We start from the raw sequence: 55,227 nt of genomic DNA on the forward strand, positions 1-55,227 counted from the left end.
CCTCGGTGGGCGTGTGAAGTGTGGTAACTCCACCTTACCGATGAGCCCGGTGGCCACCGAGATCGAATTCGCATGGGTGGGGCATGCCCCACCCATGCGATCGCCTCAATCTACACCGGAAATTACACCACGAGCGCGGACGCTAACATGAGGAGCGATTAAATCTCTTGCCGAAATTGTGTCGATCCGATGGTGGCGTCATCATCGAGACAATCGCCTGAAACTATCATATAAAGATATCTTTATATCGTCCTTGACAATGATGCTTCTATGGTGTTGAAAGACCCTGTCGAGGTTCCCCACCTCAGGCGTGACGGTGGGGCTAAGACGGGAAGCCGGTGGTGCCCTTCGGGGCAGAGTCCGGCGCTGCCCCCGCAACTGTAAGCGGCGAGCGGCGGTTCCATTTCGTGTCACTGGGCTTTGCACAAGGCTCGGGAAGGCCGGAACCACCGCGATGACCCGTAAGCCAGGAGACCTGCCTTCGGCGCCAAAACGTTCCTCGGACGGGGGTTCCTCCGGTGGATCGCGCCTGAAGCGTGTCCCTTGGCGTAACCGCCGTCCGGGCCACTCATGCCGTGCGCGTTCTTCCATTGACCCTTCCGCCCGATCAAAGCAGGTGACCGGTCGATGTTTGCAATCCTGTTACGCCCCTTCGCATATCGACGAATGCGCCCGCGCGCCGTGCGATCGGGGTGAACCCCCTCTGACGCGGCGCGCCGCAAATCCAGACCCATATCCGAACCTCAACGACGGACGGCGCATGCGCCGGACCGAAGGAAATTTCGCATGCCCGCAACTCGCGCCACCTCCTCCCTTCCACACATGGTTTCCGCCGCGCCGTCAGGACGACCGGCCATGTCGGACGACGATCTCAGCTTCTCCATCAGGAGCTTGCGCTTCGACGAGAACTATCAGCCCTCCGAAAAAACGCGCATCACGACGAACTTCGCCAATCTGGCCAGAGGCGAGCACTGCCAGGACAATCTTCGCGGCGCCCTCAGGATGATCGACAACCGCTTCAACGACCTTGCGGATTGGGACAATCCCGACGGCGATCGCTACAGCATCGAACTCGATATCATTTCAGTCGAGATGCATATTGCCGCCGCTGGTGGCACCAATGCCTTCCCGATGATCGAGATACTGAAGACGAGTATCGTCGATCGGAAAAGCGATACGCGCATCAACGGCATCGTCGGGAACAACTTCTCGTCCTACGTGCGCGATTACGACTTCAGCGTGCTGCTGGCAGAGCACAACAAGGGACGAGCAGGGTTCGAGGCACCGGACGGCTTTGGCGATCTGCATGGTAACTTGTTCCGGCATTTCCTGAACTCGCGTGCATACACGGACAATTTCAAGAAGCCGCCGGTCATCTGTCTGAGCGTATCGAGCAGCAAGATCTATCATCGTACAGGCAACCGCCATCCTGTTCTGGGTGTCGAATATCGGCAGAGCGCGTTTTCCTCCACCGACGCATATTTTGCCAAGATGGGCCTGAATGCGCGCTATTTCATGCCGAGAGGGAGCGTAGCCCCGATGGCCTTCTATTTCACCGGCGATCTGGCGAGCGATTACACCAGCCTCGAACTCATCGGCACGATCAGCACGATGGAATCCTTCCAGAGAATTTATCGGCCGGAAATCTACAACGCCAATTCCGCTGCCGGACTGTGCTTCCGGCCCAGCCTGGATCATGAGGACTTCTCGTCCACCCGGATTGTCTATGATCGCGAGGAGCGCAGTCGCCTCGCCATCGAACAGGGCAAGTTCGTACAGGAGCAACTCATCAGGCCCTACCAAGCCGATCTGGACCGATGGTCCGCCAGCTACGCCCCCAGCCACGCCCTTTGACCAGACAGAATATAAGGCCACCCATCATGAAAAAATTGTTGCCCACGTCGACCGCCGGCAGCCTCCCCAAGCCTGGCTGGCTTGCCGAACCAGAGAAACTCTGGTCGCCCTGGAAGCTGGAGGGCGAAGACCTCGTCGCCGGCAAGCAGGATGCCCTGCGCCTCGCCGTGGAGGATCAGCGGCAAGCGGGCATCGACATCATCGGCGACGGCGAACAGACCCGCCAGCATTTCGTCACGACCTTTATCGAGCATCTGAGCGGAGTCGATTTCGAAAAGCGCGAAACAGTTAGAATCCGCAATCGTTACGATGCGAGCGTGCCGACGGTGGTCGGCGCAGTGGCGCGCCCCAAGCCGGTCTTTGTCGATGATGCGCGTTATCTGCGCGCGCAGACCGATCAGCCGATCAAATGGACACTGCCGGGCCCGATGACGATGATCGATACGCTCTACGATGCCCATTATCGCAGCCGCGAGAAGCTCGCCTGGGAATTCGCCACGATCCTCAACCAGGAAGCCAGGGAACTGGAGGCGGCGGGCGTCGACATCATTCAGTTCGACGAACCTGCGTTCAACGTCTTCTTCGAAGAGGCGAACGACTGGGGGATCGCCACACTGGAAAAGGCTGCCGAAGGGCTGAAATGCGAAACGGCCGTCCACATCTGTTACGGATACGGCATCAAGGCGAATACCGACTGGAAGAAGAGCCTGGGATCGGAATGGAGGCAGTATGAGCAGACCTTCCCCAATCTGCAGAAGTCCATCATCGATATCATCTCGCTGGAATGCCATCACTCCCGCGTACCCATGGACCTGATCGAACTTATTCGGGGCAAGAAAGTAATGGTCGGCGCCATCGACGTCGCGAGCGACACCATCGAAACGCCGGAAGAGGTTGCCGATACCCTGCGCAGAGCCCTGCAGTTCGTGGATGCCGACAAGCTATACCCTTCCACCAACTGCGGCATGGCGCCGCTATCCCGCAGCGTGGCTAGGGGGAAGTTGAACGCGCTAGGTGCTGGCGCTCAGATCGTGCGGGATGAACTGGCGGCCTGACAACCTGCAGGAGGCGCGTCCCGCGCATGGCGAAAGGGCCTGTCCGGGGATTGCGGACAGGTCCTTTGGCGTTTTGGTCTGTGCTGCATCGGCAACATTCGCGAACCGGTAACGCACTGGGACCGACGGGTGGCGTCCGAAATTTTGGCAGAGGAAACGACGTCATTCGCGCATCGTTCGCGCACCGGGCCATCTGTTGGGTCGTTCCAGATCGTCCGCGATATGCAGCTGTGATGGATCGGTGCCATCTGGGCCGAACGTTTCTTTTACTCCCAACTATGCGTGACCAAATTTGGAATTATCTCATCTCATTTTTGCCAAGGCCCGTTGTGCTGGTCTATAATGAGGATCGATCGCAATGGCGCGGCGGATGAATTGTTCGGCTTGCACCCGGTCCGTTTGGACGCCGGAGCCACGCAAATATGCCTTGCCCAGATTGACGCAGCTTTCGGCATGGGCAACGCTACAGCCCCGACGGAACAATCCCACCGCCTGCACATGGTCCCGTACGCCGACCTTACCCTTGTCATGCAAGAGGCCCAAATTGCCACAGCCTGCGCCTTCATCCTGATCGCAGGCTTGTTGGTAATAGCGCGCTGCTTGCGCGATCTCTCGCGTCACGCCCCAACCTTTTTCGTGCAGGACACCCAGATTGAAGCAGGCATTGGCGTCCCCGTTTCCGCAGGCCGGTTCATAGAGCGACGCAGCCCTGTTCCGATCCTTTCGCACGCCGATGCCTTTCACATAGGCCGTGGCGAGATTGGAGCATCCGCCATTGTCGCCCGCGTCGCATGCGCGCCTAAAATAGCTAGCCGCACGACGTTCATCCTTCATCACGCCCTTGCCCATTGCGTAGGACAGGCCGATATTCGAGCATCCGGTCGGACTATCCAGGTCGCAGGCTTTTTGAAAATAGAAGGACGCAGAAGCCGCATTTTTTTCGACACCTTGCCCTTTGTCATGTGCAAGACCCAGCCGGATGCAACTTGGCGCATTTTGGGCCGAGCATCCCACGCCGTAAAGGCTGGTTGCGCGCGCCCAATCCTGCGGCACCTTTTCCCCTTGAGCATAGGCTAAGCCGGCTTCTTCGCAGCTATCGCCATCTGTTACGGTGCAGGTTGAGGCCAGTTCATTGACGGTCGCTTCGCCTGTACTGGCGGATCCCATCATAAGTAGCAACGCTTCCAGGATCATTGGTCGGCGATCGGAAACGGGTCGGAATCCGCCTTCTTGCGTTCAATGGAATAGCGCAATTTTTCAGGTGTCACCTCCAATATCGTGATGGAAAGATCGCCGATCTGCTCGGTTTTCGCGTTGCGTGGCGTTCGTATCATCTGTCCGCTGCCCGGACGGGCGAGGTCGCTGATCGCATAGCCGCGCAATTCGAAGAGGATTTCGCCATCCTCAATGCCTTGATAGGCAATGTCGTAGATTCTGCCCGTCTCGTCGGCATCATAATCGAGTGACGCTGGCAGATCGACGCCTATGGCATAATCGCGTGGCGGTACGATGGGTTGGCCCTTACGCTGCTCCTGCTCCGTGCCGAAACTATCGGGCGAGGGGGCCGCAGACCGGATCACCGGTGTCATCGGATCGGCTTTCATCCGGGCATGGATGGCCGCCGGAGTTTGCGACGGATCATTGTCGGCGATCAGTGCGTGGGCGAATGCGACATCGTCGATTTCGAGCGGAAAGCCGCCGGTCGCGGCACGGTCGGCCGCGCAGACAAAGTTCAGTTCCGCTTCCCCCAGGCTACCTGCTTCGACACGCTGCACCTCATCATAGCCAAGCGCGCTTTGATCCAACGGTTGATCATTGGCATCATAGCGCATGACCATGATCCATTGCTGCGTCTTTTTTACGCAATCTGTCTTCATGAAGGCGCGCCGGGTCAGCATTTCGCTGCTTGGCGCGAAGATCTGGCTGGAGGAATGGCGGACGATGTCGCCCTCTCGTTCGATGGATTTCTCATCCACGAACAGAACGCGATCGGCGCCCGCCGCGACAAACCACCATTGCGACTGGCGAGCCTGCGCCACAGTGGGCACCAGTCCCACCAAAAGGATCGCCATGGAAGCGCTCGTCGCGAGACGGGAAGGAAGGTGCGGCCACCCTCTGACGATCGTGTCCCAGACTGTTTCGCTCACATAACCTCCCTATGATCCGCGAAACGGGATCAACATCTCATTTTAAAAAATGTTCCGAATTCGAAATGACTTGCCGCGGGATATTCGCGGCCGTCGGGATCGGTCAGTCCTGCCGCCTCAGGACGACAAGCGGTCGGACCAGGTCATGGTCGCCGGGGCACGGACAGGAAGAAATCCATCATCGCCCGCGATGCATCTGGGCCTGCCGGGTCAGTATAGGAACCCCCTTGGCCGCCCGACCAGCCATGGCCGCTTCCATGGACAGTCCAATCTTCCAACAGCAGGTCGCCGGACTTCGATTTGTAAATCCTTCGTGTGAAATCCCGCCCGTTATCGGAGCGGCCGGTAACGGATCGCGCAACGAGCGGACCGGGGTGCGCCTGCTCCAGTTGGTGGAGGAATGCGCCTGCATTGGACGGATGCACGACCCGATCCTGATCCCCATGGAAGACAATTGTAGGCAGAGGACGCCTTGGCTTCCCGGCCAGACGAGGCCGCGCATCGCCACGCATCGCAGACATTGCCGCGCTTATCGACCGGATATCGCCATGGGAAACGCCGGAATGGACCCCCACTGCGGCAAAGATGCCGGAATAGGCCGCACCGATGATGGCGGCGGCCGCTCCTCCCGCAGATAGTCCGGCGATATAGACCCGCGCCGGATTGGCGCGGCCTAGGATGATCGCGTGGCGGGTAAGGGCGGCGATGACGGCAGGCTCTCCGCTGCGCCCCTGATGCGCGGGATTGTGCCAATTCCAGCAGCGGGCAAGGTTCGCATTCTTTGATTGCTGCGGATATAAAACGAGAAAGCCTAGTTCGTCGGCGAGCCGGTTCATACCGGTGCCGGCGGCGAAATCCGCCGCCGTTTGCGAACAGCCGTGCAGCATTACGACGAGCGGCATGCGCCGCCGGGCCGAACCGTGCGGGGTGTAGAATTTGTAGGTCAGGCTTCCTTGCGCGCAGCGAAACTCATCCGAGAGGAAGCTTCCCGGCTCCGGGCGTGGCGGTCGAGACGACGAGGTCTTGCGTTTTGCTCCGATGGAGGCCGGCTTGCGCCCTGCATGGCCCGGGGGAGCGATCGCATCGCCGATTGCGAAGGCCGCGGACATAGGTCGCCCTTTGCGCGCCAGACGAGCGGCCTTGAACAAGGTCTTTACAAGATTGGCCATAATGTCCCCGCGCTTGGCTCTCCATCGAAGAACGACCGGCGGACCGCATTGATCCTGCCAGAAATAACTGTCCTGTCATAAAGGTTGAACGATCAGCCGTTCAGATCGCAGCATCCGACGGGAGGCATGACGTTCGACGATGGACCGACTTTGGCTGATTTCGAACGCGCAGTCTGGCTCGACCAGTGATTCCGGATGTGCGGCGATCGAGGCGATCTGCCATGAACGTGGCCTGGACCTCGTCCGGCACAGCGGTTTCCCGGATGAGGATATACCCGATGAAGCGGATCTTGCGGCCGAGAGGATCGACACGGTGGTCCTGTTCGCGGGCGATGGGACGATCAACGCTTGCCTTTGCGCTCTCGCCAACTGGCAGGGAGCGATATTGATCCTGCCGGGCGGCACGATGAACCTGCTCGCAAAGGCCTTGCACGGGGATCGGGAACCGGCGGAGATCGTCCATGCCGCCCATGCTGCTCCCGTTCGCGTGGCACGCCCCTATATCGAGGCCGGGTCATCGCGTGCCTTCGTCGCGGTGATATTAGGCCCCGCCGCGCATTGGGCCGAGGTGCGTGAGGCAGCGCGCAAAGGCGTATATAATCGGTTGTTCCGTTTCGCTGTCCGGGCTTGGCGACGAACCTTCGGGCAGGCGGTTCGTGTCACTGGCGTCGCCGGGATGCAGCGGGGCTATCAGGCCATCTTCGTATCGCCCGAGGAGACGGGCATGACGGTCACAGCAGTCGATGCGCGCGACTGGCGCACGATCCTCGACCTTGGCTGGGAATGGTTGCGCGGCGACTGGGTGGCGGCGCGCGCAGTGAAGGAGAGGCCCGCCAAAAGCTTCAGGACGAGCGGCAAGCGCCCCGTTCTCGCGCTGTTCGATGGTGAGAGCATTACGATAGAGCCGGGGACTCGCTTCACCTGCGGACGCTCCGCGAAGGTTTTCCTTGCCACAAGGCCAGAGGCGGCATGATCCGGCTCTTCCATGTCAGCGATCTCCATTTCGGGGCCGAAGACCCGCAGGCGCTGCATTGGTTCGCAGATATTGTCGCCATGGAACAGCCCGACCTCATCGTGGTGACGGGCGACCTGACGCAACAGGCGCGCCCGAGCGAGTTTGAAGCGGCGGCGCAGTGGCTCCGGGCGTTGGGGCAGCCCATCACTGTCGAGGTCGGCAACCACGACCTTCCGCTATTCCCGCTGGCGCGTTTCCTGAGGCCCTATGGCCGCTACGAAGCCTTGGAGCGCTTGGTCGAGCGGCCGTTTGATTTGCCCGGCGTCAGGATCGTGCCGCTTAGGACGACGGCGCGGTTCCAATGGCGCTTGAACTGGTCGAAGGGTGTTGTCAGCGATGCCAGTATAAACCGGACGCTGGGCATGATCCGGGCGGGCTCGGGAAGGGGCTTGACGCTGGTGGCGTGCCATCATCCCTTGGTGGAAGGCGACACGCGCATGTCCTCCCGGACGCGCGGGGGCACGGCGGCGCTTGCGGCATTGGCCAAGGCGGGCGTCGATGCGGTGCTGAGCGGTCATGTCCATGATCCGTTCGACATGTCGCTGAACCTTGCTGGTCGCACGATCAGGCTGATTGGAGCAGGCACCCTGTCCGAGCGTGTGCGGGCGTCCCCGCCATCCTTCAATTGCCTCCATATCGATGACGGCAGGATGGAAGTCGTTGTGCGGTCGATGCCGTAGACGCCGTGACGGCAAAGCTGCCCTAGGCGGAGACGATCTCGATGGATGGATGGTCCGCGAAAACTTCCATCACGATATCAAAATAGGTCTTGCCGGTGCCCGCGCGCAGTGCCTCCAACTGACGCACAATGGTTTGGCCATTGAAGTTCTGCCGGATTGCCAGGCGCTCTTCCAGAAACTGTAACGTCGTTTCGACGCCCAGCGACGCGCGGCTGAAGGCCATATCCTGCCAGAGGATTGTCGCATGATTGGCGCCCAACAGGACGCCGTAGCCGCCGAACAGCATGTCGTTCAGCGCGTCAAGGCTTTCCCCCAACTCCCATGTCTCCCCCGTCATGAAGACCCGATTGATCTCCGCATAGAAGGAGGGAATATCGACGATTGACGCACCATTTAGAATAAGTTGCATGAGGCGCATGATGGGCAGTCCAGCGCGATAAGTATAGGATCATTGGATTGCGCTGCGGTTTCCCGGTCCGCAACGCGATTTTAAGGTGCGTCCAGGACCGGCAGATTCCTCTGCCGGTTTCAGCGGTTCCAGGTCGGCAAGCGGTTCGGCCGCATCCGATGACAGAAACTGCTTCACTGAGCGAAGTGCGACGGCTTCCTCAATTGCCCGGTTTAAGCATGCCGTGCATGTCGAGCCATCCGACGAAAGCGTCGAACCATCCGGTGCTCGTCGTCGCTTTGCGGTACATGCCGAAGCCGTGACCGCCTCGCTCATAAAGATGAAATTCGACCGGTCGCCTGGCTGCGCGCCAATCGTCGATCAGCTTGAAATCGCGGTTGCCGAACAATGGATCATCCGCAGCGATCGCAGCGAACATCGGCGGGGCGTCTTGCGGCACCGTCATGCTACCAAGTGGCCCGTAGATGTTGCCTATGAAAGCCGGCTTGGCGTCCTTCGTGGCCAAGGTCGTCGCCATCGTCAGCATCGCGCCTGCCGAAAAGCCGATCATGCCGATGCGATCGGGATCGACATGCCATTGCGTAGCACGGCTGCGGATCAAGCGAAAAGCGGCGATGGAATCTGCGAGTTGAGGCGCCAGGTCTGTTGCAGCGTTATTGGCCGCCGGGAGAGGCGCCCGAGCGGCGCCGGAGAACATGTCCTGCATCGACTTTTCAAAACCCGCCATATCTGCCGGTGTTTGCCGCAGGCGATATTTGATGACGAAGGCGGCAATGCCCTTGGCCGCTAGGGCGCGGGCAACGTCATAACCTTCATTGTCCATCGACAGGGTTCGAAATCCGCCACCCGGCGCTACCACGATTGCGGCACCTGACGCTTTGGCCGGGTCGGGCAGGAATGGCGTCAGCGTGGCGATAGTAACGTTGCGGGCGAATTGGCTGCCATATTGGCGGTGCCAGCTTTCCTTTGCTTTCGCTCCCGGCAGGGGACCGGTGCCAAGTTCGATCGCGTCCCGTTGGGCCGGCACCGCGATGGATGTCATCTTATCCTTGTCCTCCTGCGCCTGGGCACAGATGGGGCTGCACCAGACGGCACAAGCAATGGCCGCCAGGTGTCCAAGTCGAAATGGCAGAGCGGACGTCTTATTTGCCTCTTTCATGATAATTTCCTCTCCCAACTGACGATTGTTGCTTTCCGAACGTCATTGCAGATCAAGCACCACTACGGATTTTGGCGGCAGCGTGACGGTCAGTAAGTCGTTGCTGACCCGTGCCCCGCTAAAGGGTTCGGGGTGGACGGTTTCGGCCGCATCGAAACTATTGTACGCGTTGATCGTCGCAGCCGTCAGGACACGGCCTGAAACGGTCGTGACATGCAGGCCCGCCAGCTTCATGGTGACCGTATTGGACTGATTGGGATCGAGATTGGAGAGGCCGACATGGACTTTGCCGTCCTTGCCCCGCACCGCCGATCCGCTGACCGCGGGCATCACGAACTTGTCCTTGTTGTACCATGGCGTGGTCAGATCCAATGGCAGAACAGTCGCATCCTGCCAGGGCTTGTACATTTCGAACACATGATAGGTGGGCGTGAGCACCATCTTGGGGCCATCGGTCAATATCATCGCCTGTAGCACATTCACCATCTGGGCGATGGCGGACATGCGAACCCGGTCGGCATGTTTGGCGAAGATATCGAGATTGACCGAGGCTACAAGCGCATCGCGCAACGTGTTCTGCTGTCGCAGGAAACCGGGGTTGGTGCCGGGGTCGGGTGCATACCAGGTGCCCCATTCATCGACCGCCAGAAAGACGCGCTTTTGTGGATCATATTTGTCCATCACTTTGGCGTGGCCTGTGATGAGTTCATCCATCTTCCACGTCGCGGCAAGCGTATCAGCCCAGGCCGTTTCATCGAAATTGACCGGATCGGCCCTGGGCGGCCAGCCGCCTTGAGGGATGGTGTAATAATGCAGCGACAATGCATCGAGATGCTTGCCCGCCTCGCGCATCATCACTTCTGTCCAATTATAGTCCGCGCCGTTGGCGCCGGATGCTATCCTTGTCATTGTCTTGCCGGCGGGCACCTTCAGGAAGGTGGCGTATCGCTTCGTAACGTCGGCGCCATATTCCGCCCGCATGTTGCCGCCGCAGCCCCATAGTTCGTTGCCAATGCCAAAGGCAGGGAGCGACCATGGCGCCTTCTGCCCGTTTCGCCCGCGTTCCTCGGCCAAGGTTCCGGCCGGAGCGGTTATATATTCCACCCATTCGGCCATCTCTTGCGGACTGCCATTGCCGACATTGCCGGAAATATAGGCCTCTGCGCCGACCTGTCGCAGCAACTCGAAAAACTCGTGCGTGCCGACGGTGTTCGGCTCCGTCACGCCGCCCCAGTTGGTGTTGACCTTTACGGGCCGTTTTGCCTTCGGCCCGATCCCTTCCCGCCAATGATATTCGTCGGCAAAACAGCCGCCGGGCCATCTTATCATCGGCACGGCAAGATTTCGCAGCGCGCCGATGACATCGTTGCGAAACCCATTGCTATTGGGGATCGACCTGTCATTGCCGACCCATAGGCCGCCATAGATGCCGGTGCCCAGATGCTCGGCGAACTGGGTGAATATCCGTTTGTCATAGACGGGGCCGGGCCGATCTGCATGGATCGTCGCGGTGGTCGGCTTGTCATCCGTATTGGCAAAGGCAGTGCTGCATGCAAGCGCGCTGGCGCACATCAGCAGCATAGCGGTAGTGCGGCGCAGGGTCTTGATCATCGAATATCCTCTTGGAAAGGAGCGGCATCGCCTTATTTGGGCAATGGGACCGATCGGGAAATATGATAACTGCCGGTTTCAACCGGGATGTCTGTGCTCGGCTGCCCGCTGCCGATAGTGAGACGATAGTCACCAGGAATAAGGGCCCGTTCGCCCGCCATGGTGACGAAGCTCAGGTCACGGGGAGACAAAGTGAATTCGATCGCCCGACTTTCTCCGGGCTTGAGCGAAACACGCTGGAAGCCGCGCAGCGCTGTGCGCGGCGCCCCGTCGAACGCAGGAGGCGTGATATAAAGTTGAGCTACGTCGTCGCCAGCGCGTTGTCCGCTGTTGGTGATCTGGGTGCGGACCGTGATACCGTTTTCCACTACGCCGCCGATGGGTTCGATGACTGGCGGGGTGTAGGTGAAACGTGTGTAGCTGAGGCCATAGCCGAACGGATAGACGGGCTTGCCCTTGAAATAGCGATAGGTCCGGCCGCCCATGCCATATTCGTTGAACGGAGGAAGATCGCCTACACTCCTGTAGAAGGTAAGTGGCAGCCGGCCGCCCGGATCGACCTTCCCGGACAGGACATTGCCCACGGCCCTGCCCCCCGACTGGCCGGGGTACCAAGCCTCCAATATGGCTGAGGCATTTTCCTTTGCCCAAGACAGATCGATCGCGCTGCCATTCATGGCGATGACGACGAGGGGCTTGCCCAACGCCTTTGCCTTTTCCAGAAAAGCGCGCTGGTCGGCTGGCAGATCGAGCGTCGTCTTGTCACCGCCCTCGAAGCCGTCGACCTTCACCGGCATTTCCTCGCCCTCCAAATCGGAGGTGAGGCCGACGACGGCGACGATGACGGCGGCATCCTTCGCCCCCATCATCATATCGCGATCCAGATCGTCGGTGACGCGCTTCCAGAAGATGGCAGGGGCGGCGGGAACGCCGCTCTGACCCTGAAGCCGGATGGCGTAGCGTTCGCCCTTGGTCATCGACACATCGGTCAGCTTGAGCGGTTCGGCCCAGCGCGAATAGTCTGTCGCGGTGACGATCGTCTTGCCGTTGAGAGAGACTTCACCCTTCACCCCGGTGAGCGCCAACCTGTAGATGCTGGTCTCGGGCGCGACGAGATAGCCGGTCCAGACGATCTTGTGATCGGTTGCCACCTGCTTGAATTCGGCCGCGCGGGACGTGATGCTGTCCTGCGTGCGCGTAAGCACGGGCTTGCTGCCAAACCGGTCCTTGGCGATGGCATTATAATATTCCGCCTTGATACCGGGCTTGCCATCGGGCGTGCGCAGCGCCGTGCCGGGGACAAGGTCGCCGTCGGTGATGGACGGTGAAAATGGAACGAGCGTGATGGCCGATCCGGGCATCGCCTGTTTAAGGCCATCGGCAACCGAGATGGGTGGCGCGCTTTTGGCCGAACTGTAATTGCCACGCAGCACGCGGGTAGCGTCCGCCAAAGGCCCCATGAGCGCAATCCTTGCGCCGGGTTTCAGCGGCAGGACACCGTCATTCTTGAGTAGAACCAAGCTTTTTTCCGCTGTGTCGAGCGCGAGAGCCTGATGCTCGGCCATGCCGATCATTTCGACCGGAATGTTGTTTTGCTTGCGACCTGACAGGCCGGGCAGATCGCCGTTGCGCAGGCGCGCTGAAAAGAGGCGCACGAGCGCGGTATCGATATCCTCGATGCTGATATGGCCCTTGGCCAGGGCTTCCTTGTAGCGCTCGCCAAGGCCGGCCTTCCCGCCCAGCGTGGCATTATTGCATTCGCTATCGACACCGCGGCGCAGCGCAACGGCTACGCCGGTTGCAGCGTCGGGCGCATATTTGTGATGATCGTAGATATCGACCACGGCGTCGCAGTCCGACACAACATAGCCTTTAAAGCCCCACGCGTCGCGCAGATAGTCGGTCAGCAGCATCGGGCTGCCGCAAGCCGGTTCGCCGTCCACCCGATTATATGCGCACATGATGGAGCCGGCTTTGCCCTCTACGATGGCAGCGCGAAAGGCGGGAAGGTAAGTATCCTCCAAATCGCGCTTCGTCGCGAAAATATTGTCGGTGTGGCGGCTCGGTTCGGGACCGGAATGCACGGCATAATGTTTGGGGGTGGCGACGACATCGGGCAGGTCCGGATTGTCGCCCTGCATCCCTTGAATGAAGGCGACGCCGATATGGGCGGTCAGGAACGGATCCTCGCCATAGGTTTCCTGGCCGCGGCCCCAACGCGGATCGCGGAAAATATTGATATTGGGCGACCATGTGTCGAGCCCGGTGCCGATCCGGCCCAAATGGCCGGTTTGACGCCCAAATGTGTGCAAAGCGCGCACTTCAGTGCTGATGGCGGAGGCTACGGATTTTATCAGTGGTGCGTCGAAGGTGGCGGCAAGGCCGATGGGTTCGGGGAAATTGGTGGTGGGTACGGCCCCGATCGCGCCGTGCAGCGATTCCGTCCACCAATTATAGGCGGGAATGTCGAGGCGCGGGATGGCGGGCGCCGTGTTCAACAGCTGATCGACCTTTTCATCCAGCGTCAGCTTGTCGACGATGGCGCGCGCCTTGCCCTCTGCCTCGTTCCACACATCGCTTTGCGCTATTGCGGTCGCCTGCGCATGGGCAAGGCAGGAGGTTGAAAGGACGAGCATTGCAGCGACGACGCGCGGGCAGAAAGCGGTCTTCATAATCTCTCCCATGGAATGGCGCGCCGTTTTCCGGCGTCGCCTTATTGCGGGGAGGGAACCTCGCCCGGATTGTATGAGAAATGGCGCGGAGGAGGGCACTTCCCCCGCGCCTGTCGCGCCCTAACGGGCGGCGCCATCTTTCGCGCTTTGGGCGACGAAAGGATTCATGGTCTGGATGGTGCCGTCCGGATTGTAGCGCAGTTCGGTCACCTTGACGTTACGCAATCTGGTCTGGCCTGACAGTTGGGAGTCGGCGTAGAACAACCACCAGCGGCCGTTCCATTCGACGATCGAATGATGCGTGGTCCATCCTTCCACCGGTTCCAGGATGCGGCCCTTGTAGGTGAAGGGACCATAAGGCGAGTTTCCTATCGCGTAAGCGAGATAATGGGTGTCGCCGGTCGAATAGCTGAAATAATATTTGCCCTTATATTTATGCATCCAGGATGCTTCGAAGAAGCGACGATCATGGTCGCCACCTAGAATGGGCTTGCCCTTCTCATCGAGTATCTGGACCGCGCGGGGCGTTTCGGTGAATTCCAGCATGTCGCCGGTCATCTTGGCCACGCGCGGCGCAATTGCGGGCTTATCGTCTTGGCCCAGGTCCGTCTTGGACCCATTGGCGTCATATTTGCCGTCGATATTGCGTTGCAGTTGTCCGCCCCAGATGCCGCCGAAATACATATAGCTGGCACCATCATCGTCGGTGAAAACGGACGGATCGATCGAATAGCTGCCCTTGATCGGCTGCGGCTGGGCCGTGAACGGCCCCATCGGATTTTTGGAGGTGGCGACGCCGACGCGGAACGCGCCTTCTTTGTCCTTGGCCGGGAAGTAGAGATAATAGGTGCCGTTCTTGCGCGCAGCGTCGGGCGCCCACATCTGCTTTTCGGCCCAGGGCACGTCCTTGACGTCCAGCGCCACCGGTCCGACCGTCACCGGCCCGCCGATCTTGTCCATCGACAGCACATGATAGTCGCGCATTTCGAAATGCGCGCCCAGATCGTCCTCGGGCGTCGGGCCATCGATATCGTGACTGGGATAAACATAGATTTTGCCGTCCCACACATGGGCGGACGGGTCGGCCGTATACATGTCCGTCACCAAAGGCTGGGACAAATATTCTGACGCGGCGCGTTTGTCCGCCTTGGTCTGCTGGGCTTGATTTTCCGGCTGGGCGTTCGGACCGCATGCCGTGGCAAGCAGGACCATGGCGAGCGGTAAGGCGCTCAGTCTGCGCGATGGCATCAACATGGCTATCCCTCCTGTTATATGACAATCATTTTATGAACGATGTAGATAGCGCTATCATGATTATGGTGCAATCCCCTCTTTCGACGGCGATGCCGAATTCAGCATGGCGGGAAACCTATATAATTACGCATCATTCTCCGTTTGATAGCGCAAACATTGATGATGGACATCGCGATACTGTCCTGCAGCGCTAACGGGTCATGATGGCGCCGGACGAATGCGAGCGGAGCCTGAGTGGCAGGCGCTATTTCGCGCATCTTCACTATCACTCCGCCTCGAGGCTTCGGACGCCGTAAATGGTGCTTTTGCCCTTAATGCCTGTGAGCGTGACGGTAGACCGCGCGGCCTTGGTCGGCGCGAGTGGATAGTCGATGAGCAGCCACTCATTCTGTTTGCGCCGTTCGCGCCGCTCGATCGCGACTTCCCGGCCATCCACCACGATCCGCATTTCACGGCCGGTATCATTGCCCCAATAGGTGATCTGGAGCATGGCGGGGCCGGGGCGACGCTGGATGGTGAAACTGGCCTGCGCGCCTTCCGGCAGGGAGCGATTCTTCTTCCCATAGAATTCGGCGCTTTGGCCGCCCGTGGCGCTGAAGCCATGATCCCGTTCGGGCTGCATCTCGCCAATATGGAAAATATCGATGGTGCGGCGTGCAAGATCGACGCGGGCGGCCTCCGCGGCGAGATAGGCCGTCCGCTCGCTGCGCCAGCTTTGCGGTGTGAAGGTGCGGAAATAGACGGCAGTGCGGCGGTCGTAGAGCGGATAGAATGGGACGATGTCATGCTGTTGGCCCAGTATGTCGGTCGCGCGATAATGATGCGGACGGTCGGCAATAGCGGTCAGCGCGCTAGCGGCGTCATTCTGGATCAGCAGCGCGGGGGCAGGACCATCGAAGCGCTGATCCGCGGGGGCAAGATCGGCGGCGAGGACCAGAGGGCCGCTTAGATAGGCATAAGTGTCGGACGCGCCGGGCAGCGGCTCCGATCGCAATGTCATCGGCATGGCGATGGCGATGCGATCGCCCGCACGCCAACCGCGAGCGACACGCCAATAGCCGTCCTGCGGCTCCGTGGTGAGCGGCTGGTCGTTCAGCATGATGCTCGCCCCGTCCGCCCAGACGGGGCGACGGATGGCCAGCGTCATTGCGCGGCGCGGCGCGCGCGTGACCGTCAGCATCACCTGACCGTCCTGTGGATAGCGCGTGTCCATGTCCAACTTCAGACCGTCGGGCAAATCCAGCGTCGAAGGGATGAAGAGATTGACGAACAGGGTCGATCCGTCGCGCCAGTAAATGGAATCGGCATGTTTGGCGTGGCTTTCCATCCCTGAACCCACGCAGCACCAGAAACTATCTTCCGGCGTGGAGTAATCACGCTTGGCCCCGGCCTCCATCGGCATGAAATAGACGAACTGGCCGGTGTCGGGGCGCTGATGAGCGAGGATATGATTGATCTGGATGCGTTCATACAGGTCGAACCAGTCCGCGCTGGGCGACCAGCCGTAAGGATGACGGGTGAGCTTGAGCATATTATAGCTGTTGCACGCTTCGCAGGTGGCCGTGGTCAGTTGCTCGCCCTGCCGGTCCGGCTGACCGAAATGTTCGCGTTCCGAATTGCCGCCGATGACATAGCTGTGATGGTCGGTAACGCTTTGGTGGAAGAAACGGGCGGCGTTGGCGTCTGCCACGTCGCCATCCACTTCGTACAGGCGGGCCAGTCCGACGATCTTGGGTATTTGCGTATTGGCATGCAGGCCGGAGAGCCTGTCTTCACCACGCATCAGCGGATCGACGACGGCGTGGTGGCGCAACCGTCGCGCGATATCGAGCCAGCGGGGCGTGCCGGTCAGCGCGTAAAGCGCGGCATAGCTTTCCAATATGCCGCCATGTTCGACCGACAGGATCTTTTGCAACTGATCGTCGTCCAGCCCTTCCACGATAGTCGCAAAATAATTGCCCACGCCAATCGCGATCGGCAACGCATCCTTGCGCCCTGCCAGTTGATAGGCATCGATCAGGCCGGCCAAAATCTTGTGCAGAGCATAAATCGGCACCCAGGCACCGTTAAGTTCCCAGGTAACGCGAATATCGCCGCGACGAATTTCCTCGAATACGACCTTGGCCGGTACCGACTGGCCCTCGCGCAACACGGTCATGCCGCCCAGATAGCCGTCTTTTCCTGCCGCCTGGATGCGCTGCATAGCCGATAGCGTTCGATCCAGAACAGCGACCAGTTCGGGGTCGCCGCCATTGGCGATGGTCAGCGACATGGCCGACATCCAATGACCCATCGTGTGGCCAGCGATGCTTTCGCTTTCCCATCCGCGGTAAATCGGTGCGGGTGCCGTTAGTCCTGCGGTAAGATAGAAATTGTGCAGCAACCGTTCCGGGTCGAGCGAAAGAAGATAGCGGCGATTGGCCGCCATCGCATCGGCGAAGGGCGAGGGCTTGAGCGTCACATGACGGCTGGAGATCGGTTCGGCCCGTACTGAGCGGCGTGCCGTTGCGGCGCGCAGCATAGCGGGCGAGATGGAGAAAAGCAGGCTGGCCGACGTGAGCAAAGTGCGGCGGGCGATAGGGTAGCGCATGATATTGTCTCTCCTTTCAGCGCCGCAGCGCGGCGTCGCCCCATGTTACCGGAACGGCGTTGTCCTTCACGCCATCGGCGCGGGCCACCAGTTCAAGGATGGCGATCCCCTTGACGTTCGCTTCCATCGATTGCGCAGGCTTGCCTCGGCGTAATGGCGGCGTGCTCGCAAGTGCCTTGCCGTCGCCAAAGAGGAAGAAGCGCACAGGCTGATCGCCATCCAAAGCGCTGTCGTCAACGCCGACCGACGCGGTGAAGCGGGCAAAGCCCTTGTTGCGCACTTCTAGCCGCGAGTTGGCGAGGATCCCCACACCCGAGGCGAAGGATTGACCCGCAACGACGAGCGCCTGATTATAGGGCGTCGCATCGGCCATCGCGCCGCCCCATCCGGCGTACATGGGGCGCTCGCCGATCCCGCGTGTGCCCCGCCAGCCCGGTATCGAACGATAGATGGTAGGATCAGGTTCGGGCTGCACGACGCCGTCAGCTGCCGGGTTCACGACGCCGGGCTGTTCCGATAGATACAGGCCATCTGCCAAGATGCGGCGGCCATTTGCACGGAAAACCAGCGTTTCGCGCGGTTCGACATGCAACTTCACTTCCTTGGTGAAATCGCTCTTTGCGCCGGTCCAAAGGTTCGACAAGGCAATGGGATAGTCGGCGCGAAGTTTCAGATGATCGGCGGTCAGTACCGCATCGACCGGAGACGATCCTCGATTGAACAAGGCCACGGCCTTGTCCCCGTTCGCGAGCGTCTTGACGAGGATCTGGAACCCATCGCTGTCGAAAGCGACGGTCGCCTGATTGCCGGCGGGATCCTGGTTGAGCGCGATCAGGTCTGCATTGCCGAAAATATCGAGCAGCGGTTGCGGCGTGGTCCGCAAATCCGCGCCGATCAGAAGCGGTGCGTTCATCATCGCCCATAATGCGAAATGCGACCGGGCTTCGGTCAGATGATCAGCATCGAAATCCCCCTTGCCGATGAAAAGCATATCCGGATCGTTCCAACTGCCAGGATGAGCATAGAGGGCGCGGCGTACGGCGCTGTCATAATTGGTGAGCATCCGATGCCAATCGGGAGAGATATCATCACTGGTGCGTGATATGCTGCCGACATCCTTGCCCCAGGAGCGGACATTGGCGCTGCCCCAGATGCAGAGCGAGAGCATATAGTCGCCATCGGGATTGTATTTGGCGAGAGACTGGTTGATGTCTGCAAAGAGCGCCTTGACGGCGGGAATGTCCGACCGGGCGATGCTGTGCTGATCGATGATCGGGGGGAGCGCGCGGAACTGGCCGTTGCGGACGCGTTCCGCATCGGCGGCGAACGCCCGGATGCCGCAGCCGTCGACCTTTATCGCGTCGAAACCCCAGTCCGCGAAAAACAGCCGGATATCCCGATCGCTATGCCCGTACAGGCCGACTTCACGTTCGGCCACCGTGCCTTCGGGCAGTTGCGCCGGTCCGTCGGAATAGGCCTGGGAACAGCTGTTGCGGCCGAGGTCGGAATAGATGCCCGCCTTGAAGCCCATGGCGTGAAGCTTGTCGGTAAGGGGACGGAAAGAGGGATCACCCTTGACGCTGCGGGCCGAGGGGAATTTGTCCGCGCGGATGATGAGCTTGTTGTCGTTGGTACGACGTTTCAGCCACCAGCCGTCGTCGATATTGATGAAGCGATAGCCCTTCTTCGCAAGGCCGGTATCGATAATCCGCTTGGCGGAACCCAGCAGTTTTTCCTCGTCAATCTCAGTGAAAAAGGCGTTCCAACTGTTCCAGCCCATCGGCGGCAGTTGTGCACTGCCGACCTGATAGGCGCTCCAGCGTCCGGTGGCGGCCAGCGGATCGAGCGCGTTGGCCGGCGCGGTTTGCGCCCAGAGGCTGGGGCTGGCGCACAGCGCGATCATCGGCAGAATATAACGGCGAATGGTCATGCAAAATCCTTGGGAGTCAGGGAAACCGGCATACCGGTCTTGAGCGTCAACACGCGGCGTTTATCTGCGAGGCGGATAGTGCGGGTTCCAGACAGTTCGGGCCGCAGAACGGCGCGGTCTAGTCGGCCGTCCCGCCAGTGGAGGTCGATGCGGCACCGGCCCCGCGCGCGCAGGCCGGTGACGCTACCGGTCGGCCACGCCTTGGGCAGCGCGGGGAGCAGGTCGATGACGTCGCCATGGCTGCCCATCAGCATTTCCACGATGCCCGCCGCGCCACCGAAATTGCCGTCGATCTGGAAGGGCGGGTGGGCATCGAACATGTTGGGATAGGTCCGTTCCGGCCCGAGAAGGAAACGCAGGATATCATGGGCATGGTCGCCATCCTTCAGCCGCGCCCACAGGTTGATGCGCCAGGCTGTCGCCCACCCGGTGGCGCGGTCGCCCCGTATCTCCAGCGTGCGACGCGCGGCAGCGGCAAGTGTGGGGGTGTCGTCGGGCATAATCTGGCGCGACGGATGCAGGCCGTAGAGGTGGGACACATGTCGGTGATCCTGCTCGGGCGCGTCGGCGTCCCAATCCTGCTGCCATTCCTGAAGCTGGCCGTTGCGCCCGATTTTATAGGGCGCGAGTGCGTCTCGCGCGGCGCGCATTTCGCCGACAAGGGCGACGTCGGCCTGCAAGATCGTCGCAGCCTCTATCGTCTGGGTAAAGAGATCGCGCAAAATCGCCATGTCCATCGTTGGCCCCGCGCAAAGGGTGCCACCATGGCCATGCGGGTTTTCGGGACTCATCGACGGATTGGTGACGAGGAAGCCGGTCGAGGGATCGCGCTGGAGCGTGTCCAGGAAGAACCGCGCCGCCCCCGCCATCAGCGGATAGATGGACATCAGATAGGCATGGTCGCGCCCATAGTCATAATGGTCCCACAAATGGGTACAGAGCCATGCGCCGCCGGTGGGCCAAAGGCCGAATTGTGCGCCATCGATCGGTGCGGTGGCGCGCCAAAGGTCGGTATTATGATGGGCGACCCAACCGCGCGCGCCATACATGGTGCGGGCGGTGCGTTCGCCGGTGATGGCCAGTTCGCGCACCATATCCACCAGGGGCGCGACACATTCGCCCAGTGCCGTCGGCTCTGCCGGCCAATAATTCATCTGCGTGTTGATGTTGATGGTATATTTGGAACCCCAGGGTGGATTGAGACTGTCGTTCCAGAGACCCTGCAAATTGGCGGGCTGACCGCCAGGGCGGGACGCGCAGATCATCAGGTAGCGGGCAAAATGGAAATAGAGGGCCGCAAGCGCAGGATCGTCGCTGGTCTGGGAGGCTGCGATGCGCTGATCGGTGGGCAGTTGCGCAGCCGCCGTGGTGCCCAGATCGAGGGCGACGCGGCGGAACAGGCGCTGATGCGCAGCGGCGGTATCGGCGGCGATGCGCGCGAAGGTGCGCCCCCTGACCCTGGCGATCGTCGCGGCGGTCGCTGCTATCGGATCGCCGCCGACATCATCGAAGCGCCGATAGCTGGTCGCCATGGCGATATACAAAGTGATGGCTTTGGCGTTGCGGATGTTGAGGCGGCCGTCGTCAGCCTGGGTGGTGGTGGTGCCGCCTTCCACCTCAGCCGCCAGGCGGGCGGCGAAACGGAGATTGCCCTCTACCCCCTTGGAAGCGCCGTTGCGACCGGTGAGGAGCAGACCGGCAGGGCCATCTGCGACGACCTGAACTTCACGCTGGGGGGATCGGAGAGTAATATCGACATCAAGTCCATTCTCGCCGCCGGCAGTCAGGCGGACGGCGATGATCTGGTCCGCCGGGGAAGCGATGACCTGACGGACATGAGTGACACCGTCGTTCGCCTCGAACCGGGTGGTCGCCATTGCCTTGTCGAGATCGAGATCGCGGCGATAGGCGCTGGCGTCGCCCAGGCCGGGAAAATCGAGGATCAGGTCGCCCAGTGTCTGATAGGGCATTTGGGTCAACGGTCTGGCCATCAACGTCTGGTTGGCGAGCGCTTCGGCCTCCGCGATCTTGCCTGCGAAGATCAGCTCGCGCACCTTGGGCAGCATGGTCAGCGCCTGTGGATTTACCGGATCATAGGGCTGCCCCGCCCAGAGCGTGCTTTCGTTGAGCTGCAACCTTTCCTGGCTTATGCCGCCAAACACCATCGCCCCCAGGCGTCCGTTTCCGATGGGCAACGCCTGGGTCCATTCGGTGGCGGGCTGGTGATACCATAAAGCGAGTGGGGCGTGCGGGGCGGGTACTGCGCGAGCCGGTCGGGCTGCCGCCATGGCAGCCGTCCCAGCCGCCATGGCGGCCATGGTTTCGCGACGGCTGAAGGTCATGGCCGCGCGCCGACGGAGAGAGGCGCGAGCGTGAAACTCTCGATATCGAGATAGCCGCCGGCGGGAGTAGGATTGTAGCAGGATATCGCAATCTGCTGGCCCTGAAAGGTGCCGGTGCGCCAGTCGAAAGCGAGCGGGAAGGCATCGCCGACATCCTGCCACAGGCGGTTGTCGAGGCTGTATCCGACACGGCCCTGCTTGGTATCGAAATCCATATCGCTGCGCAGCCAGAGGGTGCGACCGGTAACGGGAATGGCGGGAACTCGGACGTCCGTGCGGGGACCATCCTTCGTGCTTTCGGTCAGCTGCATCCGCAGCGATTGCGCACCCTTTTGGCCGCCGACGATCGCAAGCTGGGCATTATATTTGCCGAAACTGCCGAGGCCGCAGACATCGCCTGCCTTGATACCGGCAGTATCGATTTTCGCGATGGCACGCATCTTTGGCCCTTGCGCCTTTTGCGTCAGCGTGTTGCGTGCGGTCCAGATACCGTCCGCCTGGGTCGCATGAAGCCGCAGGAAACCAGGGCGCTGCGTCAATGACCATTTGCTGTCGTCGGGATTATGGTTCCACTGCCACTGCACCCCCAGTTTCCGGGACGAAAAATCATCCGATGAAGGCGGCTCTGCGAAAGCATGGCCCGAAATCGGCTTGGGCGACCGGTCGGGCACGACGTCGGGCTTGTCCGGCGTGCCCCACCAGGGCCAGTCATCCTTCCAGAAGATCGGGCTGATATTGGTCATGCGGCCGATCGCGCCCGCATCCACCATGACGAAGCCGTACCAGCTGCCGTCCGGCATATCGACCATCGCGCCCTGATGGCCGCCGCTCCTGTCGTCGATCGACGGCTTGGTCTCCCACGGCCCCCAAAGGCTGCGCGATCGCGATATGGTCATCGCCAGTTTGGACGGGATGGCGTTGAAAAGATAATAATAGCCATTGTGGCGGATGATTTTCGATCCTTCGGCACCCTTGTTGTAATAGGCGACTTTCGCGCCGGTGACGGCGGAAAGGTCGTTATTGAGCGTCAGCAGCGTGACCGTGCCGTCGGTGCCGACCGACGTGCCCAGATAGGCGGTCCCGTCCACGTCGATGAAGAGGGCGGGATCGAAGGCCTCGCGATCCAGTTCCTTGTAAGTCCAGGGACCGTCGATCCTGGCGGACCGATAGATGCGGGTCTTGTGCCCGACAGGGGTGACGGCGAGGTAGAACATGCCCTTGTGACGGCGCAGGCTGGCGGCATAAAAGCCGTGGCGATAGTCGCCCCCATTTTTCAGATCATAGCGCGGATCGCCGTCGAGCCGGTCGACCACATGGGTCGCGATACGCCAGTTCACCAGATCCTTGGAACGGAGGATGGTAACGCCGGGTGCGTTGGCGAAAGTGGTGGATACGAAGTAGAAATCATCTTCGACACGAATGATGTCGGGATCGGGATAGTCAGCAAACAGCACCGGATTGCGATAGGTGCCATCGCCCTGATCGGACCGCCAGACCTGCGCGGGCAGGGCGGCGGCGATCAGACCGGTGGCGATGGCGAGGCCGATGGCCGCGGTGCGGATCATGCCGTCGCTCCTCAGTTGGCCGGAGTATAGTGATAGGGACCGACGACCGTGCCGACGAAGCCGCGAGCCTTCTTCGTGCTGAGCAGCGTGGCGTCGACGCCGTCCTTCAACGTCTTCACCTTGTCCCCAACGCCATAGTCGAACGCCATGGTCCCGCCGGTTGCGCGAATGGTAAGGGTCACAGGGGCGCTGAGGGTGATGGGCGCGGAGGCGATCAGCGTATCGCTATCGGCCGCATCGCGAGTGTAGAGTGCGACGACCCGCTTGCCGGCGATCCGGGTGAGGCCGAAGAAAAGATTGCTCCGGTCGCTCTGTACGGCTGCAAGACCGGCACGATCGCCATCCCTGGCCGGGCTGTAGCGCAGCGTGGTGGAAAAGATGGCGTTGGCATGCTGTTGCCGCCGCCCAATGAAGGCTGGAACGCCGCTCAGGTCGCCGAGAGGGGCGCCGCTTTCCAGCGCAAGCGCGCCGTCCTTGAGGTGATAGAAGGGCTTTTGCGGCGTGCGGATACCGATCCATTCCATCGGCAAGGCGTTGCCGTCAAACTCTTCGACATAGGCGAAATCACCGCTGGTGGGCAAAGCGGGCTTGGGTTGTACCGGCAGATTGGGCAGATTGAGGGCATGGGGGATCGCCTGTCCGCGCGGCAGGATGACCGGCCAGCCATTCTTCCATTCCACCGGCAGCAGGAAAGTTTCGCGCCCGATATTGTAGAAGTCGTCGGCATAAGGGCGCACGGCAAGGAATGTCGCCCACCAGTCGCCATTTTGCGTCTCGACAAGTTGGGCATGGCCTGCCGATCCGATCATGTCGGGCCGCGCGGGATCGAGATCGCGCTGGGTGAGGATCGGATTGCCTTCGAAAGCGACATAGGGCCCGCGCAACGCCTTGGATCGCAATACGACCTGCGAATGGTTGACGCTCGTGCCGCCTTCGGCTGCGGTCAGATAATAATAGCCGTCCTTGCGGAAGATATGCGGCCCTTCGATCCAGACTGGTTTCTTGCTGATATCGACCCCGCCGTTGATCAGTTGCGTGCTTGGGCCGACCATCTTGCCCGCGCGCCAGTCATATTCCTGAATCCAGATGGCGCGGTGGCCGTTATAGCGGGGCGGTTCGTCCGGTGCGCGGTTGTTGACGATATAGGCCTTGTCACCTTCCCAGTAGATGGACGGATCGATCCCCTCAAAGGGTAGCCAGATGGGGTTAGACCATGGACCGGCCGGATCTTTGGCGGTGATGACGAAATTGCCCTTACATTCGACGCAGGTGTTGACGATGTAGAAGGTGCCGCCGTGATAACTGATGGCGGGTGCGAATACCGCCTGCGAAATGCGACGGCCATTGAAGTTCAGTTGTTCGGGCCGGTCTATGGCATTGCCGATCTGCGTCCAGTTGACCAGATCCTTCGATTTGAAGATCGGAAGGCCCGGATAATGGGCAAAGGATGAATTGACGAGATAATAGTCGTCGCCCACACGCGTGACCGACGGGTCGGGGTAATAGCCCGTCAGGATTGGATTGCGATATTCCCCGGCCTTGACCGCGACCTTTTCAGCCGACTGCCCATCATAGGTAAATCGATCGAACCGCGCAGGCGCCGCATCGGCGGGCGCGGCGAACAGCGAAAGAGACAGTATCGATGGTATGAGCGCAGACAGGCGCAAGGTCGGGTGGGTCATGCTGTATCTCTCCTTCAACTGCCGTGCTGCGCCGCGCCGGCTATATTTTCGCGATAGCGCTACCATGAACTGGCTGCGATGTTCAGTGGTGGGATTTTCCTATTTTCCCGGATTGCGGGCGGAAATGCCCGCATCCGTCTGCACGACCGGCTTCATGGTGCCGTCGCGATTATATTCCAGGCGCTCGACGGTCACTGCACGCCGTCCGATCGCGCCGTTCAGATCGCCGATGACCAGCGCAGCATTATGCAGGAATATATACCATTGCTTCTTGAACTCGGTGATGCCGGCGTGAATGGTGAAGCTATATTTGCCCGATCCGGTGAGTTCCCCGCGATAGGTCCACGAGCCATCGAGTGATGTCGCCGTGGCATAGGAAATACGCTCGTCGCGATGGGTCGCGCGGTCGAGCGAGGCATAGGTCAGATAGTAAAGCTTGCCCCGCTTGTGGAGCCAGGGGCCCTCCTCGAAATGCGGCGGCGTGATTTCCCGTATGGGTCCATCGATCTCGATCATGTTGGGCTTCAGCTTTGCGATATAGCATTGGCGATTGCCCCAGGCGATCCAAGTCACCCCGTCATCGTCGGTGAAGACGGTGGGGTCGATATCTTCCCAGCTATGCGTGCCTTTCGGCGTCATCTGGTTGGTGATGAGCGCCGATCCCTTCGCATCGACGAAAGGGCCGGTCGGCGTGTCGGATACGGCGACCGCGATCGCCTTGCCCGGATGGCTATTGTCATGCTCAACCGCGGCATAGAACCAGTATTTACCGTTCTTCTTGATGGTCTGCGATGCCCAGGCGTCCTTCTTGGCCCATTTGAAATCCGACACGTTCATGATCGGTCCATGGTCGGTCCAATGTTTCATATCGGTGGTCGAATAGACGAGCCATTCGCGCATGTTGAACATCTCGTCCCGCTGGGCCTCGTCATGGCCGACGTAGAGATAGAGACGGTTCCCATCCACCATGGGCGCGGGATCTGCGGTGAACTTGTCACGGATGATGGGATTGGTGCCGGCCACGTCTTGCGACAGAGCGGGCGCCGCCATGGTGGCGAGAAGAAAGGGAAGGAGCGACCGGCGCATGAAGATGGTCCTTATGATGAAAGTCAGTCGAGGATGATGCGGCGATGACCGTCAAAAATCATCATTTGCCGTGCCCGGCACCCAGCATCGACAGGCGCCGACGCAAAACCCGCAATTGCCGCTTTGCTGATGCCCTTCCATGTCTTAGGTCGATTGATCGCATTTCGAGAGCGTGAGGGAATTTATGGCACGATCGCAGCAAATGGGGCGTGGCGCGACCGTAGTGGATGTTGCGAAACGTGCCGGGGTATCGTCGATGACGGTATCGCGCGTGATCAACGGGCGGTCGGGCGTGAGTGCGGAGACGCGCGCCGTTGTCGAGGAGGCGATCAAGGCTCTCGCCTACACACCCAATGTTGCGGCGCGCAATCTGGTCAACTCGACGGAATTGCGGATCGGCATCATCTATTCCAATGCGAACGCCGCGTTCATGAGCGAGTTTCTGACCGGGGTTTTCGAAGAAGCGTCGTCGCGCGGCGCGCGTTTGATTTTGTTGAAAGGGGAAGGCGGGCGCGCGCCCGCAGTGGAAGCCATCGAAGAGTTGGTCGCATCCGGGCTGAGCGGCGCTTTGCTGGCGCCCCCGCTGGGTGAAGCGCCCGATGTGCTGCGGGTTTTGCGCGACGCGAGATGTGCGATGGCTGCCGTCGGTGCCTATCAATCCCCCGGCAAGATTTGCGTGCGGATCGATGATCGCGCGGCATCCTACCAGATGACACGCCTTCTCCTTGATCTGGGACATAGGCAGCTGGGATTCATATTGGGCAACCCCGATCAGGCCGCGAGCGCTGAACGGATGGCCGGTTTCTATGCAGCGATCCGTGAAACGGGCGGGGTAGAGGTTCAGGTGGTGCAGGGCGACTTCACCTATGTGTCCGGGCTGGCGGCCGCCGAACATCTGTTGGCGATGCCCAGTCGACCCACTGCGATCTTCGCGAGCAATGACGATATGGCGGCTGCCGTGGTGTCCGTGGCACACCGGCGCCATCTGGATGTGCCGGCCGAACTGACCGTGGCGGGTTTCGACGATACGACGGCGGCGCAAACGCTGTGGCCCCCGCTGACCACGGTCCATCAGCCCGTGCGCGAATTGGCCGCTGAAGCACTGAGTCTGCTGATTGCCGAAATCGCAGCGGAAAAGGGCCACTCGCGGGTTCCCCGCGAAACCATACTCGATCACAGGATCGTGGAACGTCAGTCGACCGGAGCGCATGTACCCTCTCCGCCTTCATAGATGAACCAGCTGAAATCGGCGGGCATCGCCATGCCGGACAAATCCTGGCAGGCCATGCCGACGAAGGTGCCGGTGAAGTTGGGGAGGCCGGGGCACGTTACTTCGTCCGACAGGATCGTTGCGTCCAGCCTTTGAGGCAAGATGTGCCAATTGGTGTCACCTTCGGCGCGCCAGCTGAAGATCAGGACGTCGCCGTCGACATCTGCTCTCAGTTCGATCGGCCCGTTGGGCAGTCGACCGACCGTCTCCATCGTGACGCCTTCCGCCAGAAGCGGCGATGCAATCATCAACTGCAATTCGCGTGCTTCGCCTTCCACGCTGATATTGAGATAATAATATTTCGTGCTGTTATAATAGAGAATGAGCCCCGCAGCCTGCTGGAAGCAACGCGGCGAAAAATCGACGCAGGTTGTCGCTGTGAAGCGTCGATGTTCCAGCCGCCGGGCGACAAGCGCCTGCTCGAAATGGCTCCCTACGGTTTCCCGCCCGTACAGTCGCAGGAAACCGGGCCGTTCGGACAGACTGAAGAGGCGTTCTGGCAAGGGAGTACGCAGCCATTGAAATTCCAAGGGCAGGAAATCCCGATCGAAACGGCCATCCCAATCGTCCTGCGGCCAGGGTATGGACGGCAGGTCGGGCGCTTGTGGCGTTTCGACCGGGCGCGCGTCGCCGTCCAAGGTGCGCAGCCACCCATCGTCATGCCATCGCATCGGTTGTATCGCCGTTTCGCGCCCCAGAATGCAGCGCTCCTTCCCCGGAACGGGGCGGCCGCATAAATAGGCGAGCCAGGGCGATCCATCCTTCAGTTCGACCAGATCGCCATGCCCGGCGCGCGTAATGGGGCCTTCACGGCGCCCCGCCGCCGTCAGTACCGGGCCATCGGGATGCACGTCATATGGCCCCAGCAAATCGCGTGAGCGAGCCATGACTACGGCATGGTCCCATCCGGTCCCCCCTTCGGCGACCAGCAGATGATACCATCCGTCCCGCTTGTAGATGTGCGGACCTTCGGTGAAGCCCAGATCGGTTCCCTTGAAAATCAGATGGGGTTCGCCGACAAGGGCCTGAGCGGTGCGATCAAATTGCTGGATCTGAATGCCCGCGAACCGGCCCCGGCCGGGCCGATGATCCCATAGCATGTTCAGCATCCAGCTTCGGCCGTCGTCATCGTGAAACAGGGCGGGATCGAAGCCGCTGCTGTTGAGGTGAACAGCCTCCGACCAATTGCCGTCGATCTGGTCGCAATGCACGACATAGTTGGGAAAGTCCCGCAAGGACGCGCCTTTGGCGCCATTGACGGTCGTCACGCCATATCGTTTGACGTCCGTGAATATGAGCCAGAAGCGTCCATCTGCATAGCTGAGGTCGGGGGCCCAGACGCCGCAGGAATCAGGCGCGCCACGCATGTCCAATTGCGTCGCTTGCGCCAGTGGTCGCGCGACGAGCCGCCAGTGCTTGAGATCGCGGCTATGATGAATCTGCACGCCGGGATACCATTCGAAGGTCGACGTAGCGATGTAGAAATCATCGCCGACCCGCAGGATGGACGGATCGGGATTGAAGCCTGGAAGGATCGGATTTGAGATGATGTTCATGCGGGTTTACGCACCAATATCCACAGGAGAAGGGCGCCCAGCAGGTCAAGGACGCCAAGGATGATGAAGAATGGCTCATAGCCGACCTGATCGACCATCTGACCCAGGAGCAGGGTGAAGACGAGCACGCCAAGATTGCCTGCAAGGCCGGCCAAGCCTGCCGCTGTGGCCACGACGTTGCGAGGAAACAGGTCAGAGGCCATCGTGATGACGGTGACGGACAGCGTTTGATGCGCAAACCCGCCCAGGCAAAGCAAGGCGATCGCCACATAGGGGTTCGTCGCCATACCGACAAAGGCCATGCCCGTCATCATCGCCGCGCCCAGCGTAAACGTCCAGCGGCGTGCGTCGATCAGATCGACATTGCGCCGTTGCAGGAAGGTGACGACGGCCGGACCGAAAAGACATCCAAGGTCCGCGGCAAGAAAGGGCAGCCAGGCGAAAAGGGCAATCTGGGTCAGATCGAAACCGCGAACGCGCGCGAGATAGAGCGGCATCCAGAACGACAACATGCCCCATACAGGGTCGGCAAGCATCCTGGGCAGGGCGATCCCCCAAAGGTCGCGCCTGCGTAGAAGGCTCATGATGGAGGCGCGGGTCGCTTGCGGCGCAAGCCGTGCTTCTTGCCCACTGGCAATATAGTCGCGCTCCTGATCGGTCAGGCGGGGGTGTCGCGACGGGCTGTTATAATAGAATAGCCAGAGCAATGCCCAACCAAGACCGATGGCGCCCGCTATCACGAATGCCAGGCGCCAACTGTGCATCATGACGGCCCATGCCACCAAAGGTGGGGCAAAGACTGCGCCGAACGATGCGCCGATATTGTACACGCCGCCTGCAAGGCCGCGCTCCTTGGACGGAAACCATTCCGCCACCAGCTTTTGCCCGGCAGGTTGCGCAGACCCTTCGGCAAGCCCCAACAGGCCGCGCAGCGCGGCAAATCCGAACCACCCGTTTACGAACCCATGGGCCATCGTGATGATCGACCAGGCGGCGACGCAAATGCCGAAACCGATGCGCAGCCCGACGCTGTCGAGAAAATATCCCGCGACCGGCTGAAGCATCACGCCGAGCTGAAAGGCGCTCGTGATCCAGCCATATTCGATGCTGTTTATCGATTGTTCCGTCAAAATGATCGGCGCTGCAACCCCCAGCACGGAGCGCGAAAGATAGTTGATGACCATCGCACCGACGAAAAGGCCGATGATGGTCCATCTTATTTTTCCCATGCGGAAAATCGTCATCACCATGACATGATAACGTTAACAGAAAAATTGCGACGAAGCGCATTCTGGCACGATCGGCTCACATCTGCATGAGCATATTGCTCTGATGTGTAAAATAATGTCGGCCGTCTCAAAGCGTGAAATCCTTATCCTCTCCGTCTTGTCTGACTATTGACAACAATCTCGGGAGATATCAATAGGCGTTGTTAGCGCTAACTAACTTTCTGTCGAGTCTTTGACATGCTCGGCGGCGATGCGCAGTTTCGGAGGTCTACTCCGCGACAGGGATAGAAAAATCTAGGGGAGAGAGCAGTATGTCGCATTCCAATTTTCGTATCGCAAAATCCGCCATGGGGCCTGCCACCGTCAGCATGGCCGCCCTGCTGACGTGCATGATCGCCGCGCCGGCCATGGCGCAGGATAGAGCAGGCGTGGCAGCGCCTCAAGGCGCCCAGCAATCAGCCAATGATAGCGATATCGTCGTCACAGGTTCACGCATCAAGGCAAGCGGCTACACGGCGCCCACGCCCACGACCGTGATCGATTCGGGTGCCATCGAAGCCAATGCGCAGCCCAACATCTTCACCACCATCGCGCAACTGCCGTCGCTGCAGGGGTCGAGCGGTACGGCGGTGAACACGTTCAGCACGTCGAGCGGCCAGCAGGGTTTGAGTTCCTTCTCGCTGCGAGGCGTGGGCGCCATCCGTACCCTGACCCTGCTTGATGGACAGCGGGTCGTCGGCGCGAACGTGACCGGTGTGCCTGACATCAGCCTGTTTCCGCAGTTGCTCGTGCAACGCGTCGACGTCGTGAATGGCGGCGCATCCGCCTCCTACGGCTCGGACGCGGTCGGCGGCGTCGTCAACTTCATCACCGACACCCGGTTCAAGGGCTTTAAGGGCAATGTCCAGGGCGGCATCAGCCGGTATAGCGACAATGAACAGTTTCTGGTTCAGCTGGCGGCAGGCACCAGCTTCCTCGATGATCGCGCGCATCTGGTCGTCAGCGGCGAATATGCCGATGAAAAGGGCGTCGGCGGCGGCGATTTCGGTATCGGCCTGGCCGGCGGGCGCGACTGGTTCAAGCAGACCAGCCTGATCGACCGGGGCGCGGTCAACGACGGATCGCCCCGTTTCGTCCTGCGCGACTATGCCCAGGCTTATAATTATACCAAATATGGCCTGATCACGTCCGGCCCGCTCCAGGGCACGGCATTCGATCAGAATGGCAATCCGTTCCAGTTCAACTACGGATCGGGCGGCGTGCCGGCGCGCGACGGTACCAGCAATGTGCGCAACTGTTTCCCCGGCTTCTGCCTTGGCGGCGACCTGTCGGGCAATGTCGATGCGGGGCGCACGCTTCAATCGGCGATCAAGCGGGTCAATAGCTATGCTCGGCTTGGTTATGATTTCGCCGACAATGACGAACTTTATTTCACCTTCAACTTCGGCCAGGTGAAGACCCACAACACCCCGGTCGGCGGCATGAACAAGCCCGGCCTGACCATCCAGTGCGCCAATCCGTTCGTTCCGGCATCGATCAAGACCGCATGTGCGACGGCGGGCATCACCAGCTTCGGCTATGGCACGAGCAATGCCGCGCTGGGCAACACCCGCGTGGATACGGATCGTCGCCAGTATCGCGGCGTCATCGGCGCCAAGGGGGCGTTCAACCTGCTCGGTACCGAATGGTCCTATGACAATTATTTCGAGCATGGCGTTAATTTCACCGCCATCGACGTATCGAACATTCTGCTGACCAATCGTTTCAACGACGCCATCAATGCGACTACGTTGAATGGCTCGATCGTTTGCGCCAGTGCCACGGCGCGGGCGAACGGTTGCCAGCCGCTCAATATTTTCGGCGGCAATCCGTCGGCCGGCGCGCTGTCCTATATCATGCCTGAAAACGGCCCGTTCCAGCGGACGCGCCAGACGCAGGACGTGGTCAGCGTCAATTTTTCCGGTTCGCCTGTCGAACTGTGGGCCGGCCCGCTGTCGATAGCGTTCGGTGCCGAATATCGGCATGAATTCTACAAGGTCCGCGCCGACGCCTATGGCATGGGCTCCAACTTCGCGCCTAACACCGCCGACTATCCGTTCGATCCCACGCTGCTGCCGGGAGGCAACAATTGGTATGCGGGCAACTACAAGAGCGGCGGCGGCGCCTATGGCGTGAAAGAAGCCTTTTTCGAGGCCGATCTGCCGATCATCAACAGCGATGCACTGGGCAAGGCCAACATCAACGGCGCTGTGCGCGTGACCGATTACAGCACGTCGGGCACGATCTGGGCCTGGAAGGTCGGCGGCACATGGAACCTGCCGGTCGATGGTTTCCGCTTGCGTGGCGTGACGTCGAAGGATGTGCGTGCCCCTAATCTGTCGGAACTGTTCGCAGCGCCCGTCACCACGACGCTGCCCAACTTCTTCGATCCGTTCACCGGCCGTAACGTGCTGGCGATCCAGAATAGCATCGGCAACGCCAATTTGCGGCCTGAAACCGCACGCAACACGACAGCCGGCATCGCCTTTTCCGGTGCATCCTGGTTGCCGGGCTTCAGCGCGTCGTTCGATTACTACAAGATCAAGATCAAGGACGTCATCTCCAGCCTGGGCGCCGGCGACATCGTCAACCTGTGTTTCCAGAACGTCCGGCCGGAAACGTGCAGCGCGTTCAATCTGAACAATCAGCAAGGGCCGAACTTCATCAACGTGCAGGCGTTCAACCTGGCGTCGATCGACACCAGCGGTTTCGACATCGAAGCCAGCTATCAGTGGCAGCGTCCGCTGGGCCTGCCGGGCAGCCTGACCTTGCGCGGTCTGGCGACGCATGTCAGCAAGTTCGTGACGGACTCCGGCCTGATCGGTACGATCCCGGTGGACTCGGCTGGCGCCAATCTGGGCAACACGCCCGACTGGAAGTTCCTGGCGATCCAGAGCTATGAGAATGACAAATTCTCGCTGATGGTGCAGGAACGCTGGTTCAGCGATGGCGTGCTGGGTCATCAATATGTGGTCTGCCAGCCAGGTAGCTGCCCTGCATCGACCAACAATCATCCGACGATCGATCAGAATTTCATGCCTGGCGCCTTCTATGTGGATATTGGCGGTACCTACAATATCACGCCGCAGGTCACGGCGTACTTCAAGGTCGATAACCTGCTCGACCGCGATCCCGCCAAGTCGCCTTATTTCGTCAACCCGAACCTCTATGACGTGATCGGGCGCATGTACCGGGCGGGTGTCCGCTTCAAATTCTGATGCTGAACGATGCCGGGCCGGCGCGATGTGCGTCGGCCCGGCTTGATCATAAAAACTGGGGAGAGAGTTGCATGAGAGGATTGACCTTGTGCACGGCAATTGCGGCTATCATCCTTCCGGCTGCGTTGCCGGCATCCTCTCCCCCTTCTTCCCTATCGGCCGCCAAGCAGCGACTGATCGTCCTCAGCGACATCGAAGCGGATCCGGACGATACGCAATCTTTCGTGCGGCTGTTGCTCTACGCCAACCAGATCGACCTTGAAGGGCTGATCGCCACGACCTCCGTGCATATGAAGCAGGCGGTGTATGCGGATTCCATTCGGCGGATCATAGATGAATATGGCAAGGTACAGCCCAATCTGAACCTGCATGAACCGGGCTTCCCTGCGGCTGCGCGTTTGCAGTCTCTGGTGCGTGAAGGACAGCCGGCTTATGGCATGGCGGCGGTTGGAGAAGGGCATGACACGGCGGGATCGCGCCTGATCGTGCAAGCGATCGAGAAGGATGATCCAAGACCGCTCTGGGTGTCGGTATGGGGTGGCGCCAACAGCCTGGCGCAGGCGCTCTACAGTTTGCGCGCGACCAGATCGGCCGAGGATGTGTCGCGCCTGGTGAGGCGCCTGCGCGTTTATACGATTTCCGATCAGGACGACAGTGGCGCATGGATCCGCCGGAATTTTCCTACGCTATTCTATATCGTCAGCCCTGGTGGCTACGGCGCGGGGACGTGGACAGCTATCCATAGTCGGATCGACGGTGCGGACAATGGCACCATCTCCAACGACTGGTTGCGCGACAATATCCAGCAAGGCCATGGCCCGCTGGGAGCGGCCTATCCCGATGTCTCCTATGGGATGGAGGGCGACACGCCGGCTTATCTATCGTTGATCCCTAATGGTTTGAGCGACCCTGAATATCCCAACTGGGGCGGTTGGGGCGGGCGATACGAACTCTATGTGCCGGCCGCCGCGGCAACCGACCCCAATGGCTTTACGGGCGGCGTGCCGATCGAACCGGAAACCCGGCCGATCTGGACCAACGCCTCGGATGCCGTGGCGCCGTTGACCCGCAACGCGATCGGCCGCGCGGTCATGCCCGGGGAAAGGACGATAAAGGATTTTCGCGCTACGCTCTGGCGCTGGCGGGCGGATTTTCAGAATGATTTCGCCGCGCGCATGGATTGGTCGATCACAGCCTATAAGGACGCCAATCATCCGCCGAAGGTTCAACTGGCGCACCCCGACTGGTTGACGGTAAAGGCCGGGCAGCGCTTCTTCCTGAGCGGGCTGGGCACGACCGACCCTGACGGGGACAGTCTGAGCTATTACTGGTTCCATTATCCCGAAGTGGGAGGCTGGACATCGGCAATAACATCCGGGATTGCGCCGAATATCGTGACGGTCGATTTTACCGCTCCGATGGTCGAGGAGCGGCGCGACGCGCATTTCATCCTGGCGGTCACCGACAAGGGAACACCGCCTGTCACGCGATATCGGCGGGTGATCGTGACGATCGAGCCATGACGATGCAGCAAGAAGATAGCGGGATACAGAGGATGAACTGGAGAGGGTGGGCAAGTATAGGCGCGGTCCTGGCCTGCTGGTCCTTGCCGGCATTGGCGCAGTTGCCACCGATGCCGAACATTCCGCAGATCGGCGCACGCGATCGACCCGCTGGCGAGCATTTCAAGATCGTCATTCCCAACCGCCCCGCCCCGGTTCCGCTGATCCTGCATGTTTCGCCCAGCGGGTCGGATGAAGGAGACGGGTCGGCTGCCAGGCCCTTCGCCTCGCTTGCGCGCGCGCAGCAGGCGGTGCGGACTCTCAATCACGACCATGATGTCACCGTGTCACTGGCCGAAGGCGTCTATCGCCTGACAGCGCCGCTGCGCTTCAACGCCAGGGACGGAGGGCAGAATGGCTATACGGTCCGCTGGGAAGGTGCGCCCGGTCTGCGCACCATGCTGTCTGGCGGCGCCCCGGTGACTGGCTGGAGCCAGGTCGACAAGCAGCGCGATATCTGGATGGCGCGAGTGCCGGTCGGAATGGATCCGCGGCAATTGAGCGTTGCGGGGCGATTGGTTCAGCGGGCGTCGGTGGAAATTCCCCGATCCGCCGTCGCCTTTCATCCATGGGGCCTCGAGATCCGCGACCCCGCCTGGCGCTTTCTCGCAACATTGCCCGATCAAAGCAGAATGGAGATCGAAGGAATGAGCTGGTTCACCCATCGCCACGCGATGGTGGATCATATCGACGGCGACCGGATCGTGATGCAGCAGCCTGGCTGGCGCAACAATCTGGTGGGCTATGACACGCTTGCGCGACCGGTGTCGGCGGACGTTGCACGACTATTCTTGGTGAACGCCTTGGCGTTTCTGCGTGATCCGGGCCATTGGTTCGTCGACCCCAAGGCGGGCCGGCTTTATTACAAGCCGTTGCCGGGCGAAGACATGAATCGGATCGAGGTGGTTCTGCCGCATTTGGAGCATCTTGTCTCCATCGCGGGCACCTATGACGATCCGGTTCGAGATCTGGAATTTCGTCGGCTGCATTTCAGCCATACGAGCTGGCGACGCCCGTCCGGCCCGGATGGCTATGCCAGTCAACAGAGCGGCGCCTATCTTTCCGGCGACCTCGTCGATTATCCCGCCGATCCCGTTCGCGATTGCAGTTGGGGATGCTGGTCGTTCGAACGGATGCGCAATCGGTGGAGCCAACAGCCAGCCGCCGTACAGGTTGCAGCGGCGCGGCGCATCCTGTTTGACGAAGATCGATTTTCTCAGCTGGGGCAGATCGCGTTGGGCATCGGCAACAACCCTGACGCCAACGATAGCGGCATCGGCCTGGGTAGTTCGGCGATCGAGGTGACGAACAGCGAATTTGTCGATCTGGCCGGGGGAGCGATCATGGCGGGTGGAATCCAGCCAGATGCCCATCACCCCTCACGTCCTGAGATGGGTTTGCGCGATATCATCATCCGCAACAATCGCATCAAGAGCGTATCGCACGACTATAAAGAACAATCGGCCATTCTCGTGACCTATGCGTCCGGCACGATCATCATGAACAACGATGTTTCCGACACACCTTATGACGGCATAGATGTGGGGTGGGGCTGGGGTGCCAATGATCCGGGCGGTAGCGCAGAATATTGGCGAAAACAGCGGGGATATTATGATCAGCCCGGCAACAGCGTCTATGACACGCCTACCACCCTGCGCGACACGGTCGTGAAGGGCAATCGGGTGGGGCGGGTGAAGCAATGGTTCCCCGATGGCGGCGCCATCTATCATCTGTCGGCTGATCCGGGCGCTCTGATCGCGGAAAACTACGTCTATGATGTAGCGGGCTCTGGCGGTATCGCCATCTATCTTGATGAAGGTTCGCGCTATGTCACCGTGCGGAACAACGTCCTGGATCGCATCGGGGGCGTATGGCTGAACCTCAACACGCAGTCCCATATCGCGCCCAAGCGCACCGCGCTGGATAATGTCGCGACGGGCAACTGGTATAATGGGGGCAAGCTCAACGGCGAATGGAGCGATTATCTCAACAACCGGGCGGCGGACAATGTCCTGGTGACCGGCAAAGACTGGCCGATTGAAGCCCAGCGCATAATCGACGCGAGCGGCGTTGAGCAGGCCGCGTCGCGCCATCCGTGAGGACGGCATGTCCCGGCGCCGATACCGGTTCGGGCGGGTCGTGGTCTGTTACGCGCAACCTGGCTGAGCGATCAGCGTAGCCAATCGACCGCTTTAGGTTGATCCAACGGTGACCAGGGTGGCAGCCGGACCATGATCGCGTCGAAAAGCGTCGAAGCCAGATAGGTCGACAACCAATGTCTGACCCGGTCGAGCGGCTGCGCCACGAACCAATGTTGATCGACCGACGCAAATTGCCGTACGAACGGAATGATGGCGGCATCGGCTAGACCGCGCTTGTCACCGCACAAATGGGGGGCATTGGCCAGCCTCTCCTCCAGCAAAAGGAGGAATGTCAGTCCGCTGGCACGATGGGCATCGCTGTTCGATCCATGACGCTCCGGATATTTATAGCGATCTAGGTCATGTTTGAACCGGCCGTCATTGATGGCGATCAAGTCCGGATCGTCGCGGTCGAGCCAGCCTTCCGGATCGTTTCGCGCCAATGTCCCACGCATGATGTCGATACTCTCTTCGATGACCGTGCCGTCGGGCATCAGAAGCACGGGAACGGTAGCTTTGGGCGACAAAGCGAGCATGGCATCGGGCTTGGCCGACAGCTTGACCTCGCGCAGTTCGACGGTCGTAGCGCTTGCCGCCAACGCCAGCCTTGCTCGCATCGCATAGGGGCAGCGGCGAAAGCTGTAGAGGATCGGCAGCACCTAGGCTGCGCCATCCTTGATCAGACGATAGGCCGCATTCAGCAGGTGGCTCATATCTTCTTCGCTCAACACATATAGGGGATCATAATCCAGGCCGACCCGTCTCGCCTGCCGCCAATGATCGGCATAAAGCCCCTTGTCGGAACCGAACATGCCATGGACATGGCGCGCCAGTACGGGGTTACTGTCGGCAGCATTCGCCAGTCGGAAGATCGCGGCGTCGACGACATGCGGCCCAACCATGATCCACAGATGGCCCCGCCATGCCGGCGCGTCGGCGGCAAATGGGCTTGTGCCATCGGACGGCAATCGGTCCTGCCGCACCGCCATGCCCTCTACGCGCAACGTGCCCGCCACAAGATGCACCGGCGCGTCCAAGCGGCGCTGAAGCTGGAAGGCGAGGGTCGCGCTGAGCGACTGTTCCTGCCCTGCCGTCGCCGGGAACAGTTTGAGAATGTCGGCGGCGCCACTGGCGATCCCGGCACGGTCCTGTTCGCTCCAGTCATAGGCCTTGAAAGTCCTGGCCGCCGGCCATCCATGTGTCGCAGCGACAAGGCGGCCCAATTGGACAAGGTCGGATAAGGCGCGCATCATCAGTCTCAATTCATGGGGGAAGGCAGGACAGGCCCTTAGTCGAGCCGGTGCTCGTAGCCAAGATGGAAGGGCGAAGGAAGAAGACGCCCTAGACCCGCACATCCATCGCCCGTCGCCCGGCATCGCCAAAAACCCTCAGATATCGCGCGATTTCATCAGGCTCGCCTGTGGCCTTGGCAGGATTGTCGGACAGTTTGACGGCTGGCCGCCCATTCGCCTCGACCACCTTGCAGACCAGCGATATGGGATCCAGCCCGTCGGTCGCAAAAGGGGCACAGCTGCGAAAATCATTGGTCAGGTTGGTGCCCCAACCGAAACTCATCCGCACCCGGCCGTGAAAATGGCGGTAGGTGGCCTCGATGCTGTCCACATCCATGCCATCGGAAAAGATCAGCAATTTATCGCGCGGATCACGCCCCTTTTCCCGCCACCAGCGGATGATCTGTTCGCCGCCCTCGATCGGCGGCGCACTATCCGGGCGAAAGCCGGTCCAGTCCGCCAGCCAATCGGGCGCGTTCCTCAAAAAGGCCGCGGTACCAAAAGCGTCTGGCAAGGCGATGCGCAGATTGCCGCCATAATGATCCTGCCAGTCGGCCAGGACACGATAGGGCGCGGCGGCCAGTGCTTCGTCTCCATCGGCCAGCGCTGCCAGCACCATGGGCAATTCGTGCGCATTGGTACCTATCGCTTCCAGGTCCGCATCCATGGCCAGCAGGATGTTGGAAGAACCGATGAAGCGGCTGCCCAACCCTTCCTTCAACGCCTCTACGCACCAGCGCTGCCAGAGGAACCCATGCCGACGGCGGGTGCCGAAGTCCGAAATGACGATGTCGGGCAACTGGGCCAGACGCTCCACCTTGCTCCAGAGTTTCGCCTTGGCCCTGGCATAGAGGACATCCAATTCGAAGCGGCCCCGGCCCTTCATCGCCGCGCGGGAGCGCAATTCGTTGACGATCGTGAGGGCAGGAATTTCCCACATCGTCGTGTGCGTCCAGGGGCCATGAAAGCGCAGCTCATATTGGCCGTCGCTCTTGTGCAATTCATAGTCCGGCAGGCGGAAATCGGCCAGCCAGTCGATGAAATCGGGGCTGAACATCTGCGCCTTGCCGTAGAAGCTGTTGCCAGCCAGCCAGATCAGCTCCTTTTTCCCGAAGCGTAACGACCGGGCCTGGTCGAGTTGAGCGCGCAACTCGCTTTCTTCGATGACATCGGCCAGCCGTACGGATGTCGTGCGGTTGATCAGGGCAAAGGTCGCTTCCACGTCCGGATAGAGATGCCGGATCATCTGGAGCATCAGCAGCTTGTAGAAATCCGTATCGAGCAAACTGCGCACGATCGGATCGAGCCGCCAATTATGATTATGTGTCCGCGTCGCTATGTCGGTGAAAACCATGGAGAGCCTGTCCAGCCTGTGATGCGCCGAACATAGGGACGGCGAGGGCGCTTGTCAGGTTCGCTTCGCCAATATGCCACAAGCAAAAAGAAAGGCTGATCGGGACCGACCAGCCTTGAAAGTTTTTAGGAGAGGATGCCTGAAAGGCGAGATCCGTTTCGCACCAGGACCGCTTCGGCGCAAATGCGAACCAGGCGATCGCGATTGCAACGAGCGCAATCGTAGGAAGGTGCGGTTCGTTTCGTTTTCGTATCGTAACCTGCGCGCATTGGGCGCGCGGACTTTTCTCTTTCAGGATTGTCCATTCTTGTTTCCGATCCGTCGCATATCGCCATCCGACGATGATCGGGACTGGACGGCCGTTCGGACGACGTTGGTCCGCTATATATGTGGGCATACCGGACAGAGTGGCCTGGCCGAGGAGGTTGCGCAGGAAACACAGACCCGCCTCATTACGTTACAGCAACGGGGCGAAATCGGCTGCGCGGACGCAGGCCTATCAGCTGATCGACTCAGCCATGACAGCCTGACCTATCGCGCCCTCCCTGCGACGGGCAAGCCGCTGGACGAGGTCGACTTTTCGTTCAACCTGACAGGTCAGCCAATTCTCCGGCATCGCTCACTACGCCTTTTGCCGTAATATAGGCGGTGACGAGCGACGCCGGCGTGATGTCGAAGGCTGGATTGATGGTGGCCGATCGTGTCAGGGCCACGGTGATCGGCTGGCCTTCGGTATCTGCGCCGTTCATGAACGCAACCTCGTCGCCGGCGCGGTCCTCGATCTCGACGTCGGCGCCGGTGGCTGTGGCCGGGTCATAGGTGCCGTCCGGCAAGGCGACGAAAAACGGGACATCGTGGGCGCGGGCGGCCAACGCCTTCAGATAGGTGCCGATCTTGTTGCAGACGTCGCCATTGGCGGTCACCCGGTCTGTGCCGACGATAACCATGTCCACTTCGCCCCGCTGCATCAGCAAGCCGCCTGCATTGTCGACGATATAGCTATGCGGCACCCCATGCTGCGTCAGTTCCAGCGCGGTGAGCGCCCCCTGATTGCGCGGGCGCGTCTCGTCCACCCACACATGGATGGCGATGCCGGCCTGCTGGGCCAGATAGAGCGGCGCGGTTGCAGTGCCCCACGCGACCGTTGCCAGCCAGCCCGCGTTGCAATGGGTCAGGATGTTGACCGGCGCGCCGCCCTTTCGCGCGGCGATCGCTTCTATGAGCGGCAGGCCGGCCTGACCGATGGCGTGGTTCATCGACACATCCTCGTCGCAGATTATGGCGGCTTGGGCATAGGCTACCGCAGCCCGCTCATCTGGGGCGAGGCGTGCGACCCGCCGGCGCATCCGATCCAGCGCCCAGCGCAGGTTGACGGCGGTGGGCCGTGTTCGCAGCAGGCGTGCATAGGCCTGCTCCAGCGCGCTATCGCCGGGATCGGCGCGTAGTCCGAGCGCCAGCCCATAGGCGGCCACTGCGCCGATCAGAGGCGCGCCGCGCGTCGCCATGTCGGCGATCGCGACGGCGGCATCTTCGACAGTGCGCAGAACCAGCCGTTCGATCGCCCAGGGCAACCGCCGCTGGTCGAATATGCCCACGCTCCAACCATCCGGCTCGATCCAGACAGAGCGGCTGTCGCGTCCCTCAATCTTCATGCCGGAACCAGTTCGGAAGCGATGATGGGACGGATGGCTGCCATGTCCGGAAAGCGATCGCGTTCCACAAGGAGGGCGCGGCCGAATGATAGGGCCTGCCGCTCGCATTTTGCGCGCGTGTTCACGTCGGCGATACTCTCGAAATCGGCGACATGGGCCAGGCCCAATATGCGCCGGATGATCTCGCACCCGGCAAAGCCCAGCATATCGCGCCAGATGGCATCGAGGCGAGCGGAAATCGCCGCCTCTCGCAAGACATCATCCTGACGGGCCAGGGCATGAAGTGCACCGGCTTCATCTGCCCGGTCGATATTGCGCCAATGATCTGCAAACCGTTCGGCAAAATCCTGCCATAAAGAGTCGGCCTGTTCGACCAGCCAGTCGTCATGGGGCGTATCGGGCCGCAACCCCGCTTGCGCAAATGCCGCCAGCCACAGATTGGCGATGATCATTCCCACGTCGAAACCGATCGGACCGTAAAAGGCGAATTCCGGATCGATCACCTTGCTGTCATCCTGCGTGACCATCACCGATCCGGTGTGCAGGTCGCCATGGAGCAGGGCCTCGGGCGCAGCCAGGAAGCGCGCCTTCATCTCCTGCGCGGCAAGGCGCAGCGGAATGTCGGCCTGGAAGCGGCTGACCACATCCTCCAGACCTGGCGTATGCCAGTTCATCTGGGCGTCGAAAAAGGGCTCGTCGAAGATCAGATCCTCGCTGATCCGGCACATGGCTGTGTTGCCCAGATAGGCGGCGATCCGCGCCTTCTTCTGTGCCACAGGCACGGCAAGATCGGACGTGAAGAATAGCGTGTTGGCCAGAAATTCGGCCAGATGCTCGGCCAGACGCGGATAGCGCAATCCTTCGACCAGCGCGCCGCGCAGCGTGCGATGGGGCACCAGATAGTCCATGACCGTAAGCGCCATGGCGTCGTCATGATGCACGAGCGCAGGTACGCGATGTGGCGCGCATCGCGCCTGATCGGCCAGCGCCAGTCGCTCGTAATAGGCTCGTGACAAGGGTAGGGGCCAGCTTTCCCCGACCATGCGGACGTAGGGCAGGGCCTGCTTGACCGCGACGCCGCCATCCGGCCCGGTGACGAGAAAGACGAGGTTGAGATTGCCGTCGCCCACTTCCTGAACCACCCAATCGGCGGGCGTGCCGCCAAGCCGATCGCAAATGGCGGCGATCGTGCCGAGATGGCCGGCCGCGGTCGCTTCCGTCAGCATATGATAGGTCATGCAAACAGGCTTTCAGGCAAGATGCTGTCGAAATCCCCCACGGCTCGATAGGCGCCATCGGGCAAGGGTGCGTCGCGGACCAGCAGCGTCACGGCAAGGCCGGCGCTCTGCGCAGCTGCCAGTTCCGCCTCCACATCGGACAGGAACAGGATATCGGCCGGCGGCAGGTCGATCGCATCGGCAATGGCACGATAGGATGCAGCGTCCTTCTTTCCACCGATCGCCGTGTCGAAATACCCCGAAAAGAGCGGCGTCAGATCGCCCGCCACGCTATGGCCGAACAGCAGCTTCTGCGCGGCTACCGAGCCGGAAGAATAAACGTAAAGCGATATGCGGCGCGCATTCCATCGGCGCAGACCGGCGACGGCGTCGGGATAGACATGGCCCTGCAAACTGCCATCGGCAAAGCCCTCTGCCCAGATCATGCCCTGCAACGTCTTGAGCGGGCCGATCTTGCGATCCGCATCCTGCCAGGCGATCAACTGGATGATGCAGGCGTCGACATCCAGGCCAGCATCGCCTGCTTCCGTGCGTACATCGGCCAATAACGGCCCGAGCCTGTCGGCATGATCGCGGACATGGTCGGCGATGCGGGCGCGCGAATAGGGGAACAGCACATCATGCACGAAGGACAGGCTGGATGTCGTCCCCTCTATATCGGTTATGATGGCGCGGGGGATCATGGCTGCGGCTCGTAAAGTGGAATGGCCTGCGCGATGGGATCGCCCGTGAACCGGGCGATCCAGCCTTCGGGCGTCGTGAACAGGCGGATGGCGGTAAAATGCGGCTGCGCACCGGTGTCGAACCAGTGAACGGTATCGGCCGGCAATATGATGAGGTCGCCCGCGGTGCACAGCAAGGCATGCACCACAGCGTCATGACGGATGTAGAACAGGCCCGCACCCTCGACGAAGAAGCGGACTTCGTCATCGTCATGCACATGTTCGGCCAGGAATTTGGTCCGCAGCATCGTGCGATCGGGATGGTCCGGGGTCAGCCGGATGACGTCGCAGCTGCGATACCCGCCAATGTCCTTGAGCCGGCCGATATCACCGGCATAGGCAGAGAGTATATCGGCGTCGCTGGCATCCGGCGCCAGTATCGCATCAGCCGTCCATTGCTCCAGAACGACGCCCGTGGACGCCAGCGCGCTGCGTATCTCATTGAGATCGCTGCTGTCGCCCAGATGATGATAGGGCGCGGTGTCGGCATAGCGGGACAGGCTGGTCATCGCGTCGCTCCCGCCAGTTTACATTCTTCCCATGCGCAACTCAGCAGGAATTCGCATGCCTCCACCCTATGTTCGGCGGCCTCCGCGGTTGGCCCCCAGGTGTAAAGGCCATGCCCGCGAATATAGAAAGCGGGAAGCAGGGGGGATTGGGCCGTCAGCAAAGGCCGCAACTGATCCGCCACCGCGGGCATATCTTGGCTATTGTCGACCAGAGGCAGTTCGACCCGCGTCGCATGCGTGTCGATGCCGGGAAAGATTTTGAGCAGTTCATAACCTTCCAGCCCGATATGATCCTGACCGGCCAGCGCGCGGCTCAGCACCGTTCCGGCGATGCTGTGCGTATGCAGGACCGCGCCTGCGCCCGGATCTATCGCGTAGATCAGGCAGTGGAGCAGCGTTTCTGCCGACGGCTTCTTCCCGTCGAGCGCGTCACCAGCAGCGGAGACGCGCATGATATCGTCGCGTGTCAACCGGCCCTTGTGCGATCCCGATATGGTGATAGCGATACTGCCATCGTCCAGCCGGACCGAATAATTCCCGCCGGTCGCCGGCGCATGGCCGCGTGCGTCGATCCGCCGGCCGATTGCGATCAGCATGTCAGCCACCTGCGTGGCATGGGGAGAGATATCGTGCGCCGCCGGTCTGTACATCCCGTCAGCATTAATAACGTCATATGTCGGTTTGGCGACGGCGGCGCCGGGTGCTGATGAGAATTTCTCAAGCAGAGTGGGGTTGCGTCAATCGATGCGTTCCACACCGCCTGCGTGGAACATTACAAATTTGCAACGGAACAGAAACAAGTCTGGCGGCTTCCGTTCGCTGGGAAAACATCATTTCCGCAGGCCGTGAACGCGCGGCCTGCGGCGCAGCAAGGACGGTGGATATGACAGGCAGACGGAGTTGGTCCGCGCTCATCTTGGGGATAGTCGTCGGGTTGATAGGCCTTGTCCTTGCCATCGGCGGGGCATGGCTGGCGACGCTGGGCGGTTCGCTCTATTATCTGCTCGCCGGCCTTGCCATGATGGGGTCGGGCTATCTGCTGGCCCGCGGCCGCATGGCGGGGGCGTGGCTTTATATCGCGATCGTGGCCGCCACCGTGCTTTGGGCCTTCATGGACGCTCAGACCAACCTGGCCTGGGCATTGGTCCCGCGCATCTTCGCGCCGATTGTCCTGCTGATCGTCACGTTCCTCGTCATGCCCACTTTGACCCCGGCACCCCGAAGGTGGCGCAATGCGACGCTGGGCGTCGGCGCGGTCGTCGTCGCGACTGCTCTTCTATTCACTCTCCTGGGCAGCAGGGAAAGCGTGGTCGCGGCCCTGCCGGCGCCCAATGCGCTGGGCATGGTCGATCCATCGGGTATGGCAACCGGCACCGACTGGCCCGCCTATGGCGGCACGGGTGCCGCCCGCCGCTATTCGCCGCTGACTCAGATCAACGCGGCTAATGTCGCGCAATTGCGGCAGGTCTGGCTCACGCACACTGGCGACATGCCCCGTACATCGGCGGCCGCTGCACAATATGGCGCGGAAACCACGCCGCTCAAGGTCGGCAACATGCTCTACCTTTGCTCGGCCAAGAATGTGATGATCGCGCTCAATGCCACCAACGGCAAGGAAAAGTGGCGTTTCGATCCCAAGGTCAAGGATGAGTGGATTCCCTACACGGCTGCGTGTCGCGGGGTCAGCTATTATGCGGTTCCCGACGCCAAAGCCGGTACGCTTTGCGCCCGTCGCCTGATCGAAGGGACGCTGGACGCGCGCCTAATCGCCGTCGACGCTGAAACCGGGCGCCCGTGCAGCGATTTCGGCACCAATGGTCAGGTCGATGCGAAGGTCGGCATGGGCAAGGTCTTCCCCGGCCTCGTCTCGATCAATTCGCCACCGGTTATCATTCGGGGCATAGCCGTGACGGGGCACCAGACGCTTGATGGACAACAGCGCTGGGAGCCGTCCGGTGTCATCCAGGGCTTCGACGCCGTCACCGGCAAGTTGCGCTTCGCCTGGGACATGATGCATCCGGACTGGAATGGCTATCCGCCCGCCGGGCAACAATGGTCGCGCGGCACCCCCAATATGTGGACGATCGCCAGCGGCGACGAGAAGCTGGGCCTTGTCTACCTGCCCATGGGCAACAGCACGGTCGATTATTGGAGCAGCATGCGGTCGCCGGTGGAAAACAGCTTCGGCACCTCCATCGTCGCGCTGGACGTGACGACCGGAAAGCCGCGCTGGAAATTCCAGGCGGTCAAGAACGACGTGTGGGACTATGATTTCGGCAGCCAGCCGACCCTGATCGACTATAAGGGGAAGGCCGCCCTGCTCGTTTCGTCCAAACAGGGCGACATGTATGTGCTGGACCGCGCGACCGGTCGCCCGCTCACCCCGATCGGCACGATCCGCGTGCCCGGCGGCGGCGTCGAGCCGGAGCAGCGCTCGCCCACGCAGATCGTCTCGCTCTGGCAGACCCTGCGCAAACTGCCCCTCACCGAATCCGACATGTGGGGCATGTCGCCCATCGACCAGATGATCTGTCGCATCAATTTCCGCCGGGCGCGCTACAAGGGCTTTTTCACGCCGCCCGAAAGCGATCGTCATTCGATCGAATATCCCGGCTATAATGGCGGGACCGACTGGGGCAGTGTCGCGGTCGATCCGGCACGCGGCGTTATCGTTGCCAATTATAACGACATGCCCAATTATGTCCGCCTCGTGCCCCGTGCCGATGCGAACCGCAAGGGCTGGTATACCCGCGAGCAGAAGGCGGCGATGGCTCAGGCATCGCTGAAAACCGAGAAGGGCGGCAATGCCAGCCGCAGCGACAAACCCCATGCCGAAGGCGCGGGCGACCCGCAGGCAGAAACGCCCTATGCGATCGACGTCAATGCCGGCTGGCAGATGCCCTTTACCGGCATGTTGTGCAAACAGCCGCCCTATGGTGGCATCCGCGCGATCGACATCGCCACCGGCAAGACGCTGTGGGACCGCCCCTTTGGATCGGCGCGCAAAAATGGTCCCTTCGGTATCCCCAGCTACCTGCCGCTGACCATCGGCACGCCCAATAATGGCGGCGCTGTCGTTACGGCAGGCGGCATCATCTTCATCGCGGCGGCGACGGATGATCTGTTCAAGGCCATCGACCTCAAGACCGGCAAGATTCTGTGGCAGCAGGCGCTGCCGGCGGGCGGACAGGCGACGCCGATGGTCTATGAACAAAATGGGCGCGAATATGTGGTGCTGATGACCGGCGGCCATCATTTCATGAAGACGCCGATCGGTGACCAGGTGATCGCCTGGGCCTTGCCGGACAAGGGCTGACAGCGGCATGGCCAGCGCTGCATTTTTGCAGCGCTGGCCTTCACATCATGGAGAAGGCGAAGAGCGCTCCAAAGCACAGACAGGCATGGACGCTTCTTCCTTTGCCGATTTGATGGTAGCCAATACCCAGGAACGACAGAAAGCTTGTTGATGGGTGACACATTTTCCGGGGATTATTCCAAGGATAAGGCGCTTGCGGCACGATGGAGCAGCGCGGCAGAAGCGATAGAAGCACTGGCCGGGGCCAGATCGCTGGATGCGGTCGTCAGCGTATTGCGCGCTTTCGCCCGACGCGCGGTGGGAGCAGATGGCATCGCGGTCGTCCTGCGGGACGGTGACCAATGCCACTATGTCGCCGAAGATGCGATGGAGCCTTTATGGGAGGGACAATATTTCCCGGCGGCCCATTGTGTGTCGGGATGGGCGATGGAACATCGACGGACGGCGGTGATCGATGATATTTTCGACGATCAGCGTGTCCCCATCGACGCCTATAGCACCACTTTCGTGCGCTCCATGTTGATGGTTCCGATCGGTCAGGCCGAACCTATCGCGGCGATCGGCGCCTATTGGTCGGAAACGGGGCAGCCGACGGACAATGAAATAGCGCTTCTCGAAGCGCTGGCCCGGGCGGCGTCCGTCGCGCTCGAAAATGAACGGCTTTCGAGACGTATGGAGCGCTAATGCATGCGTACGTCACCGATCATGCCGAGCATTAAAAAGAAATTATCCATATTGGACCAGTGACGCGCAAGATCGCCGATATTTTTAGAAAATAGTAATTTCGATAGTGAAATATCGAAATCATGACATGGGGGGCATATTCTGACAGGCGAAACGCGTCGCACATCCATCATCATGGGTGGTGCGATCCTGTCGAAATGCGCGATGCGTCCCGATTATCTTGCATCAGACCCTATATGTCCGCCTTTTTCCTTTTTGCAGGCGGCATCATCGGCCTGTCCATTGCTTCGCTGACATCTGCCGATGCTGATGGTCGCTATATCGTCTTCGCGGCACCAGGGACGAGCTTGGCCGACACCGTCAATCTGGTAAGTGATGCCGATGGGCGGCTCATCCAGGCCGGTCGCTTTTCCAACATCGTCATTGCCGGTTCCGACCGGCCTGATTTTGCAGCCACCCTGCGACATGCGGGCGCCTGGTTTGCCATTGCGGCACCTGCACGCGGCGGCTGTCTCGATCCCTCACCCCGGAAGGCCGTATCATGACCCAATTGGACCAGTTGCGCTTCCATTTCGGCAAATTTCTGCTTCCGCTCTTCTGGGCGCATGTCCCGCTGCTCGCGGCGGTGGCGATGCTGACGGGGCACTCGCCACTATGGGCCGCGATCGGTGGCGCCTTTCTGGCAGCCGCCTATCATATGACATGGTCGCACGAAGGGATCGGCCCCTCGACCCGCTATCTGTCCGCCGTGGCCCTGATGGGGGAGCCGGCGATCCTGCTCCTGCTGTTGCGCGGCCATCCGTGGCAGATGGACATGCACATGTATTTCTTCGCCATGCTGGCGCTCACGATCGCATGGTGCGACAGGCGCGCCATTCTGGTCGCAGCGGGGGCGACCGCGGCGCACCATGTGCTGCTGCTCTATCTGCTGCCCAATGCTGTGTTCCCGGGCGAAGGCAATCTGGAGCGTGTCCTGCTTCACGCCGGCATCGTCGCTTTTCAGACCGCCGTGCTCGTCTGGCTCAGCGACAAGCTGGTCGAGAGTTTTGCGCGCAACCAGCGCATGGGCGACGAAATATTGGCCAAGAATGAGGCGTTGCAACAGCGTACGCGCGAAGCCGAAGAGGCCAGTCAGGCCAAATCGCTCTTCCTTGCCAATATGAGCCATGAAATCCGTACGCCCATGAATGCCATATTGGGCTTTTGCCACCTCGCCTTACGGACCGACCTCAACCCCCGGCAGCAGGATTATGTTGGCAAGATCAATCAGGCAGGCCAGTCCCTGCTTCGGTTAATCAACGATATTCTGGACTTTTCCAAGAATGAAGCGGGCAAGCTGACGCTGGAATCGCGTCCGTTCGATCTGCGCCGCGCCGTGGAAAATCAGGTGCTCCTCGTGGCGGATGCGGCCAAGGGTAAGCGGGTGACGCTGCTGTCCCGCATCGCGGACGATGTGCCCGACCGCCTGTCCGGCGACGAATTGCGCTTCGGCCAGGTCGCGCTCAACCTGCTCAGCAACGCGGTCAAATTTTCGGAAGGCGGATCGGTGACCATCGGCCTGACCCTCGCCGAAGAGAGCGGCGGTCATGTCATGCTGGAACTGGTGGTCCGGGACACGGGCATCGGCATGACCCTCGACCAGCAATTGTCGCTCTTCCAATCCTTCTCGCAGGCGGACAGTTCGACGACGCGCCGCTTTGGTGGCACCGGTCTTGGTCTCGCCATCTGCCGGCAGATCGTGGAACAGATGGGCGGCACGATCCGTGTCGACAGCGTACCGGGCGGCGGCAGCAGCTTCACATGCACGATGCGCATGGACCGGGCCGATGAAGCGGTAGCGCTGGAGGCACCGGTTCCGCACCATATCCGTCAACTCCATGTACTGGCTGCCGATGACAACCCTGCGTCGCGCCAGATATTGCAGGATGTATTTGCCGGCTGGGGGATGATGATCGACCTGGTCGCCTCGGGCGACGAGGCTCTGGCGGCGGTCAATGCCGCCGACGAGATGGGCAAGCCCTATGATCTCGTACTGCTCGATTGGAAAATGCCGGGCATGGACGGGATGCAGGCGATCGAGACGATGGGCCGGACGGTCTATCGGGCCGGGCGCCCGAAGGCCGTGATCGTGACCGCTTATGATGCCGATACGCTGGCTCAACATGGTCATGAGGGCGATGTCGCAGCCTTCCTCACAAAACCCCTCGTTCCGGCGATGCTGCTGGAAGGGATCACGAACATCTTCGCGCAGGATCAGGGCAATGCGGCGCAGGATATGTCGGCGTCGATGGCGGTCCCGCGCGTGTCGCCACAATTTCAGGGCCTTTGCGTCCTGCTTGTCGAGGATAATGATATTAATCGGGAAATCGCCCTGGAACTGCTGGGCGACGCGGGTCTGGCTGTCGAATGTGCGGAAAATGGCCGGATCGCCTGCGACATGGTGCGGCACCGGGCCGAACCCTATGCCGCGATCCTGATGGACGTGCAGATGCCCGAGATGGACGGCATCACCGCTACCCGTATCATCCGCGAAAGCCATTCGGCCGATCGCCTTCCCATCCTCGCCATGACCGCCCATGCCTATGAGGAGGAGAAGGCGCGTTGTCGCGATGCGGGCATGAACGACCATATCGCCAAGCCGGTCGATCCCGCCGCGCTGGTCGCAACGCTCGATCGCTGGCTGAAAGCGCCCACCTCACCGTCGCAACCGGTCCCTACGATCACCGATAAGGCCGCCGGAGGCACATTGCCTGAAAGCCTGCCGCCCTTCGACATTCAGGCCGCGCTATTGCGCGTGAATGGCAAGGCTGCGCTTCTGCAGAAGCTGATCGTCACCTTCGGCGACAACTACGCTCATGTCGCGCATGATCTGCGCGTCCATATCTCCACTGGATTATTGCCCGATGCGCGGCGCCTGGCCCATAGCCTGAAGGGCGTGGCCGGATCGCTAGGACTAGCCGATGTGCAGGTGATCGCGGGCGATATAGAACGCTTCTTGGCAGATCGCCAGGATGCGCCGGCGCAGGCCGCGATCGACGAACTGGAGCAGGCGATCGCCCCGGCAATCCTGGCGGCACTCAGTCTGAAGGTCGCACCGGCAACCATCTCGCCTCAATCGCCTGTGCGGGTAGAGGGTGAGGAGGCGCTCGCCGCGCGGGAAGCGCTCAGGGAGTTGCTACGCTGCCGCAGCTTGCGCGCACGCGCCAGTTTCCAGACTTTCGCAGACGCATTGGGCATGTCCGATCAGGTGCGAACCAGCCACCCGGTCCATAAAGCACTGGAGCGGCTGGATTATGATGCTGCCTTGAACTGGATCGACGACGAAGGCGGCGCCCCGGCCATGCAAACGGAAACCCTGTCATGACCAAAGCTCGAATATTGATCGTCGATGACGAAATCTCCAACATAGAAATCATGAACGCCCTGCTGGAGGACGATTATGATGTCTGCTTCGCGACGTCGGGACAACAGGCACTGGACACGGCGCGGATCGCGCAACCGGATCTGATATTGCTGGACGTGCTGATGCCCGATCTCGATGGCTTCCAAGTGTGCCAAAGGCTGAAGTCGGACGCCATCCTGGCTGACATTCCCGTCATCTTCACGACCGGGCTGGGCGATACCGAAGACGAAATGCGGGGGCTGGCGCTGGGGGCGATCGACTATGTCACCAAACCGATTCAGCCGGCGATCCTGCGCGCGCGGGTGGGCAATCATGTCGAATTGAAACGCTTGCGCGATCAACTGGCGGCCATGGCCGTGACGGACGCGCTGACCGGGTTGAGCAACCGTCGCCATCTCGAAAAATCGCTGGAAGCAGAAGCATCACGGCTGGCGCGGACCGGCGAGTGGCTGTCCGTTGCCATGCTGGACATCGATTTCTTCAAACAGTTCAACGACACCTATGGCCACCCTGCGGGCGACCGTTGCATCACGATGGTCGCGGCGGCATTGACGCGCGCGGTCAAACGGGCCGGCGATCTTTCGGCCCGCTATGGCGGGGAGGAGTTCGCCTGCATCCTGTCCGGCACCGATCCGCACAGCGCCGAACTGGTGGCCCAGGAAATCCTGCTTCAGGTCCAGTCGCTCAACATCCCGCATGAAATGTCGCAGATCAGCCCGTTCATCACCGTCAGCATCGGCGTGGCCAGCGCCCGCTGCACGGCCGGAGCCGACATAGGGCGCTGGATCGCGGAGGCGGACCGCCAACTTTATTCGGCCAAGCGGGAAGGGCGAAACCGAATAGCGCTCAAGCAATTCAGCCCCATGGACGCCGTCCCCGCCAATGCGGCCTGAAGCGCAAGGCGATTATCGCCACCCCAGCGCCGGCGCCACATGGGTCAATATCGACTCCAGCACATGGGCATTATAGGCAACGCCCAACTGGTTTGGCACGGTCAGCAATAGCGTGTCGGCTTCCGCAATGGCTTCGTCGGCCTTCAACTGTTCGATCAGCACATCGGGTTCGGCGGCATAGGATCGTCCGAACACGGCGCGCATATTGTCGATGATGCCGACATGGTCGCTGCTGTCGCCCCGTCCGAAATAGTCGTGATCCTCCTGGTTCGTCAGCGCGAATATGGACCGGGAAACCGACACGCGCGGTGCGTGCGCATGACCTGCGGCCTGCCACGCCTTCTTATAAACCCTGATCTGCCTGGCCTGCTGGACATGGAAAGGTTCACCGGTTTCGTCCGCCTTCAATGTGGAGCTTTGCAGGTTCATGCCCTTTTCTGCCGCCCAAATGGCGGTCGCGTCGGACGCCGATCCCCACCAGATGCGCTCGCGCAAGCCCTGCGAATGGGGTTCCAGGCGCAGCAACCCCGGCGGATTTGGGAACATGGGGCTGGGATTGGGCTTGGCAAATCCCTCGCCCTGGAGCAATTGCAGAAATACTTCGGCGTGGTGCCGGCCCATATCGGCGTCGGTCTGCCCATCGCGCGGGGCGTAGCCGAAATGGCGCCAGCCTTCGATCACCTGCTCGGGCGATCCACGACTGATCCCCAGTTGCAAACGACCGCCGCTGATCAGGTCGGCCGCCCCGGCATCCTCGACCATGTAGAGCGGATTTTTATAGCGCATATCGATCACGCCTGTGCCGATCTCGATCCGGCTCGTTCTGGCGCCGACCGCTGCCAGCAGCGGGAAGGGGGAAGCGAGTTGGCGCGCGAAATGATGTACACGGAAATAGGCGCCATCCAGCCCCAACTGCTCGGCGGCGACCGCGAGGTCGATCGACTGCAGCAAGACATCGCTCGCCGATCGGGTGGCGGAATAAGGGGCTTCGGACCAGTGGCCGAAGGACAGGAAACCGATCTTCTTCATTTCAGGCCTTCCAATTCGCATAAGTTGTTGCAGAACTGGCCTCTGTCTACGCCAACCGCAATCGCAGGATCGGAATTGGACAGTTTCCATTAGTATGTCCAAACCACGCCTCATGCGCCTTGCAGCCTGACTGCTGCGGAGATGAGGATGGCGGCCTGTGCTACACCCGATAACGATTATTCAACTTTCCATGGGCAGGGCAGTGCGATAGAATGGACATGATACGATCTGTCGACGAACGGGGCTGCGTTCACCGGGTCGCGCATATCGGTAAGTTGCAAATTGGGGGTTTCACGGTGTTTCATCGCATCTTGCTGGCGATATTGTGCCCGGCGATTGCCATGCCGGTGCCTGCGGCATGGGCGCAGGTTCCCGCAAAATCGGCGATGACCGTTGGAGCTATAGTCGTCAAGCCTTGCCTGATATCGGATCGCGACAGTAAAAATATCTGTCATACGAACATTCGCAAGAAAGTATCAGAAAATGTGTCGCAACTTGTTGTTGCCGATACATCTTCATATGATCAGGTATCTGCATCGCGCAATACGGTCGTCGAATATGAATTTTAGAGGTCGAGAAATCATCTGTGCATTGCGATCTTATATTTGACGTATAGATCCATTTCGGCTGATTCGACGAAAGTCTAAAAATAAAAGTAAGGTTCCGTTAACTCTCTGGGGCGATACTTTCCGCAGCAAAACATGCTGAGCTCGGAGAGTATGATGACCCGTTCCCGACTAGTTGCGGCACTCTTTGCCGTTCCGCTGACGATCGCGACCGGTAGCAATGCCATGGCCGCCACTGCCACGACGACTTTTCCCGTGACCGCCACCGTCATCAAGGCATGCGTCGTATCTGCGACGCCGCTTGCTTTTGGCAATTATGATCCGACCGCTTCTTCTCCGAACGATGCCACGTCGACCTTGTCGGTGCTGTGCACGGTGGGCACATCCTATACCGTCGGCCTGACGCAGGGCACGGCATCCGGCGCGACCGTCACGACGCGTAAAATGTCGAACGGCGCCAATCTGTTGAACTATGCGCTCTATCAGGAAATCGGTCGCACGACCAATTGGGGCAACACGCCGAGCACCGATACAGTCGCCGCTACGGCGCCTGTAGGGGCGACCACGCTGACCGTCTATGGTCGCATCGCGGCCGGCCAGAACGTGCCGATCGGCTCCTATAGCGACACGATCACCGTCAACGTCGTCTATTGACGGGACGGTTCGTGGCGAACGCGGGCATGCGACATCTTCTTCTGCGCGGCGCGATAGCGATGTTGTTGGCGCTGGCAGTGCCGGCGACCGCCCACGCCACGACGCTAAAAATCTATCCGGTACTGATCCAGCTGGACGGGAAGACGCCCGTTCAGACGATGACCATTGAAAACAGCAGCGACGCGCTGGCCCGCATGCAGGTGCGGGTCGTCGCCTGGCGGCAGGAAAACGGCCAGGATCTGTTCGAGGGTACGCGCGATATCCTCGCCAACCCGCCCTTGTTCGAAGTCGCCGCCGGCGCGCAGCAGATCGCGCGTTTCGGTCTGCGCACCACCGCCGGCGCGACCGAGAAAAGCTATCGTATCTTCCTGGAGGAAATCCCGACCGAGCGTCCGTTGGCACCCGGTGAAGTGCGAACCTTGCTGCGCGTCAGCATTCCCATCTTCGTGCCGGCGCCGGGCGCTCAGCCCTCGCTCGATTGGCAGGTGTCCGCGGCCGGCAACAGGCAGCTTTCGGTCGTCGTTCGCAACACGGCCCAGTCGGCCCGAAGCTGCGATTTTGGCCATGTTGAAGAACAAAGATTGAACATGGCGATCTACCAGGCTCGCTCTTGTCCTCCAATCTCGTAAACATCGGTCTCGATCGAGCACCTGTAGCTCTCTGCGATGTTGAACATCTCT

The 55,227-nt window shown here is 60.8% G+C and carries 42 protein-coding genes and 1 riboswitch; of the genes, 17 read left to right on the plus strand and 25 right to left on the minus strand.

Translation table 11 applies throughout. The annotated features are described in order from the left end of the window. Positions 1-275: 275 nt before the first annotated feature. Positions 276-497, plus strand: a riboswitch (cobalamin riboswitch). Between the two features lie 358 nt (positions 498-855). Next, positions 856-1,854: a DUF1852 domain-containing protein gene (locus F4U95_RS20705; RefSeq protein WP_150426805.1), complete on the plus strand. Its 999-nt coding sequence runs from the start codon at positions 856-858 to the stop codon at positions 1,852-1,854. 26 nt (positions 1,855-1,880) lie between these two features. Further along, complete coding sequence (locus F4U95_RS20710; protein WP_120252954.1) at positions 1,881-2,909, plus strand: methionine synthase; 1,029 nt, start codon at positions 1,881-1,883, stop codon at positions 2,907-2,909. A gap of 303 nt (positions 2,910-3,212) precedes the next feature. On the opposite strand, the gene F4U95_RS20715 is transcribed toward F4U95_RS20710, so the two are convergent. From F4U95_RS20715 to F4U95_RS20725, 3 genes are all read right to left on the minus strand, one after another. After that, positions 3,213-4,103 carry a tetratricopeptide repeat protein gene (locus tag F4U95_RS20715; RefSeq protein ID WP_120252955.1) on the minus strand — a complete coding sequence of 297 codons (891 nt, stop codon included), beginning with the start codon at positions 4,101-4,103 and terminating at the stop codon, positions 3,213-3,215. Continuing rightward, positions 4,100-4,981 carry a hypothetical protein gene (locus F4U95_RS20720; RefSeq protein WP_120252956.1) on the minus strand — a complete coding sequence of 294 codons (882 nt, stop codon included), beginning with the start codon at positions 4,979-4,981 and terminating at the stop codon, positions 4,100-4,102. Before F4U95_RS20720 ends, F4U95_RS20715 begins: the two co-directional genes overlap by 4 nt. 218 nt (positions 4,982-5,199) lie before the next feature. Then, on the minus strand, positions 5,200-6,225 hold the full coding sequence (locus tag F4U95_RS20725; protein ID WP_120252957.1) for an extracellular catalytic domain type 1 short-chain-length polyhydroxyalkanoate depolymerase: 1,026 nt from the start codon (positions 6,223-6,225) through the stop codon (positions 5,200-5,202). Between the two features lie 139 nt (positions 6,226-6,364). Between F4U95_RS20725 and F4U95_RS20730 the strand changes: the two genes are divergently transcribed. Both F4U95_RS20730 and F4U95_RS20735 read left to right on the plus strand, forming a co-directional pair. After that, positions 6,365-7,198 (plus strand): diacylglycerol/lipid kinase family protein, encoded by an 834-nt coding sequence (locus tag F4U95_RS20730; protein ID WP_120252958.1) that lies wholly within the window; start codon positions 6,365-6,367, stop codon positions 7,196-7,198. After that, the gene (locus F4U95_RS20735; protein WP_120252959.1) at positions 7,195-7,920 is read left to right on the plus strand and encodes a metallophosphoesterase family protein; all 726 of its coding nucleotides are present in this window, start codon (positions 7,195-7,197) and stop codon (positions 7,918-7,920) included. The genes F4U95_RS20730 and F4U95_RS20735 overlap by 4 nt, the downstream gene beginning before the upstream one ends. Before the next feature lie 22 nt (positions 7,921-7,942). Here F4U95_RS20735 and F4U95_RS20740 read toward each other — a convergent pair whose 3' ends face one another. The 11 genes from F4U95_RS20740 to F4U95_RS20790 all read right to left on the minus strand — a co-directional run bounded on the left by F4U95_RS20740 (position 7,943) and on the right by F4U95_RS20790 (position 26,220). Further along, positions 7,943-8,338, minus strand: a complete 396-nt coding sequence (locus F4U95_RS20740; RefSeq protein ID WP_197716461.1) for a barstar family protein — start codon at positions 8,336-8,338, stop codon at positions 7,943-7,945. 190 nt (positions 8,339-8,528) lie between these two features. Further along, positions 8,529-9,488 (minus strand): alpha/beta hydrolase, encoded by a 960-nt coding sequence (locus F4U95_RS20745; protein WP_120252960.1) that lies wholly within the window; start codon positions 9,486-9,488, stop codon positions 8,529-8,531. 42 nt (positions 9,489-9,530) lie between these two features. Continuing rightward, positions 9,531-11,099, minus strand: coding sequence for an alpha-N-arabinofuranosidase (locus F4U95_RS20750; RefSeq protein WP_120252961.1), 1,569 nt, complete (start codon positions 11,097-11,099; stop codon positions 9,531-9,533). 32 nt (positions 11,100-11,131) lie between these two features. After that, entirely contained in the window at positions 11,132-13,771 is a 2,640-nt protein-coding gene (locus F4U95_RS20755) for a glycoside hydrolase family 3 C-terminal domain-containing protein (RefSeq protein ID WP_120252962.1), read from the minus strand. Positions 13,772-13,891: 120 nt separating this feature from the next. Continuing rightward, a complete protein-coding gene (locus F4U95_RS20760) occupies positions 13,892-15,019 on the minus strand; it encodes a glycoside hydrolase family 43 protein (RefSeq protein WP_150426827.1) in 1,128 nt (375 codons plus the stop codon). Between the two features lie 271 nt (positions 15,020-15,290). Then, positions 15,291-17,615 carry a glycoside hydrolase family 127 protein gene (locus F4U95_RS20765; protein WP_150426806.1) on the minus strand — a complete coding sequence of 775 codons (2,325 nt, stop codon included), beginning with the start codon at positions 17,613-17,615 and terminating at the stop codon, positions 15,291-15,293. 16 nt (positions 17,616-17,631) lie between these two features. Beyond that, positions 17,632-19,545 (minus strand): NPCBM/NEW2 domain-containing protein, encoded by a 1,914-nt coding sequence (locus tag F4U95_RS20770; protein ID WP_150426807.1) that lies wholly within the window; start codon positions 19,543-19,545, stop codon positions 17,632-17,634. Further along, positions 19,542-21,887 (minus strand): glycoside hydrolase family 95 protein, encoded by a 2,346-nt coding sequence (locus F4U95_RS20775; RefSeq protein ID WP_150426808.1) that lies wholly within the window; start codon positions 21,885-21,887, stop codon positions 19,542-19,544. Before F4U95_RS20775 ends, F4U95_RS20770 begins: the two co-directional genes overlap by 4 nt. Beyond that, positions 21,884-23,452 carry a glycoside hydrolase family 43 protein gene (locus F4U95_RS20780; protein WP_150426809.1) on the minus strand — a complete coding sequence of 523 codons (1,569 nt, stop codon included), beginning with the start codon at positions 23,450-23,452 and terminating at the stop codon, positions 21,884-21,886. Before F4U95_RS20780 ends, F4U95_RS20775 begins: the two co-directional genes overlap by 4 nt. An 11-nt stretch (positions 23,453-23,463) precedes the next feature. Continuing rightward, the gene (locus tag F4U95_RS20785) at positions 23,464-25,134 is read right to left on the minus strand and encodes a glycoside hydrolase family 43 protein (RefSeq protein ID WP_150426810.1); all 1,671 of its coding nucleotides are present in this window, start codon (positions 25,132-25,134) and stop codon (positions 23,464-23,466) included. 99 nt (positions 25,135-25,233) lie between these two features. Further along, complete coding sequence (locus F4U95_RS20790; RefSeq protein WP_150426811.1) at positions 25,234-26,220, minus strand: glycoside hydrolase family 43 protein; 987 nt, start codon at positions 26,218-26,220, stop codon at positions 25,234-25,236. A 202-nt stretch (positions 26,221-26,422) separates the two neighbouring features. Here F4U95_RS20790 and F4U95_RS20795 point away from each other — a divergent pair, with 202 nt between their 5' ends. Then, a complete protein-coding gene (locus F4U95_RS20795; RefSeq protein WP_246171667.1) occupies positions 26,423-27,451 on the plus strand; it encodes a LacI family DNA-binding transcriptional regulator in 1,029 nt (342 codons plus the stop codon). Here the strand turns inward: F4U95_RS20795 and F4U95_RS20800 are convergent. Beyond that, positions 27,412-29,046, minus strand: a complete 1,635-nt coding sequence (locus tag F4U95_RS20800; protein ID WP_120252970.1) for a glycoside hydrolase family 43 protein — start codon at positions 29,044-29,046, stop codon at positions 27,412-27,414. The two genes, F4U95_RS20795 and F4U95_RS20800, sit on opposite strands and share 40 nt — an antisense overlap. Continuing rightward, positions 29,043-30,296 carry an MFS transporter gene (locus F4U95_RS20805; protein ID WP_172598870.1) on the minus strand — a complete coding sequence of 418 codons (1,254 nt, stop codon included), beginning with the start codon at positions 30,294-30,296 and terminating at the stop codon, positions 29,043-29,045. The genes F4U95_RS20800 and F4U95_RS20805 overlap by 4 nt, the downstream gene beginning before the upstream one ends. 326 nt (positions 30,297-30,622) lie before the next feature. Between F4U95_RS20805 and F4U95_RS20810 the strand changes: the two genes are divergently transcribed. The 3 genes from F4U95_RS20810 to F4U95_RS20820 all read left to right on the plus strand — a co-directional run bounded on the left by F4U95_RS20810 (position 30,623) and on the right by F4U95_RS20820 (position 37,193). Next, positions 30,623-33,532, plus strand: coding sequence for a TonB-dependent receptor plug domain-containing protein (locus F4U95_RS20810; protein WP_246171668.1), 2,910 nt, complete (start codon positions 30,623-30,625; stop codon positions 33,530-33,532). A gap of 71 nt (positions 33,533-33,603) precedes the next feature. Further along, positions 33,604-35,055, plus strand: a complete 1,452-nt coding sequence (locus F4U95_RS20815) for a DUF1593 domain-containing protein (protein ID WP_150426813.1) — start codon at positions 33,604-33,606, stop codon at positions 35,053-35,055. Positions 35,056-35,165: 110 nt separating this feature from the next. Beyond that, positions 35,166-37,193, plus strand: a complete 2,028-nt coding sequence (locus F4U95_RS20820) for a right-handed parallel beta-helix repeat-containing protein (protein WP_246171669.1) — start codon at positions 35,166-35,168, stop codon at positions 37,191-37,193. A 71-nt stretch (positions 37,194-37,264) separates the two neighbouring features. On the opposite strand, the gene F4U95_RS20825 is transcribed toward F4U95_RS20820, so the two are convergent. From F4U95_RS20825 to F4U95_RS20860, 8 genes are all read right to left on the minus strand, one after another. Beyond that, entirely contained in the window at positions 37,265-37,894 is a 630-nt protein-coding gene (locus F4U95_RS20825; RefSeq protein WP_281347246.1) for a glutathione S-transferase, read from the minus strand. Continuing rightward, positions 37,895-38,488, minus strand: a complete 594-nt coding sequence (locus F4U95_RS20830) for a hypothetical protein (RefSeq protein WP_232016215.1) — start codon at positions 38,486-38,488, stop codon at positions 37,895-37,897. 88 nt (positions 38,489-38,576) lie between these two features. Further along, positions 38,577-39,881: a nicotinate phosphoribosyltransferase gene (gene pncB / locus F4U95_RS20835; protein WP_150426815.1), complete on the minus strand. Its 1,305-nt coding sequence runs from the start codon at positions 39,879-39,881 to the stop codon at positions 38,577-38,579. A gap of 584 nt (positions 39,882-40,465) precedes the next feature. Beyond that, positions 40,466-41,533, minus strand: coding sequence for an S-methyl-5-thioribose-1-phosphate isomerase (mtnA, locus tag F4U95_RS20840; protein ID WP_150426816.1), 1,068 nt, complete (start codon positions 41,531-41,533; stop codon positions 40,466-40,468). Continuing rightward, the gene (gene mtnK / locus F4U95_RS20845) at positions 41,530-42,771 is read right to left on the minus strand and encodes an S-methyl-5-thioribose kinase (protein ID WP_150426817.1); all 1,242 of its coding nucleotides are present in this window, start codon (positions 42,769-42,771) and stop codon (positions 41,530-41,532) included. The genes mtnA and mtnK overlap by 4 nt, the downstream gene beginning before the upstream one ends. Continuing rightward, on the minus strand, positions 42,768-43,454 hold the full coding sequence (gene mtnC, locus F4U95_RS20850; RefSeq protein WP_120252977.1) for an acireductone synthase: 687 nt from the start codon (positions 43,452-43,454) through the stop codon (positions 42,768-42,770). Before mtnC ends, mtnK begins: the two co-directional genes overlap by 4 nt. Next, positions 43,451-44,002, minus strand: a complete 552-nt coding sequence (locus F4U95_RS20855; RefSeq protein WP_150426818.1) for a 1,2-dihydroxy-3-keto-5-methylthiopentene dioxygenase — start codon at positions 44,000-44,002, stop codon at positions 43,451-43,453. Before F4U95_RS20855 ends, mtnC begins: the two co-directional genes overlap by 4 nt. Then, positions 43,999-44,652: a methylthioribulose 1-phosphate dehydratase gene (locus F4U95_RS20860; protein WP_211364026.1), complete on the minus strand. Its 654-nt coding sequence runs from the start codon at positions 44,650-44,652 to the stop codon at positions 43,999-44,001. Before F4U95_RS20860 ends, F4U95_RS20855 begins: the two co-directional genes overlap by 4 nt. A 233-nt stretch (positions 44,653-44,885) precedes the next feature. On the opposite strand from F4U95_RS20860, the gene F4U95_RS20865 reads away from it, so the two are divergent. From F4U95_RS20865 to F4U95_RS20885, 6 genes are all read left to right on the plus strand, one after another. Next, positions 44,886-47,318 (plus strand): membrane-bound PQQ-dependent dehydrogenase, glucose/quinate/shikimate family, encoded by a 2,433-nt coding sequence (locus F4U95_RS20865; protein ID WP_150426819.1) that lies wholly within the window; start codon positions 44,886-44,888, stop codon positions 47,316-47,318. 7 nt (positions 47,319-47,325) lie between these two features. Then, a complete protein-coding gene (locus tag F4U95_RS24655; protein WP_161600422.1) occupies positions 47,326-47,469 on the plus strand; it encodes a hypothetical protein in 144 nt (47 codons plus the stop codon). Continuing rightward, positions 47,469-48,002, plus strand: coding sequence for a GAF domain-containing protein (locus F4U95_RS20870; RefSeq protein ID WP_120252981.1), 534 nt, complete (start codon positions 47,469-47,471; stop codon positions 48,000-48,002). The genes F4U95_RS24655 and F4U95_RS20870 overlap by 1 nt, the downstream gene beginning before the upstream one ends. Positions 48,003-48,238: 236 nt before the next feature. Next, the gene (locus F4U95_RS20875; RefSeq protein ID WP_161600423.1) at positions 48,239-48,547 is read left to right on the plus strand and encodes a hypothetical protein; all 309 of its coding nucleotides are present in this window, start codon (positions 48,239-48,241) and stop codon (positions 48,545-48,547) included. Further along, positions 48,544-51,366, plus strand: coding sequence for a response regulator (locus F4U95_RS20880; RefSeq protein ID WP_246171670.1), 2,823 nt, complete (start codon positions 48,544-48,546; stop codon positions 51,364-51,366). The genes F4U95_RS20875 and F4U95_RS20880 overlap by 4 nt, the downstream gene beginning before the upstream one ends. After that, positions 51,363-52,298 (plus strand): diguanylate cyclase, encoded by a 936-nt coding sequence (locus F4U95_RS20885; RefSeq protein ID WP_150426822.1) that lies wholly within the window; start codon positions 51,363-51,365, stop codon positions 52,296-52,298. Before F4U95_RS20880 ends, F4U95_RS20885 begins: the two co-directional genes overlap by 4 nt. Before the next feature lie 12 nt (positions 52,299-52,310). Here F4U95_RS20885 and F4U95_RS20890 read toward each other — a convergent pair whose 3' ends face one another. Continuing rightward, a complete protein-coding gene (locus F4U95_RS20890) occupies positions 52,311-53,327 on the minus strand; it encodes an LLM class flavin-dependent oxidoreductase (RefSeq protein ID WP_150426823.1) in 1,017 nt (338 codons plus the stop codon). Positions 53,328-53,623: 296 nt separating this feature from the next. On the opposite strand from F4U95_RS20890, the gene F4U95_RS20895 reads away from it, so the two are divergent. The 3 genes from F4U95_RS20895 (at position 53,624) to F4U95_RS20905 (ending at position 55,176) form a co-directional block, all read left to right on the plus strand. Next, complete coding sequence (locus tag F4U95_RS20895) at positions 53,624-53,896, plus strand: hypothetical protein (protein ID WP_161600424.1); 273 nt, start codon at positions 53,624-53,626, stop codon at positions 53,894-53,896. A gap of 153 nt (positions 53,897-54,049) precedes the next feature. Beyond that, positions 54,050-54,547, plus strand: coding sequence for a Csu type fimbrial protein (locus F4U95_RS20900; protein ID WP_150426825.1), 498 nt, complete (start codon positions 54,050-54,052; stop codon positions 54,545-54,547). Between the two features lie 26 nt (positions 54,548-54,573). Then, a complete protein-coding gene (locus tag F4U95_RS20905) occupies positions 54,574-55,176 on the plus strand; it encodes a fimbrial biogenesis chaperone (protein WP_150426826.1) in 603 nt (200 codons plus the stop codon). The last annotated feature ends 51 nt before the right edge of the window (positions 55,177-55,227 follow it).

Origin of the sequence: Sphingobium limneticum (assembly GCF_008710165.1) — a bacterium.
Taxonomy (GTDB): Bacteria; Pseudomonadota; Alphaproteobacteria; order Sphingomonadales; family Sphingomonadaceae; genus Sphingobium; species Sphingobium limneticum.

Coding starts and splice junctions, on each gene's coding strand:
- F4U95_RS20705 (WP_150426805.1), top strand. CDS start 856: ATGTCGGACGACGATCTCAGCTTCTCCATCAGGAGCTTGCGCTTCGAC.
- F4U95_RS20710 (WP_120252954.1), top strand. CDS start 1,881: ATGAAAAAATTGTTGCCCACGTCGACCGCCGGCAGCCTCCCCAAGCCT.
- F4U95_RS20715 (WP_120252955.1), bottom strand. CDS start 4,103: ATGATCCTGGAAGCGTTGCTACTTATGATGGGATCCGCCAGTACAGGC.
- F4U95_RS20720 (WP_120252956.1), bottom strand. CDS start 4,981: ATGGCGATCCTTTTGGTGGGACTGGTGCCCACTGTGGCGCAGGCTCGC.
- F4U95_RS20725 (WP_120252957.1), bottom strand. CDS start 6,225: ATGGCCAATCTTGTAAAGACCTTGTTCAAGGCCGCTCGTCTGGCGCGC.
- F4U95_RS20730 (WP_120252958.1), top strand. CDS start 6,365: ATGGACCGACTTTGGCTGATTTCGAACGCGCAGTCTGGCTCGACCAGT.
- F4U95_RS20735 (WP_120252959.1), top strand. CDS start 7,195: ATGATCCGGCTCTTCCATGTCAGCGATCTCCATTTCGGGGCCGAAGAC.
- F4U95_RS20740 (WP_197716461.1), bottom strand. CDS start 8,338: ATGCGCCTCATGCAACTTATTCTAAATGGTGCGTCAATCGTCGATATT.
- F4U95_RS20745 (WP_120252960.1), bottom strand. CDS start 9,488: ATGAAAGAGGCAAATAAGACGTCCGCTCTGCCATTTCGACTTGGACAC.
- F4U95_RS20750 (WP_120252961.1), bottom strand. CDS start 11,099: ATGATCAAGACCCTGCGCCGCACTACCGCTATGCTGCTGATGTGCGCC.
- F4U95_RS20755 (WP_120252962.1), bottom strand. CDS start 13,771: ATGAAGACCGCTTTCTGCCCGCGCGTCGTCGCTGCAATGCTCGTCCTT.
- F4U95_RS20760 (WP_150426827.1), bottom strand. CDS start 15,019: ATGCCATCGCGCAGACTGAGCGCCTTACCGCTCGCCATGGTCCTGCTT.
- F4U95_RS20765 (WP_150426806.1), bottom strand. CDS start 17,615: ATGCGCTACCCTATCGCCCGCCGCACTTTGCTCACGTCGGCCAGCCTG.
- F4U95_RS20770 (WP_150426807.1), bottom strand. CDS start 19,545: ATGACCATTCGCCGTTATATTCTGCCGATGATCGCGCTGTGCGCCAGC.
- F4U95_RS20775 (WP_150426808.1), bottom strand. CDS start 21,887: ATGACCTTCAGCCGTCGCGAAACCATGGCCGCCATGGCGGCTGGGACG.
- F4U95_RS20780 (WP_150426809.1), bottom strand. CDS start 23,452: ATGATCCGCACCGCGGCCATCGGCCTCGCCATCGCCACCGGTCTGATC.
- F4U95_RS20785 (WP_150426810.1), bottom strand. CDS start 25,134: ATGACCCACCCGACCTTGCGCCTGTCTGCGCTCATACCATCGATACTG.
- F4U95_RS20790 (WP_150426811.1), bottom strand. CDS start 26,220: ATGCGCCGGTCGCTCCTTCCCTTTCTTCTCGCCACCATGGCGGCGCCC.
- F4U95_RS20795 (WP_246171667.1), top strand. CDS start 26,423: ATGGGGCGTGGCGCGACCGTAGTGGATGTTGCGAAACGTGCCGGGGTA.
- F4U95_RS20800 (WP_120252970.1), bottom strand. CDS start 29,046: ATGAACATCATCTCAAATCCGATCCTTCCAGGCTTCAATCCCGATCCG.
- F4U95_RS20805 (WP_172598870.1), bottom strand. CDS start 30,296: ATGGTGATGACGATTTTCCGCATGGGAAAAATAAGATGGACCATCATC.
- F4U95_RS20810 (WP_246171668.1), top strand. CDS start 30,623: ATGGGGCCTGCCACCGTCAGCATGGCCGCCCTGCTGACGTGCATGATC.
- F4U95_RS20815 (WP_150426813.1), top strand. CDS start 33,604: ATGAGAGGATTGACCTTGTGCACGGCAATTGCGGCTATCATCCTTCCG.
- F4U95_RS20820 (WP_246171669.1), top strand. CDS start 35,166: ATGCCGAACATTCCGCAGATCGGCGCACGCGATCGACCCGCTGGCGAG.
- F4U95_RS20830 (WP_232016215.1), bottom strand. CDS start 38,488: ATGATGCGCGCCTTATCCGACCTTGTCCAATTGGGCCGCCTTGTCGCT.
- pncB (WP_150426815.1), bottom strand. CDS start 39,881: ATGGTTTTCACCGACATAGCGACGCGGACACATAATCATAATTGGCGG.
- mtnA (WP_150426816.1), bottom strand. CDS start 41,533: ATGAAGATTGAGGGACGCGACAGCCGCTCTGTCTGGATCGAGCCGGAT.
- mtnK (WP_150426817.1), bottom strand. CDS start 42,771: ATGACCTATCATATGCTGACGGAAGCGACCGCGGCCGGCCATCTCGGC.
- mtnC (WP_120252977.1), bottom strand. CDS start 43,454: ATGATCCCCCGCGCCATCATAACCGATATAGAGGGGACGACATCCAGC.
- F4U95_RS20855 (WP_150426818.1), bottom strand. CDS start 44,002: ATGACCAGCCTGTCCCGCTATGCCGACACCGCGCCCTATCATCATCTG.
- F4U95_RS20860 (WP_211364026.1), bottom strand. CDS start 44,652: ATGTACAGACCGGCGGCGCACGATATCTCTCCCCATGCCACGCAGGTG.
- F4U95_RS20865 (WP_150426819.1), top strand. CDS start 44,886: ATGACAGGCAGACGGAGTTGGTCCGCGCTCATCTTGGGGATAGTCGTC.
- F4U95_RS24655 (WP_161600422.1), top strand. CDS start 47,326: ATGGCCAGCGCTGCATTTTTGCAGCGCTGGCCTTCACATCATGGAGAA.
- F4U95_RS20870 (WP_120252981.1), top strand. CDS start 47,469: ATGGGTGACACATTTTCCGGGGATTATTCCAAGGATAAGGCGCTTGCG.
- F4U95_RS20875 (WP_161600423.1), top strand. CDS start 48,239: ATGTCCGCCTTTTTCCTTTTTGCAGGCGGCATCATCGGCCTGTCCATT.
- F4U95_RS20880 (WP_246171670.1), top strand. CDS start 48,544: ATGACCCAATTGGACCAGTTGCGCTTCCATTTCGGCAAATTTCTGCTT.
- F4U95_RS20885 (WP_150426822.1), top strand. CDS start 51,363: ATGACCAAAGCTCGAATATTGATCGTCGATGACGAAATCTCCAACATA.
- F4U95_RS20890 (WP_150426823.1), bottom strand. CDS start 53,327: ATGAAGAAGATCGGTTTCCTGTCCTTCGGCCACTGGTCCGAAGCCCCT.
- F4U95_RS20900 (WP_150426825.1), top strand. CDS start 54,050: ATGACCCGTTCCCGACTAGTTGCGGCACTCTTTGCCGTTCCGCTGACG.
- F4U95_RS20905 (WP_150426826.1), top strand. CDS start 54,574: ATGCGACATCTTCTTCTGCGCGGCGCGATAGCGATGTTGTTGGCGCTG.